58 protein-coding genes and 1 pseudogene are annotated in these 55,506 nt (G+C 57.2%); 23 read left to right on the plus strand and 36 right to left on the minus strand.

The features are described 5' to 3' along the window. Positions 1 to 330 precede the first annotated feature (330 nt). Entirely contained in the window at positions 331 to 2,112 is a 1,782-nt protein-coding gene (locus tag ABR39_RS20705; protein WP_047348499.1) for a sigma-54 interaction domain-containing protein, read from the plus strand. 266 nt (positions 2,113 to 2,378) lie between these two features. Here the strand turns inward: ABR39_RS20705 and ABR39_RS20710 are convergent. Next, positions 2,379 to 3,037, minus strand: a pseudogene (locus ABR39_RS20710) (LysR family transcriptional regulator). Between the two features lie 94 nt (positions 3,038 to 3,131). On the opposite strand from ABR39_RS20710, the gene ABR39_RS20715 reads away from it, so the two are divergent. The 4 genes from ABR39_RS20715 to ABR39_RS20730 all read left to right on the plus strand — a co-directional run bounded on the left by ABR39_RS20715 (position 3,132) and on the right by ABR39_RS20730 (position 5,587). Then, entirely contained in the window at positions 3,132 to 4,094 is a 963-nt protein-coding gene (locus tag ABR39_RS20715; protein WP_047348500.1) for an NAD-dependent epimerase/dehydratase family protein, read from the plus strand. An 80-nt stretch (positions 4,095 to 4,174) separates the two neighbouring features. After that, positions 4,175 to 4,618, plus strand: coding sequence for a PACE efflux transporter (locus tag ABR39_RS20720; protein WP_047348501.1), 444 nt, complete (start codon positions 4,175 to 4,177; stop codon positions 4,616 to 4,618). Between the two features lie 81 nt (positions 4,619 to 4,699). After that, positions 4,700 to 5,128, plus strand: a complete 429-nt coding sequence (locus ABR39_RS20725; RefSeq protein ID WP_047348502.1) for a DUF4354 family protein — start codon at positions 4,700 to 4,702, stop codon at positions 5,126 to 5,128. Positions 5,129 to 5,215: 87 nt separating this feature from the next. Next, the gene (locus ABR39_RS20730; protein ID WP_047348503.1) at positions 5,216 to 5,587 is read left to right on the plus strand and encodes a VOC family protein; all 372 of its coding nucleotides are present in this window, start codon (positions 5,216 to 5,218) and stop codon (positions 5,585 to 5,587) included. 12 nt (positions 5,588 to 5,599) lie between these two features. Here the strand turns inward: ABR39_RS20730 and ABR39_RS20735 are convergent, their stop codons facing one another. Further along, complete coding sequence (locus tag ABR39_RS20735) at positions 5,600 to 6,367, minus strand: DeoR/GlpR family DNA-binding transcription regulator (RefSeq protein WP_047348504.1); 768 nt, start codon at positions 6,365 to 6,367, stop codon at positions 5,600 to 5,602. Between the two features lie 86 nt (positions 6,368 to 6,453). Here ABR39_RS20735 and ABR39_RS20740 point away from each other — a divergent pair, with 86 nt between their 5' ends. Both ABR39_RS20740 and tam read left to right on the plus strand, forming a co-directional pair. Continuing rightward, the gene (locus tag ABR39_RS20740) at positions 6,454 to 7,038 is read left to right on the plus strand and encodes an NUDIX domain-containing protein (RefSeq protein WP_047348505.1); all 585 of its coding nucleotides are present in this window, start codon (positions 6,454 to 6,456) and stop codon (positions 7,036 to 7,038) included. An 83-nt stretch (positions 7,039 to 7,121) separates the two neighbouring features. Further along, positions 7,122 to 7,880, plus strand: coding sequence for a trans-aconitate 2-methyltransferase (tam, locus tag ABR39_RS20745; protein ID WP_047348506.1), 759 nt, complete (start codon positions 7,122 to 7,124; stop codon positions 7,878 to 7,880). A 5-nt stretch (positions 7,881 to 7,885) separates the two neighbouring features. Here the strand turns inward: tam and ABR39_RS20750 are convergent, their stop codons facing one another. The 7 genes from ABR39_RS20750 to ABR39_RS20780 all read right to left on the minus strand — a co-directional run bounded on the left by ABR39_RS20750 (position 7,886) and on the right by ABR39_RS20780 (position 13,892). Beyond that, a complete protein-coding gene (locus ABR39_RS20750) occupies positions 7,886 to 9,076 on the minus strand; it encodes a cytochrome c biogenesis protein/redoxin (RefSeq protein ID WP_047348507.1) in 1,191 nt (396 codons plus the stop codon). A 135-nt stretch (positions 9,077 to 9,211) separates the two neighbouring features. Beyond that, on the minus strand, positions 9,212 to 10,510 hold the full coding sequence (locus ABR39_RS20755; RefSeq protein ID WP_047348508.1) for an ATP-binding protein: 1,299 nt from the start codon (positions 10,508 to 10,510) through the stop codon (positions 9,212 to 9,214). Further along, entirely contained in the window at positions 10,507 to 11,247 is a 741-nt protein-coding gene (locus tag ABR39_RS20760) for a response regulator (RefSeq protein ID WP_047348509.1), read from the minus strand. Before ABR39_RS20760 ends, ABR39_RS20755 begins: the two co-directional genes overlap by 4 nt. A 44-nt stretch (positions 11,248 to 11,291) precedes the next feature. Then, the gene (locus ABR39_RS20765) at positions 11,292 to 12,287 is read right to left on the minus strand and encodes an alpha/beta fold hydrolase (RefSeq protein ID WP_047348510.1); all 996 of its coding nucleotides are present in this window, start codon (positions 12,285 to 12,287) and stop codon (positions 11,292 to 11,294) included. 144 nt (positions 12,288 to 12,431) lie between these two features. Next, the gene (locus ABR39_RS20770) at positions 12,432 to 12,872 is read right to left on the minus strand and encodes a GNAT family N-acetyltransferase (RefSeq protein ID WP_047348511.1); all 441 of its coding nucleotides are present in this window, start codon (positions 12,870 to 12,872) and stop codon (positions 12,432 to 12,434) included. 12 nt (positions 12,873 to 12,884) lie between these two features. After that, the gene (locus ABR39_RS20775) at positions 12,885 to 13,355 is read right to left on the minus strand and encodes a GNAT family N-acetyltransferase (protein WP_047348512.1); all 471 of its coding nucleotides are present in this window, start codon (positions 13,353 to 13,355) and stop codon (positions 12,885 to 12,887) included. A gap of 9 nt (positions 13,356 to 13,364) precedes the next feature. After that, positions 13,365 to 13,892 (minus strand): hypothetical protein, encoded by a 528-nt coding sequence (locus ABR39_RS20780; protein ID WP_047349059.1) that lies wholly within the window; start codon positions 13,890 to 13,892, stop codon positions 13,365 to 13,367. A 134-nt stretch (positions 13,893 to 14,026) separates the two neighbouring features. Here ABR39_RS20780 and ABR39_RS20785 point away from each other — a divergent pair, with 134 nt between their 5' ends. Next, positions 14,027 to 14,575 carry a GNAT family N-acetyltransferase gene (locus ABR39_RS20785; protein ID WP_047348513.1) on the plus strand — a complete coding sequence of 183 codons (549 nt, stop codon included), beginning with the start codon at positions 14,027 to 14,029 and terminating at the stop codon, positions 14,573 to 14,575. Here the strand turns inward: ABR39_RS20785 and ABR39_RS20790 are convergent. The 9 genes from ABR39_RS20790 to sad form a co-directional block, all read right to left on the minus strand. Continuing rightward, entirely contained in the window at positions 14,563 to 15,477 is a 915-nt protein-coding gene (locus ABR39_RS20790; RefSeq protein WP_047348514.1) for a bestrophin family protein, read from the minus strand. The genes ABR39_RS20785 and ABR39_RS20790 overlap by 13 nt on opposite strands. Positions 15,478 to 15,678: 201 nt before the next feature. Further along, positions 15,679 to 17,130, minus strand: a complete 1,452-nt coding sequence (locus tag ABR39_RS20795) for a tagaturonate reductase (RefSeq protein ID WP_047348515.1) — start codon at positions 17,128 to 17,130, stop codon at positions 15,679 to 15,681. A gap of 117 nt (positions 17,131 to 17,247) precedes the next feature. Beyond that, positions 17,248 to 17,775 carry a GNAT family N-acetyltransferase gene (locus tag ABR39_RS20800; RefSeq protein ID WP_047348516.1) on the minus strand — a complete coding sequence of 176 codons (528 nt, stop codon included), beginning with the start codon at positions 17,773 to 17,775 and terminating at the stop codon, positions 17,248 to 17,250. An 81-nt stretch (positions 17,776 to 17,856) separates the two neighbouring features. Further along, positions 17,857 to 18,822 carry a sensor domain-containing diguanylate cyclase gene (locus tag ABR39_RS20805; protein ID WP_047348517.1) on the minus strand — a complete coding sequence of 322 codons (966 nt, stop codon included), beginning with the start codon at positions 18,820 to 18,822 and terminating at the stop codon, positions 17,857 to 17,859. A 99-nt stretch (positions 18,823 to 18,921) separates the two neighbouring features. Then, entirely contained in the window at positions 18,922 to 20,370 is a 1,449-nt protein-coding gene (locus ABR39_RS20810) for a GGDEF domain-containing protein (RefSeq protein ID WP_047348518.1), read from the minus strand. 107 nt (positions 20,371 to 20,477) lie between these two features. Beyond that, on the minus strand, positions 20,478 to 20,840 hold the full coding sequence (locus ABR39_RS20815; RefSeq protein ID WP_047348519.1) for a DUF4186 domain-containing protein: 363 nt from the start codon (positions 20,838 to 20,840) through the stop codon (positions 20,478 to 20,480). Continuing rightward, positions 20,840 to 21,766, minus strand: coding sequence for a glutaminase B (glsB, locus tag ABR39_RS20820; RefSeq protein ID WP_047348520.1), 927 nt, complete (start codon positions 21,764 to 21,766; stop codon positions 20,840 to 20,842). The genes ABR39_RS20815 and glsB overlap by 1 nt, the downstream gene beginning before the upstream one ends. 62 nt (positions 21,767 to 21,828) lie before the next feature. Beyond that, positions 21,829 to 23,418, minus strand: a complete 1,590-nt coding sequence (locus ABR39_RS20825; RefSeq protein WP_047348521.1) for a methyl-accepting chemotaxis protein — start codon at positions 23,416 to 23,418, stop codon at positions 21,829 to 21,831. Positions 23,419 to 23,524: 106 nt separating this feature from the next. Beyond that, a complete protein-coding gene (gene sad / locus ABR39_RS20830) occupies positions 23,525 to 24,913 on the minus strand; it encodes a succinate-semialdehyde dehydrogenase (RefSeq protein ID WP_047348522.1) in 1,389 nt (462 codons plus the stop codon). Between the two features lie 98 nt (positions 24,914 to 25,011). Here sad and ptrR point away from each other — a divergent pair, with 98 nt between their 5' ends. Further along, a complete protein-coding gene (gene ptrR, locus ABR39_RS20835) occupies positions 25,012 to 25,890 on the plus strand; it encodes a putrescine utilization regulator PtrR (RefSeq protein WP_047348523.1) in 879 nt (292 codons plus the stop codon). Here the strand turns inward: ptrR and ABR39_RS20840 are convergent. From ABR39_RS20840 to dtnK, 4 genes are all read right to left on the minus strand, one after another. Next, entirely contained in the window at positions 25,844 to 26,326 is a 483-nt protein-coding gene (locus ABR39_RS20840) for a GNAT family N-acetyltransferase (protein ID WP_047348524.1), read from the minus strand. The genes ptrR and ABR39_RS20840 overlap by 47 nt on opposite strands. A 71-nt stretch (positions 26,327 to 26,397) precedes the next feature. After that, on the minus strand, positions 26,398 to 27,159 hold the full coding sequence (locus ABR39_RS20845; RefSeq protein ID WP_047348525.1) for a DeoR/GlpR family DNA-binding transcription regulator: 762 nt from the start codon (positions 27,157 to 27,159) through the stop codon (positions 26,398 to 26,400). 1 nt (position 27,160) lies between these two features. After that, positions 27,161 to 28,147, minus strand: coding sequence for a D-threonate 4-phosphate dehydrogenase (locus ABR39_RS20850; protein WP_047348526.1), 987 nt, complete (start codon positions 28,145 to 28,147; stop codon positions 27,161 to 27,163). After that, the gene (gene dtnK / locus ABR39_RS20855) at positions 28,140 to 29,357 is read right to left on the minus strand and encodes a D-threonate kinase (RefSeq protein WP_047348527.1); all 1,218 of its coding nucleotides are present in this window, start codon (positions 29,355 to 29,357) and stop codon (positions 28,140 to 28,142) included. Before dtnK ends, ABR39_RS20850 begins: the two co-directional genes overlap by 8 nt. Before the next feature lie 174 nt (positions 29,358 to 29,531). Here dtnK and ABR39_RS20860 point away from each other — a divergent pair, with 174 nt between their 5' ends. From ABR39_RS20860 to ABR39_RS20885, 6 genes are all read left to right on the plus strand, one after another. Continuing rightward, positions 29,532 to 30,674 (plus strand): iron-containing alcohol dehydrogenase, encoded by a 1,143-nt coding sequence (locus tag ABR39_RS20860; protein WP_047348528.1) that lies wholly within the window; start codon positions 29,532 to 29,534, stop codon positions 30,672 to 30,674. A gap of 17 nt (positions 30,675 to 30,691) precedes the next feature. Further along, the gene (locus ABR39_RS20865) at positions 30,692 to 31,576 is read left to right on the plus strand and encodes a dihydrodipicolinate synthase family protein (protein WP_047348529.1); all 885 of its coding nucleotides are present in this window, start codon (positions 30,692 to 30,694) and stop codon (positions 31,574 to 31,576) included. A gap of 76 nt (positions 31,577 to 31,652) precedes the next feature. Beyond that, a complete protein-coding gene (locus tag ABR39_RS20870) occupies positions 31,653 to 33,065 on the plus strand; it encodes a sodium:solute symporter family protein (protein WP_047348530.1) in 1,413 nt (470 codons plus the stop codon). 1 nt (position 33,066) lies between these two features. Further along, positions 33,067 to 34,230 (plus strand): sialidase family protein, encoded by a 1,164-nt coding sequence (locus tag ABR39_RS20875; protein WP_047348531.1) that lies wholly within the window; start codon positions 33,067 to 33,069, stop codon positions 34,228 to 34,230. Beyond that, entirely contained in the window at positions 34,227 to 34,697 is a 471-nt protein-coding gene (locus ABR39_RS20880) for a YhcH/YjgK/YiaL family protein (RefSeq protein ID WP_047348532.1), read from the plus strand. Before ABR39_RS20875 ends, ABR39_RS20880 begins: the two co-directional genes overlap by 4 nt. Before the next feature lies 1 nt (position 34,698). Further along, positions 34,699 to 35,376: an SDR family NAD(P)-dependent oxidoreductase gene (locus ABR39_RS20885; protein ID WP_047348533.1), complete on the plus strand. Its 678-nt coding sequence runs from the start codon at positions 34,699 to 34,701 to the stop codon at positions 35,374 to 35,376. Here the strand turns inward: ABR39_RS20885 and ABR39_RS20890 are convergent. Continuing rightward, positions 35,373 to 36,164: a PhzF family phenazine biosynthesis protein gene (locus ABR39_RS20890; protein ID WP_047348534.1), complete on the minus strand. Its 792-nt coding sequence runs from the start codon at positions 36,162 to 36,164 to the stop codon at positions 35,373 to 35,375. The two genes, ABR39_RS20885 and ABR39_RS20890, sit on opposite strands and share 4 nt — an antisense overlap. Before the next feature lie 27 nt (positions 36,165 to 36,191). Then, positions 36,192 to 36,980 (minus strand): PhzF family phenazine biosynthesis protein, encoded by a 789-nt coding sequence (locus ABR39_RS20895; protein WP_047348535.1) that lies wholly within the window; start codon positions 36,978 to 36,980, stop codon positions 36,192 to 36,194. A 177-nt stretch (positions 36,981 to 37,157) separates the two neighbouring features. Between ABR39_RS20895 and ABR39_RS20900 the strand changes: the two genes are divergently transcribed. Continuing rightward, complete coding sequence (locus ABR39_RS20900) at positions 37,158 to 38,354, plus strand: sugar transporter (RefSeq protein ID WP_047348536.1); 1,197 nt, start codon at positions 37,158 to 37,160, stop codon at positions 38,352 to 38,354. 95 nt (positions 38,355 to 38,449) lie between these two features. On the opposite strand, the gene ABR39_RS20905 is transcribed toward ABR39_RS20900, so the two are convergent. Continuing rightward, positions 38,450 to 39,115 (minus strand): MarC family NAAT transporter, encoded by a 666-nt coding sequence (locus ABR39_RS20905; protein WP_047348537.1) that lies wholly within the window; start codon positions 39,113 to 39,115, stop codon positions 38,450 to 38,452. A 255-nt stretch (positions 39,116 to 39,370) separates the two neighbouring features. Between ABR39_RS20905 and marR the strand changes: the two genes are divergently transcribed. The 3 genes from marR to marB are packed head-to-tail and all read left to right on the plus strand — an operon-like array spanning position 39,371 to position 40,458. Next, on the plus strand, positions 39,371 to 39,805 hold the full coding sequence (gene marR / locus ABR39_RS20910; protein ID WP_008502236.1) for a multiple antibiotic resistance transcriptional regulator MarR: 435 nt from the start codon (positions 39,371 to 39,373) through the stop codon (positions 39,803 to 39,805). A gap of 20 nt (positions 39,806 to 39,825) precedes the next feature. Next, on the plus strand, positions 39,826 to 40,206 hold the full coding sequence (gene marA, locus ABR39_RS20915) for an MDR efflux pump AcrAB transcriptional activator MarA (protein ID WP_008502237.1): 381 nt from the start codon (positions 39,826 to 39,828) through the stop codon (positions 40,204 to 40,206). A gap of 33 nt (positions 40,207 to 40,239) precedes the next feature. Continuing rightward, the gene (marB, locus tag ABR39_RS20920) at positions 40,240 to 40,458 is read left to right on the plus strand and encodes a multiple antibiotic resistance protein MarB (protein WP_047348538.1); all 219 of its coding nucleotides are present in this window, start codon (positions 40,240 to 40,242) and stop codon (positions 40,456 to 40,458) included. Between the two features lie 32 nt (positions 40,459 to 40,490). Here marB and eamA read toward each other — a convergent pair whose 3' ends face one another. After that, positions 40,491 to 41,393: an O-acetylserine/cysteine exporter gene (eamA, locus tag ABR39_RS20925; RefSeq protein WP_047348539.1), complete on the minus strand. Its 903-nt coding sequence runs from the start codon at positions 41,391 to 41,393 to the stop codon at positions 40,491 to 40,493. A gap of 194 nt (positions 41,394 to 41,587) precedes the next feature. Between eamA and ydeE the strand changes: the two genes are divergently transcribed. Then, positions 41,588 to 42,781: an efflux MFS transporter YdeE gene (ydeE, locus tag ABR39_RS20930; protein WP_047348540.1), complete on the plus strand. Its 1,194-nt coding sequence runs from the start codon at positions 41,588 to 41,590 to the stop codon at positions 42,779 to 42,781. A gap of 49 nt (positions 42,782 to 42,830) precedes the next feature. Here ydeE and zinT read toward each other — a convergent pair whose 3' ends face one another. The 8 genes from zinT to ABR39_RS20970 all read right to left on the minus strand — a co-directional run bounded on the left by zinT (position 42,831) and on the right by ABR39_RS20970 (position 50,848). Then, entirely contained in the window at positions 42,831 to 43,472 is a 642-nt protein-coding gene (gene zinT, locus ABR39_RS20935; RefSeq protein WP_047348541.1) for a metal-binding protein ZinT, read from the minus strand. A gap of 52 nt (positions 43,473 to 43,524) precedes the next feature. Then, positions 43,525 to 44,223, minus strand: a complete 699-nt coding sequence (gene urtE, locus ABR39_RS20940) for an urea ABC transporter ATP-binding subunit UrtE (protein ID WP_047348542.1) — start codon at positions 44,221 to 44,223, stop codon at positions 43,525 to 43,527. Between the two features lie 9 nt (positions 44,224 to 44,232). Further along, positions 44,233 to 45,030, minus strand: a complete 798-nt coding sequence (urtD, locus tag ABR39_RS20945) for an urea ABC transporter ATP-binding protein UrtD (protein ID WP_047348543.1) — start codon at positions 45,028 to 45,030, stop codon at positions 44,233 to 44,235. Next, complete coding sequence (gene urtC / locus ABR39_RS20950; protein WP_047348544.1) at positions 45,030 to 46,103, minus strand: urea ABC transporter permease subunit UrtC; 1,074 nt, start codon at positions 46,101 to 46,103, stop codon at positions 45,030 to 45,032. Before urtC ends, urtD begins: the two co-directional genes overlap by 1 nt. Next, positions 46,103 to 47,677 (minus strand): urea ABC transporter permease subunit UrtB, encoded by a 1,575-nt coding sequence (gene urtB / locus ABR39_RS20955; RefSeq protein ID WP_047348545.1) that lies wholly within the window; start codon positions 47,675 to 47,677, stop codon positions 46,103 to 46,105. The genes urtC and urtB overlap by 1 nt, the downstream gene beginning before the upstream one ends. Before the next feature lie 23 nt (positions 47,678 to 47,700). Next, positions 47,701 to 48,972: an urea ABC transporter substrate-binding protein gene (urtA, locus tag ABR39_RS20960; protein ID WP_047348546.1), complete on the minus strand. Its 1,272-nt coding sequence runs from the start codon at positions 48,970 to 48,972 to the stop codon at positions 47,701 to 47,703. Positions 48,973 to 49,174: 202 nt separating this feature from the next. Further along, the gene (locus ABR39_RS20965; protein ID WP_047348547.1) at positions 49,175 to 50,278 is read right to left on the minus strand and encodes a cobalamin-independent methionine synthase II family protein; all 1,104 of its coding nucleotides are present in this window, start codon (positions 50,276 to 50,278) and stop codon (positions 49,175 to 49,177) included. A gap of 156 nt (positions 50,279 to 50,434) precedes the next feature. Next, positions 50,435 to 50,848, minus strand: a complete 414-nt coding sequence (locus tag ABR39_RS20970; protein ID WP_047348548.1) for a rhodanese-like domain-containing protein — start codon at positions 50,846 to 50,848, stop codon at positions 50,435 to 50,437. 73 nt (positions 50,849 to 50,921) lie between these two features. Here ABR39_RS20970 and ftrA point away from each other — a divergent pair, with 73 nt between their 5' ends. Next, on the plus strand, positions 50,922 to 51,929 hold the full coding sequence (gene ftrA / locus ABR39_RS20975) for a transcriptional regulator FtrA (RefSeq protein ID WP_047348549.1): 1,008 nt from the start codon (positions 50,922 to 50,924) through the stop codon (positions 51,927 to 51,929). Between the two features lie 52 nt (positions 51,930 to 51,981). After that, complete coding sequence (locus ABR39_RS20980; RefSeq protein WP_047348550.1) at positions 51,982 to 52,518, plus strand: dihydrofolate reductase family protein; 537 nt, start codon at positions 51,982 to 51,984, stop codon at positions 52,516 to 52,518. Between the two features lie 167 nt (positions 52,519 to 52,685). Here the strand turns inward: ABR39_RS20980 and ABR39_RS20985 are convergent, their stop codons facing one another. Further along, complete coding sequence (locus ABR39_RS20985; RefSeq protein WP_047348551.1) at positions 52,686 to 53,048, minus strand: hypothetical protein; 363 nt, start codon at positions 53,046 to 53,048, stop codon at positions 52,686 to 52,688. Between the two features lie 241 nt (positions 53,049 to 53,289). Here ABR39_RS20985 and ABR39_RS20990 point away from each other — a divergent pair, with 241 nt between their 5' ends. Next, positions 53,290 to 53,520 (plus strand): DUF2554 family protein, encoded by a 231-nt coding sequence (locus ABR39_RS20990; RefSeq protein ID WP_047348552.1) that lies wholly within the window; start codon positions 53,290 to 53,292, stop codon positions 53,518 to 53,520. Here ABR39_RS20990 and ABR39_RS20995 read toward each other — a convergent pair whose 3' ends face one another. Then, complete coding sequence (locus ABR39_RS20995) at positions 53,521 to 55,485, minus strand: peptidase U32 family protein (protein WP_047348553.1); 1,965 nt, start codon at positions 55,483 to 55,485, stop codon at positions 53,521 to 53,523. Positions 55,486 to 55,506 lie beyond the last annotated feature (21 nt).

Here is a 55,506-nt window from a genome sequence, read left to right on the forward strand (position 1 = left end):
AAACAGTGGAATTATGAGAGGGCTGTCACGAAAAAGTAGCCGCTGTGGCGATGGATAATAAAAATGACGGCGAGCAGTTTTGTTATATGCTTATTTGTACAGGCTGTGTTTTCGCGAAATAAAAGACTTTCGCGAGAGAAGTGCGCCAAATTGATAAAATCATCATCAGAATTATCACATTGATATGAAAATGTGATACCGCCTCCATATTTGACGCAAGAATTGAAAAAGAGAAGGCACCTGCATCAATTATTGCTAAGGGCTGCGGTAGTATCATTACAGAGAAATAAACGTTGTCGTTCACCCAGTTAGCTTTCAGTGAGTGATATTATGATACCTTGCAGTTCGTCATCTATTTTGATGCAGATTCAGCCGACCATTCAACGTTTTGCCCGCATGCTCTCCAGCGTACTCCAGCTTGAAGTTGAGATTGTCGATAATACCCTGTGCCGCGTGGCCGGTACGGGCAGCTACGGCAAATTCCTTGGCCGCAAATTAAATACAGACTCGCGACTTCTTCGTTACATTATTGAAACAAAAAAAGAGAAGGTGGTGACCCATTCGCGTTTCGATCCCTTATGCAAAGGTTGTGAGAGTAAAGAAACCTGCAAAGAAAAGGCCTTCCTGGGTACACCGGTGATTTATCAGGAGCAGTGCGTTGGCGTTATTAGTCTGATTGCCCTGACGCGTGAGCAGCAGGAAAGAATCAATGATAACATCACCGAGTTTTCCGATTATGTTCGTCACGTCTCTTCCATATTTGTCTCCCGTTTACTTGAGGATCAGAGCGGCGGCGACAATATCCAGAAAATGTTTTTAACGATGTTTGACAATATGGACCAGGGTGTACTGGTTGTAAGTCAGGAGCAGAAAGTCAAATTTGTTAATCAGGCAGCGTTAAAAATCCTTGGTGTTAGCCAGGGGAATATGGTGGGTAAAGAGATTCACTTTCGGCCACTGACGTTCGCGCAAAACTTTATTCGCGGTCACGTTCAGCACGTGATTTCTATTGATGATAAGAAAGAGCTGATTATCGGCCAGCTACATGCCATTCAGGACCAGTGGCTGTTTCTGATGGCGTTTCATCAATCACACTCTTCGGCAGAGATTACCGCGCCGCAGGAAGGGCCGCAGATTGAACAGATGGTCGGCGAGTGTCGCCCAATGCGGCAGCTGAAAAAGCTGATTACCCGCGTGGCACCCAGCCCGTCGAGCGTGATGATTGCCGGGGAAAGCGGAACCGGTAAAGAGGTGGTTGCGCGTGCGGTGCACAAGCTGAGCGATCGCAAAGATAAGCCATTTATCGCCATCAACTGTGCCGCCATTCCCGAACAGCTGCTGGAAAGCGAGCTGTTTGGTTATGTGAAAGGGGCCTTCACCGGCGCGTCAGCCAACGGTAAAACGGGGCTGATTCAGGCCGCTAACCATGGGACGCTGTTTCTCGATGAAATTGGCGATATGCCGCTCACTCTGCAAGCCAAGCTGCTGCGGGCCATTGAATCGCGCGAGATCCAGCCGGTCGGGGCTAGCCATCCGGTACCGGTGGATATTCGAATTATTTCCGCCACCAATCAAAACCTCGATCGGTTTATCGCCGACGGTAAGTTTCGTGAGGATCTCTACTATCGGCTTAACGTCATTCCGTTACGCCTGCCGCCGCTGCGTGAACGCCAGGATGATATTGAACTGCTGATTCACTATTTCCTGCATCTGCATACCCGTCGGCTGGAACTGGTGTACCCGGGCGTAGCGCCGGAGGTGATTACGCTGCTGAAAAGCTACCGCTGGCCGGGTAACATTCGTGAGTTGAGCAACCTGATGGAGTATCTGGTCAACGTGGTCCCATCCGGCGAAGTGATCGATCTCTCGCTGCTGCCGCCAAACCTGGTGAGCAGCGGTAAATCCGGCGAACGCGAAGGGGCTTCTGGGACAACGGAAGGCAGAGCCGCAAAAGAGGAGGAGGGCGTAACCGGGCTTGAAGAGATGGAACGGCAGATGATACGCGATGCCCTAAGCCGTTATAGCAACAAGAAACAGGCGGCAGACGAATTGGGTATCGGGATTGCCACGCTGTATCGCAAGATCAAAAAATATGATCTGACCGTTGTCTAGGCTCTGGTCCTGGGCTAATGGCCTGTGAAAGGATCGCTTTGCCATAACAGAGGAGGAAAGACCCAACAGATTATACGAGGCTTATCACCTCAAATATCCAATTTAACATAATATACATTATGCGCACTAACGTTTGAGTACGCTTATTGTAGCTTATCTGGCTCACCATCCCATGGTTTCAATTCAGGACCTGCATACATCTACTAAATGCATATCGACTTTGTCATTGCCCCCTGGCATGACATTGAAATGACCTCCCGAACGAATCACCGCAGCACCCTGTTGATATAACCCTGTAAATCCTCAGCAAGAAAATCAAATACCGTTTTACAGGCCTGGCTATGGCGTAAGTCCTCATGCATCACCAGCCAGACGTCGAGATGAAATGCAAAGAACCCAGGCATTATCCTCTGCAACGGCACTGGAAAATCGGCCAGTTGTACCTGACACATCCCGATACCGGCTCCTGCACGTATGAGGTTTAATTGGGCAACATCACTGTCAGTTCGCACGGTAAACCGATCGCGGTTAAGCTGCGGGAATTGTTTAAGCGACTGTAAAATAAAGGGAGTCACAGTATCGAAACCCACAAGCGTATGGGTAAATAGCTCATCAATACTTTCCGGTGCACCCCGTCGTAACAGATAAGCCGGCGCGGCATGCAGGCCAATTTCAATCTTCCCCATCCGACGCGCAATCAGTTGATCCTGCACCGGCGTGGTCATGCGGACGGCAATATCCGCTTCCCGGTTCAGTAAATCCTGAACGCGAATAGAACAAGACCAAGGGCTGATTCCAGTGCCGCAATGTGGCGCCCGGCGGTTGGCTGAGTGATGGCAAGCACGCGTGCGGCCCCTGACAAGGACCCTTCTTTCATCACGGCCAGGAAGGTGCGATACCATTCCCACGGGATATTTAGCTTCATACAAAAATGCATACCTGTTGGCTTATATTATGCAATTACATTTAGCCCGCGCGCTCATTAAGATGTCAAGCAGATATCCAACAAGGGTCTGACGATGAAAAACACAAATAAGGTACTCATACTGGGTGCAACGGGCGGGATCGGCGGCAAAATTGCCCGTAAATTGATCCGTGACGAATGGGATGTTCGCGCATTGCGCCGCAGCGTTCCGCAAAACGACGAGCACAATAAACGTATTACATGGTTAAGCGGTGATGCGCAGAATGCCGAACAGGTTGAGGCTGCGGCGTTAGAATGCAGCGTGATTGTCCATGCCGTTAACCCGCCGGGCTATCGGAACTGGGAACATCTGGTCTTGCCCATGCTGCATAACACCATCAGCGCAGCGGAGCGAAACGGTGCTTTAATTGTGCTGCCGGGCACGATTTATAACTACGGCCCGGATGCGTTTCCCCTCTTACGTGAAGATTCTCTTCAGAATCCTGTTACCCGAAAAGGAGCTATACGGGTGCAAATGGAGCAGGCACTCGAAGCCTATGCACAGCGTGGCGGCAAAGTGCTAATTTTACGGGCGGGTGACTTTTTTGGTCCCCGCGCTGGCAACAACTGGTTTTCACAGGGATTAGTCAAACCAGGCCATCCACCGCGGGTCGTTAAAAACCCCGGGAAAACCGGCGCAGGCCATCAGTGGGCATACCTGCCGGATGTTGCCGAAACGCTCGCAGCACTGCTGGCGCGTCGGGATGAGCTCGAACCGTTTGCCAGTTTCCACATGCGTGGGCACTGGGATCCTGACGGGACAGCGATGACCGCAGCCATAAAGCACGTCGCGGAGCGTGCCGGTATTAAGGCGAAGGTGAAATCGTTTCCCTGGTGGCTTGTCTCTGCGATGAGCCCCTTCAACACCACTCTGCGTGAAATGCGGGAGATGCGCTTTCTTTGGGAGCGGTCAATCGAGATGGACAATGCAAAACTGATGGCCTTTTTAGGCCATGAACCGCATACCCCTCTTACCGAGGCCGTGCATGCCACATTAGCTGGTCTGGGCTGTATTTAACATAATCCTAACCTGCACGTTTACAAAGGGTTGAAAGATGTCTGATATACTTCAGCTTTTGAAAAAGCAGCCCGAAGCAAATGGAAATTGAATTAAATAAAAGTATTAAAGAGAGAATCTTCCATGCTGTCATTTTTGAAGTGATAGCGAACGTTATCATCGCGCTGTCGCTTGCCTGGCTGATGAACGTGTCGATACTCCAGTCAGGCTCGCTGTCCGTGATATCTGCCCTCACCGCGACGGCCTGGAATTTTGTGTTTAATAAACTCTTTGACTCGCTGCAGAAAAAACACCGCTTTCAGCGAACCTTCCTCATTCGTGCAATCCATGCGGTTGGTTTTGAAGCGGGACTGATCGTCACCTTAATCCCTGTCGCGATGGTTATGCTGAATTTAACAATGACCGAGGCATTTTTTGTTGAGATTGGTCTGGTGCTGTTTTTCCTGCCATACACGCTGCTGTTTAACTGGCTTTACGACTACCTGCGCTGGACATTTGTTGGACGGAAACGGTCAGCCATGTAGCGGTTGTGCGTTATAACGCGCGGGTGCATAAATCAATTCTGTTTATAGTGGATCAGTGTAAAAAATGAAGAGGAAGATAAAATGCGTAATCTCCTGACTAAAGGCATTTGCCTTGCGTTAGCGTTGTCCGCAGCCGGGGCGGCTCAGGCCGTTGAGAAAGAGAGCCATGGCGACAAGTTTACCGGGATCACTATTTTCGCTCAAAAAGAGTCTCAGGGAAGCCAATGGAACAGTGTAACGGGCGAAGCGAAATACATGGTCAGCTATAAGGTGACGCTGGATAACGCGTCGGGTAAAAGTATTGAGCCGGGCAAAGATAATAAAATATGTTTTTTCCTGTTTGATAAAACCGGAAAGACATTTATGAGCACCGGCATTCAACTGGAAATGTTGAAAAAATACGAACCTCGGGACAACAGAACGGGCGTCGTTTATTTTGCCAGTTCAAACCCTGACGTTTTAAATATGCCATTTGTCCGTTTCGGCATGGGAAAAGACTGCATAAATTGATGTCTGTCACACTGACACGTTCCCTGGCATGTTCGATCCCCCTCTCCTTCTATACTTTTTATTTCTCACTTTTATAAGGAAGGAACAATGTTCGATCATGTGAAATTCGGCGTCAGTGATTATGAAAAAAGTAAAACCTTTTTCCTCCAGGCACTTCGGCCGCTTGGCGTGGAACTCATCGACGAAGGCACGCCAGACTACGGTGTTGAAATGAGTTCAGGCGACGTTTCGCTTTGCCTTTTCCAGACCAATGAAAAGCCGGCGCCTCTGCATCTGGCGTTTGTGGCCAACACGCGCCAGCAGGTCGATGCGTTTTACCATGCCGCCCTGCGCGCCGGCGGACACGATAACGGCGCGCCGGGGTTGCGGCCATACGGTGAAAATTACTATGCCGCTTTTGTCATCTCGCCTGATGGTCATAACATCGAGGCGGTGTGCCATGCGCCGGAGTGCCCGTAGCTCAACGCGTCTTTAATCACTATCTGAGGTCAACAGGACGGATACCCCTCTTTCCGATACCGCACGGATCCAGTCCTTATCGGTATTATCTTCAACCACGATAGTGTTCACCGAAGACACATCGCCAATCACGAACGATGACGCGGTGTTTATCTTTTCCGGAGACGCCAGGACAACCGTCTCGGCGGCTCTGCCGGAAAATGCACGTTTGATGCTTGCCTCTTCAAAATCACCGGTGGTCAGCCCTGCCTCAGGATGGATCCCGGTCACGCCCATAAAGAACAGGTCCGCATGAATATTTTCGATGCCTTCAATAGCCGCTGCGCCGACTGCGACAATCGAGTGTTTATACAAACGACCGCCGATCAGTATCACCTCGATGGAAGGATGATCGACAAGCCCCAGGGCAATACTCGGGCTGTGCGTAACCACCGTGATACGCAGGTCAGCGGGTAAAAACGTAATCAGCTCCGAGGTCGTCGTGCCTCCGTCGACAATCACCACCTGGCCTGATGAGATCAGCTGCGCGCCTTTGCGGGCGACCCTTTTTTTTGCATCCATCTTCACCGATTGACGCTCGGCGAACGGCGCAATAGCAGAAGATGACGGCAGCGCGCCACCGTGAACGCGCTGCAAACGCCCTTCTGCCGCCAGTTCGCGTAAATCACGCCGGATAGTATCTTCTGAGACGTCGAAAAGAATGCTGAGCGCTTTAGACTGGACCTGGCCTTCGGCTTCAAGCTTTTCGAGGATCAATTGTTTTCGCTGACTGGTGAGCATCCTGAATTCCCGATGTTGCATGTTTTATCTTGAAACTGCACGATAATGCTGTTTATGATGATTACTCTACGTAAGGAGGAACAAACGTGCAATCAAAACGTGCAGATGTGCGCATCATTGACGGTGAAACGCTGTCAGATAACTGGTACGTCCTGAAAAAATACACCTTCGACCTGCAGCGACGCGATGGCGAATGGCAGCGTCAGCATCGGGAAGTCTACGATCGTGGGAACGGCGCGACGATTCTGCTCTACAACCGTGATAAAAAAACGGTGATCCTGACCCGCCAGTTCCGTTTCCCCGTCTTTATCAACGGCCATGAGGACGATTTGATCGAAGCCGCTGCGGGGCTGCTGGACAATATGGATCCCGAAAGCCGCATAAAAGCAGAAGCGGAAGAAGAGACCGGGTTTCACGTTTCACGCGTTCAGAAAATCTTTGAGGCCTACATGAGCCCGGGCTCCGTCACGGAAAAACTCTACTTTTATCTTGCCGAGTACCAGCCGAAAGACAGAACCGGCGCAGGCGGTGGGATCAAGGCAGAGGGAGAAGATATCGACGTGCTGGAAATGACGCTTGAAGAGGCATTACGCGGCATTGAAACTGGCAAGATTGTCGACGGGAAGACCATCATGCTGCTTTATCATGTTGCGCTGAAAGGTATTCTCTAGACTGCCGTTCTCCGGACACCTGCCGCCGTGCAGGTGTTTGCCTGTGCTATTCTTGCAGAAGCCTGCAAAACGGAGAACCGAAGATGGCCGACTGGAACCCCTCTCTTTACCTGCAGTACGGCGCAGAAAGAACGCGACCTGCCGCTGAACTCCTCGCCAGGATCCCGCTGGATGAAGTCACCACCGTCGCTGATTTAGGCTGCGGGCCAGGAAACAGCACGGCGCTGTTGAGGCATCGCTGGCCGTCGGCACACATCACCGGGGTGGATAACTCCCCCGCAATGCTTGAGGAAGCACGCGCTGCGCTACTTGACTGCCACTTTGTTGAGGCCGATATCCGCCAGTACAAGCCCGGCCAGCCGCTGAGCCTGATTTATGCCAACGCCTCGCTGCAGTGGGTCCCTGACCATTACGAGCTTCTGCCTCACCTTGTCTCTCTGCTCAAGCTCAACGGCGTGCTGGCGATCCAGATGCCAGACAACTGGCTTGAACCCACTCACGTGGCGATGCGTGAAGTGGCGCTGGAGCAGGACTACCCTGACCGCGGCCGCGAACCTCTCCCGGGCGTGCATGCCTATTACGATATTTTGTCGGAGGCGGGCTGTGACGTGGATCTCTGGCGGACAACCTATTTCCATAAAATGAGCTCTCACCAGGCGATTATTGACTGGGTAAGCGCCACCGGTTTGCGCCCGTGGCTCCAGGAACTGAATGAGAGCGAGCAGAAACGGTTTCTGAAACGCTACCATGAACTGCTGGAAGAGCAGTACCCGCTCCAGGAAAACGGGCAGATACTGCTGGCTTTTCCGCGGCTGTTTATCGTGGCGCAACGTCAGCCCTGACCCGGCTATGAGCGGGCTTCTTTGAGCAGCTGCTGAATAACCTTCTCCTGCTGCTCATAATCTCCTTCGCCAAAGGCGGTGTAGCGCAGCTGCCCTTTGGCATCAAAATAGTAATGCGCTGGCCAGTACTGGTTGCCGAAAGCATTCCAGATTTGATAGTTGTTATCCGTCACAACCCGATACGGCAACTGCCATTTGGTGACCGCATTTTTTACCGACGAAAGCGGTTTTTCCCAGGGATATTCCGGAGTGTGGACCCCAATCACCACCAGACCCTGCGGCTGATACTTTGTGGCCCAGTCCCGCACGTGGGGAAGCGTATGCTGGCAGTTAATACAATCCCACGTCCAGAAATCGATCAGCACAACCTTGCCGCGCAACGATTCAGACGTGACAGGGTCACCGTTTATCCACCCTGTTCCACCGCTGAGCGAAGGCAGCTGGCTGCTGGGTTCGGTCATCACTACCGGCTGGAGCTTCACCGGCGCGGCTGCGGGTTTCGCCAGATTCAAGAGCGCGGTCTCCAGACGGTCCGCGACGCCGTTTGCCCCTTTCAGCAGCGAGGTCATCCCCGTCGCGTTTAAGACGACCGCCGCTAACATTGCTACTCCTGCCCCCTGACGAAGTTTCGCCATCAGCGCAGACCTGGCTCTTAACGGCGCCATCAGCGTGCGGCCGCCGACAGCGAGCAGGCCCAGCATCAGCGCACATCCGCTGCCATAGGCGGCAAGCAGTGCGCCAGTGGCGATGGCCGAATGGCCTGCAATATTAATACTGAAAATAGCGCCCAGAATGGGCCCCGCGCAGGGAGACCAGAGCAGCCCGACCGCAAGCCCGGCCAGAAAAGCCGATGCCGTGCCGCGCGTTTGCCCGCTTCGGGCGTTAAGGACATTCCCGGCGCTGACCGCAGGGCCCGCCATGCGCTGGGCGAAGGACGGGAAAATTAAGGCCAGCGCGGCGGCGGCCAGGATCAAAAGCGCGACCCAGCGCCCGACTATGGTTGCCTCCGTTATCCACTCGCTGGCGACGGTGACGACCATCGCGACCAGAGTGAACATCACGATCATCCCCACGAGCAGTGCCAGAATATGTCGACGCTGCCCCTGAAAACCGGCGAACAGCAGTGGAATAACCGGGAGCGTGCATGGGCTGAGCAGGCTTATCATCCCGCCCAGAAAAGCGATTACCAGAAACATAGTGACCTCACAAAACAAGTCCTGCGACGCTGCAGTGAGGCTATTTCATCGTGCTGATGTGTTCAGGATGTGTGTAAAAGCGCGGTTTTTGTCTGGCTCTGTATCACCCCGGCCGGGAGATACAAAGCCGTACAATTAATGGCGCGGAAGCGTAATGGCGACCTGCAGCCCGCCCCCGGCGCGGTTCGCCAGGTTCAGCTTTCCGTCAAGCTGAGCGGTGAGCTGCGCGGCAATCGCCAGGCCGAGCCCGGTCCCGCCGGTATCGCGGTTGCGCGATGTTTCAACCCGATAAAACGGCTGTAATACCGCCTCTAGTTCGGCCTCGGGGATCCCCGGCCCGTCGTCCGCAATGTGGATAACCACCTCGCTGTCAGACGAATCATCAATGGCTATTACGGCGCGTTCGCCGAATTTGAGGGCGTTATCCAGCAGGTTGGTCATTACCCGGCGAAGCGCCTGCGGACGCGTGACGATCGGCAGGCGGGCATTACCTGCATGAAACTGCACGTTTTTACCGATGTCCTGATAATCGCAGGCGATGCTGTTGATCCAGGCGTTCAGCTCCAGCTTCAGCGAGGTCTCTTCCAGTGATTCTGATGACCGGGCATACGCAATCCCCTCCCGCACCAGACGCGTCATGGTGTCAAGGTCGTTCAGGAGCTTGTCGCGAAGTTCAGGTTCCCCGGCCATTTCGACGCGCAGCTTCATGCGGGTAATCGGAGTCTGGAGATCGTGCGATATGGACGCCAGGATCTGCGCCCGTTCCCGGAGGTAAGACTGAATGCGCGCCTGCATCGCATTGAAGGCGTGCGCTGCCCGCTGCACCTCAAGCGGCCCTTTCTCCGTCATTGGCGTGCTGGCCGCGGGATCCAGTGAATCCACCGCGCGGGTAAACTGTGAAAAAGGCCGCACCACCTGCCGCACGGCGAACCAGGAACAGGCCGCCAGGAGCAACAGCTGCAGGATGAGCACAACCGGAAGCCAGCTGGCGACGGGCGGCATGCGCGGGATCAGATCAATGGTCAGCGGCGCGCCATCGCTGAGCATCAGATGAGCCTGAATATGCGAAATGGCACCGGGAACCGCGGTAAAGCTGAGCGGGTACTGTGCCGCGAGCGTCGCTTTCAGGGTGCGGATGGCATCCTGCGAACGCTTATCCGTCGGCGCGGGTCCGGGCTCACCGTTGCCCAGGATATAGCGGTAGTTACCTCGTTCAAGACGCGGAAGCCACGCGGCGCGTTCGCTGGCCGGTAGCCGGTTTAAAATGGCGACGCTGGTTGCGACATCGTTTTCCAGATTACCGAGCATCACCGTGCGGGCACTGTGCATTCGCTCAACCATGACCAGCGTCAGGCTCAGGGCGTTAGCCAGCAGAAGACCCGGCAGCACGACCATCAGCAAACGGGCTAGCAGCGAGCGTGGCCAGAGGGTCATTCGTTAACCTCTTTGATAATGACCGGCATCGTGAAGACGTAGCCTTCGCTGCGGACGGTTTTGATATAGGCCGGCGTGCGGGCATCTTCATTCAGGCGCTGGCGAACCCTGCTTACCAGCAGGTCGATTGAGCGTTCAAACAGCTCGGCGTCGCGACCCTGCGTCAGGTTGAGCAGCTGGTCACGGGTCAGCACGCGCTGAGGATGGTCAAGGAAAACGCGCAGCAGGCGATACTCCGCCCCGCTGAGCGCCACAATCACCCCTTCCGGATCGATTAAGTGCCGGGCGACGGTATCGAGCTGCCATTCACCGAACATCACCAGCCGCCCTGCCTCCGTCACCTGTAAATTGGGCGGCATCGTGCGAAAACGCCGTAAAATGGCCTTGATGCGCGCCAGGAGTTCGCGGGCGACGAAAGGCTTCACCACGTAGTCATCCGCGCCCATCTCCAGGCCGAGGATCCTGTCCGTCTCCTCGCTGCGCGCCGTGAGCATCAGGACAGGCAGATCTTTATGTTTGCCGCTGCGCAGCTGTCGGCATAGCGTGAGACCGTCATCGCCGGGCATCATCACGTCCAGCACCACCAGGTCGATATGCTGTTTATCCAGCACGACGCGCATCTCCTTGCCGTTGGCCGCGCCCGTGGCGCGATAGCCAGACTTAACGAGATAGTCGACAATCAGTTCACGAATATCCCTGTCGTCATCGACGACAAGGATGTGGTCAATATGCTCCACCGAAATCTCCAGACCGAAGGGTAACGTACTGAAAATAGCACATTTCAGAGTGTATCAGCGTCGACAACGGCCTTGACGAAATCCTGCGGATCTTCCTGAGGCGGGTTGTGCCCCACGGTTGCCCCGAAGGTCCGGTGCTCATATTTACCGGTAAATTTAGCCGCATAGGCCTGCGGTGCCGGGTGCGGCGCGCCGTTGTTTCCGCCTTCGATGGTGATGGTCGGGACGGTAATGTTCGGCAAGGCGGCCAGTTTTTGCTCGTAGCCGTCATATTTTCGCTCCCCTTTTTCCAGCCCTAAGCGCCAGCGGTAGTTGCTGAGCGTTACCGCGACGTGATCCGGGTTATCGAGCGATTTGGCGCTGGCGTTAAAGACAGCATCGCTAAATTTCCAGTCAGGCGATGCCTGCGACCAGATCAGGCGCGCGAAGTCATGCGTGTTTTTGGCATAGCCCTCTGCGCCGCGCGCGGTGGCGAAATAGAACTGATACCACCACTGCTGCTCTGCTTTTGGCGGCAGCGGCTGTTTACCAATCTGCTGGCTGCTGATGAGATAGCCGCTCACCGAGACCAGTGATTTCACGCGCTCTGGCCACAATGCCGCAACGATATCCGCCGTACGGGCACCCCAGTCATAACCCGCGAACACCGCCTGCTTGATATTCAGGGCATCCATCAAATTCACAATGTCTTTCGCCATGGCCGAAGGCTGGCCGTTGCGCGGCGTTTTTGCTGACAGGAAGCGCGTGGTGCCGTAGCCGCGCAGCGAAGGCACAATGACCCGGTAGCCTTTTGCCGCCAGCGCGGGTGCGACCTCGGCGTAGCTGTGAATATCGTAGGGCCAGCCGTGTAGTAAAATGACCGGTTGGCCATCTTTGGGGCCGATGTCGACATAGCCGATACTCAGATCGCCAGCGTTAATCTGCTGTGGACGATCAAAGGCGGCCGCGACGTTTGTGTCGGTGGCTTCGGCCTGGCAGGACATCACGGTGGCAAGAGAAACGGTCATTGCAATGGCTGAGTAAGCAAGTTTGCTGAACATGTTGATATCTCCGGTTGAGTACAATTTACGGGGATATAACAACACTTCAATGTATAGCGGATATGTGCGAAAGCGGGTTTATTGCAAGCCTGTGTATGTATCAGCGCCGCGGATACAGTCTGATACAAACACCGGCGTTTTAGCTTAAAGAGAGAGGCGGTAGCGGACGTAGTCGTCAGCCTCGCCGTATTTGTCATACAGTTTACGCGCCGGGTTGTTCTCCCGGGTGACCCAATACAGTTTTGCCCACCCTTCGCGCTTGCCTTCCGTTATCAGGGCATCAATGAGTGCCTTCCCGGCTCCCGCGGCGCGTTCGGTGGCATCAACGAACAGATCTTCCAGGTAGCAAACGGGGGCCGTTGACCAGGTGCCTTCGTGGAGAATGCACATCGCGAAGCCGATGACCTTTTCGTCTTTCTCTACCACGCGGCAGAACATCGGGGAATGCGCGGAGAGCGCCCTTTCCCATGTCGATGCGGTAACCGATTCATCGAGAAAGCAGTCATAAAAATGGGTATAGCCGTCCCACAGCGGTCGCCAGTGGGAGTAATCGTCTGCGCGTAAAGGTCTTACCGTGACAGCCATGCGTTCCTCACATTACATATTGATCGCCATTTCAAAACAGCGTAAATCAGCGCCCGCCATCCGCGAGTGATGATATTTTTCGCTCAGCGTAGCAAACCCCAGCTTCTGGTAAAACGACCGGGCATTAGGCGTTGCATCGAGCGTCAGGCGGGTTATCCCCCGGCTGCGGGCCTCCTGTTTGAGCGCCTCGATAATCCGGGTCGCCATGCCTTTACCGGATGCCGCAGGCAAGGTGAATATCGCCTCCAGGCAGTGGGTATCCAGATCCAGATAGCCGGTTGCCGCAATCTCGCCCTTTTCATCTTCCACCACGTAAAATGGGTATTCAATGACCATTTGCCGGTAGCGTTCGGGCATCAGATCGGGCGTCCAGCGCGCAATGACGTCCGCGTCGTAACTGGTTTTGCAGCCGTGACGGATCGCCTGATTGCGAATATTCCAGAGTATTTCGGCTTCCTGCGGCTTCGCTTTACGTAACGTCATATCACCTCTTTAACGGCTATTTAACCGGATTTCACGTGCCAGTCTGGCAAGACGCTGAGTGCGACAATAGAGGGTAAACAGCACAAAGCCGCTGCTGTTCATCACCCCCCGACAAAGTAACAGCGCGAAGCATGCAATGACCAGTGGCCAAAGGCTTCCGCCATGAGAAAACAGGAGATGCAGCGCCTGAACGAGGGTCATGACCAGCAGAATGATGAACAATGCCATAAACCCCAACAATCCCGACGTCTTCCCTCGGGCCAGAAGCACGCTGATAACAATGAGCGCGCCTGTCATTAATAATGATGGTACGAAAAAGCTCAGCGCATGGTGTAAAGGTGACAGCCCCCGCAACGCGCTGAGAAAAGGCAGCAGATTTAACGCAAACGCCACTAAAAACAGAGGTAACAGCGCCGCTACCGGGTAAGGATTTTGACGCGGAAGCTCGCTGAGGGGACGAGAAAAATATTGTTCCTCTTTGCCATGCTGAAGGAGATCCTGAAAAACCCGTCCGATTAAAAGAGCCAAAAAACTCATCATTTTTTCGCCATCAAAAAGAGGTTGCCCATTTTTGGTAGGGAATAAACCCAGCGCGCCTCAACTGAATGTGATAGAGATGAAAATACCAGAACGCAAACAAAATCATAACGCTTAAATATGGAGATCCGCGGATGACGATACCTACCCTCACGACAGAACGCTTGCTGCTAAAACCGCTGGTTGCCGAAGATGCCGCCCAGATACAAAAGCTCTATCCGCGCTGGGAGATCGTCCGCTATATGGTCTCTTCCGTGCCCTGGCCCTACCCGGATAACGGCGCGGAAAACTATGTTAACAACGTGGCGCTGCCGGATATGGCAAAAGGGATTGCGTGGTTCTGGAGCATCCGCCGTCGCGAGGTGCCGGCCGCGCTGATGGGCATTATCTGTCTGTACGATGTGGAAGATAACAACCGCGGGTTTTGGCTGGCGCCGGAGTTTCAGGGACAGGGATATATGCGCGAGGCCAGCATTGCCGCAACGGATTACTGGTTTAATTCGCTGAACAAACCCGTACTGCGCGCGCCGAAGGCCGCCGCTAACAGCCGCTCCCGCCGTATTTCAGACAGTAGCGGTATGCGGCTTATCAGAACAGAACAGAAAGCGTACGTCAGCGGCATGCTCGATTCCGAGCTGTGGGAGATCACCCGCGATGAATGGAACGCCCGTCAGGTTAGCTGATAGCGCTTATCCGGCATCAGCCTTTCCGGAATGTTCTCTTCATCGTTCATCTGCAGCAGATCGCGTTCCATCATGTTGCAGATGGCGTCCAGCGGCAGGTCGTTATTTTCGGTGCCAAACGGATCTTCCAGCTCTTCCGCCAGGGTGTCCAGCGAGATAAAGGTGTAAGAGATTAGGGCCGAGACAAAGGGCGTCATGTAGTGCAGGTCCACAACCAGCGCGAACGGCAGCATGATGCAGAACAGATACACCGTGCGGTGCAAAATCAGCGTGTAGGCGAACGGCACCGGCGTTGTTGCAATACGCTCGCAGCCGGAAAGGACGATGGACATGTCGTTCAGACGGTTATTCAGGCTGTGGAACAGAATGTCTGAGAGTTGCCCGTTACGCCGCCGCACGGCCAGCCACTCCCCCATGATCAGCAAAATACGGTTCGCCGGTGAGTTGGCGTCCATGACTTTACGTAAATCATCCGCAGCAAGATAGCGAGAGAGTTGCTCAGCGTTCAGTTCCCGGCGCAGGGTCATGCGCAGGCAGTTGGCGAAAGCAATCTGCAGACGGACAAACTCGCCCAGGTGCTTATCGTCGGGCAAGGTGTTTTTTACCTCGCGAAACAGCGAGCGTGCCGCTATCATCAACTGCCCCCAAAGCTGCCGGGCTTCAACGTAGCGGGAATAACAGGCGTTGTTCCTGAAACCCAGAAAGATAGCGATCGCCACGCCGAGAATGCTAAACGGCGCCACGGTAAATTTGATGCCCAGTGAGGTATACCACGGCAGCATCAGGATAACGGCAATAGAAAGCAGGAAGTTGAGCAGCAATCGGGTATAGATCTTGGGAAGTACCGAACCGTGCCAGACGAAAATCAGTTGTAGCCAGTGCTGTTTAGGACGAACAATCATAGTGAGATTCAGGAAAGAAAAGAGCGCGGCTATTAAACGTGATCCCCCTCACAGTTGCAAGCATGTTAACAGAACATTGCATTTTCTCTCCTGATTAGCGAAAACCGCACGGTGCTGAAGCTGTTTTTTAAAAACAGTGCAAATAGTATGTTGTAACTAAATAATATCGTATTTAAACCCGGCCGAAGCCGGGTGAATTCATTAGCAAAGCGGTTTAACCGCGGCGCGCATGCCCTTCAGCAGAATGGCATCCAGGTCCAGCGTGACCTGGTCGACAAGACCACTCACCTGCGTCAGATCCTGTTCCCAGTGCTCGCTCACGCTCAGCACCGAGTGTACCAGCTCGCGGGTGCTCAACTGGCGATCCCGATGCTGCGCCCAAAGCTGCTGATAACGTTCCAGCCAGGACGCATCGTCCTGCACCGGATAGCTCTCCCCGTTACGCTCCGCGCGATAAAACGCGATCAGCGCCGCTAAGGCAAACGTCAGGCGCGCAGGTAATTGCCCCGTCGCCTTCTGCCCTGCCAGCAGCTGCGGCAGGATGCGGGTGCGGTATTTGGTCATGCCGTTGAGCGCGATGGACAGCAGCTGGTGTCTGATGTAGGGGTTACGGAAACGTCCTGTTACCGCGCTTGCGAAAGATTCCAGCTCGTCACGCGGGAGATCGAGCACCGGGATAATTTCCTGATAAATCGCTTTCTCGACGAACGCGCACACCTCTGCATCGTTCATCGCCTCGCCTACCGTGTCCAGCCCCGCCTGGAAGGCGACCGGCACCAGCGCGGTGTGTGCCCCGTTCAGGATGGCGACCTTGCGCTCTTTGTAGGGCTTGATGTCATCGACAATCAGCACGTTCAGCGGGTGCTTATCCAGACGAAGCTCGCGCGCAAGGGATGCCGGGCCCTGAATCACAAACAGATAGAAATGTTCGGCCGTATCAAGGAACCCATCGTGATAACCGAGCTCCGCTTCCAGCGCGGCCACTTCATCGCGCGGGTAGCCCGTCACGATGCGGTCAACCAGCGTCGAGCAGAAGCTGTTGGCGTCGTTTAGCCAGCGGGTAAAGGCGGCAGGCAGCGCCCACTCCTGCGCATAGCGCAAGACGAGTTCGCGCAACGCATCGCCGTTGTAATCAATCAGTTCACACGGAATGATGATCCAGCCTTTGTCCGCCGCACCGTTGAAGTGGCTAAAGCGCTCAAACAGCAGCCGCGTCAGCTTCGCCGGATAGCTCACCGCAGGGGCATCGTCGAATTTGTCACCCGCGTGGTAGCTGATGCCGGCTTCGGTGGTGTTCGAGAAAACAAACCGCATATCCGGATTGTGAGCCAGCTTCAGAAACGCGTCATAGTCGTCGTAGACGCTGATTTCACGGTTAACGGAGCGGATAAGTCGGGCGTCGCTCACCGCCTCGCCCTGCTCATTCAGGCCACGAATAATCGTAGTGTACAACCCATCCTGCGTGCTTAGCGACGGCGGGAAGTCGCTCTTAATCGGGCGAACGATGACCACGCCGGCGTTAAGGTCGGTATGTTCGTTCAGCAGGTCGATTTGCCAGTCGATGAAGGCGCGCAGGAAATTGCCTTCACCAAACTGAATGATGCGTTCCGGATAGTGCGCACCGGGAAAATCACGACGGTTGAGAGTGTCCACGTTGGGTTCCTTTTATAATTAGTCATACAGCCTGATAAGATTGGTACGATAACTTATCAAAACTTAACGACCAGAAACCCTGTTTTGATCAATCCGCGGTGCGGTTGTGCAAAATAATTATAAGAACTTATAGAACACGGACGTGGCCGTCATGGCTCCGTCCGGCATCAGCGCATAGCGCGGGATCTCACCGACCTTTTGCCAGCCGGCTCGCTGGTAGAAGGTTTCGGCCCCGCTGCCGGTGGAGGTATCAAGCACCAGAACGGAGATGTTCCGGGCCCTGGCCTCAACTTCAAGCGCTTCCATGAGCGCCATCGCGGCCCCTTTCCGGCGCGCTTTCTCATGAACCAGCAGCTTCGCCACGTCCGCGCGGTGCGGCTGGTTTTCCGGCTGGTCAACGATCAGCTGCACCGTGCCAATAACGCCGTCCTGCGGGTCGACGCAGGCCAGCACCAGACGCTCGTTGCGTCCTGCGCTGTCTGCCATACCGCGCCAGAAAGAGCGGGCCTTATCGAGGTTAAAGGGAAGCATAAAACTGACGGATGCCCCGCCGTTTACGCAGTTTTCGAGGATCCCGGCCAGCGCATCAAGATGGGTAAGAATCTCTTCCCGGGTGAGGGTTTTGATTTGCAGTGAGGTATTCATTGTTGTTCCTTACGTTGAATACCCCACTTTGCATTTAACATCTTTTTAACGCAAACGGATCGGACATAGGCTTTTGTTATGTCAACGAGGCCGCTGGCGCTGCTGCTTCATGGCATACATTTTTTCATCGGCGTCCTTCAGCCACTGCTGGAGGTCATTGCCGTTATGATCGAATTCGCTCAGCCCCCACGAGAACAGCAGCGACCAGGGGTGAAGCTTCCGGGCGTTGTAGTTTTCCACCTGCTCGGCAAGATACTGCATCGCAATCCAGGCGCCCTGCTCGTCGGTATCCGCGAACAGCACGGCGAACTCATCCCCGCCGAAGCGCACCAGTAGATCCGCCTCGCGGAAGGAGGCGCGCATCAGCTGCGCCATGGCCTTCAGCGCCTTATCCCCCTCTTCGTGCCCGTAGCGATCGTTAATTTCCTTAAAGCGATCCAAATCCAGCCAGCCGAGCGTCAGCGGCTCAGCCCGGCGTCGGGCAACGGAAAGCGTGAATCTCACGAGCTGATTGAAGCCCCGACGGTTGAATAACCCGGTTAACTCATCGGTGGTCGCCGCGCTGATTGCGGCAAATTCATCTTCGGCCAACGCGCCAAGGTCTCCCAGCACGGCGAGATCGGCCGCGGAAAACTCCCGGGGTGCGTAATCAATCAGACACAGCGAGCCCACGCTTGCGCCATCGCGCAAGCGCAGCGGGAAGCCCGCGTAGAAACGCACGCGAGGTTCACCGGCCACCAGCGGATTATCCGCAAAACGATCGTCCTGCAGCATATCCCCCACCACCAGCGGTGCTTCGGCAAGGATCGTATGGCCGCAAAACGAGATGTTACGCGGGACGCTGTCGGGCGCCTGGCCGTCGGCAGACTTCACGATTAGCGAATGCTCATCAATGAGGTTGACCATCGCCAGGGGCACCTGGAAGAAGCGTTTCGCCAGGCGCGTGAGCCGGTCAAACGCCGGGGAACTGTCGATCTCAAGCAGGCCCGATTCGCGCAGTGAATTCAGTCGGTCCTTTTCATTTTCAGGGGTTGCAGGTGCTTTCATAATGTCTCCTGACGTAAAGCTTTACTAAAAGCGTAGCTTAAACAGAGACATTGTCAGTGTGTTAAGCCGCTTACTATTCACGTCAATGCCTTATGACGATTAACGCAGCTCTGTTTCGCTCCCGGCGGGCGCAGCAACATGCTCGTGCGCTACCCGGGCGCTGGTGCGGTTTCGACCCGCTTTTTTTGAACGATAGAGATGATCGTCCGCTTCGGCCATCAACGCGTTGAAGACCTCGGTCAACTGCCATGACTCAGACTTTCCGCTCCCGAGGCCAATACTCACCGTCAGATGGAGCGTTTGCTGACGCCATGTAAAAGGATGATTGGCAACGGTGGTTCTGATACGTTCTGCCAGCGCGTAACCGCTTTGCGCATCGCCAGAGTTGACCACCACCGCGAACTCTTCTCCGCCCATGCGCGCGACCATTCCGTCTTCGCCGACCACCTGCTGAACCTGGCGGGCAAACGACGCCAGCACGCGATCCCCACACTCGTGGCCGTAGTTATCATTAATGCTTTTGAAATAATCGATATCCAGCAGCATGACGGTCAGAAAACGCGAATGGCGGTGCGACTCTTCATGCTTTAGCGCCTCATAAAGCCCGGAGCGCGAATAGACGTGCGTTAAGAAGTCATAATCCGCCCGCAGCGAAACCTGGCGGATCAGGGAATTAATCGCTGCCATGCTCACGGACACCATCACCGGGCAGATCGCCATCGTGGCAATACCCAGCCGGGCTGAGAACATCATGGGAGTCGTAAACGGCGTCGCCACGGCAATATTGATTACCGAGTTGGCGACCAGAATGATTTCAGCGGCACCCGTGATAAACGTCAGCAGGCAGGTCGCAGGCAGCGAGTAGCGAACCGCACACCAGATAAGCGCAGGCAGCGGAAAGACGAGACTCCCCGCCCCGCCAATCACCACCGACGCGGCCACCGAGACGAGCAGCGCGATAACCGGTAACAGCTGCTCCATGCGTAGCCTAAATTCACGCACGGGCATGCCGATGGTAAGCATACACGGCACCACCAGCACGCCGGTTGAGAACTGCTCGCTAAACCAGTCGGCAAACAGCGGCCAGAAGGTATGGCTGTCGATCCCGACCGACCCTACCGCGCCGAGCAGCGCGCAAAGCAGCGCCGCTATCAGGCAGTAGTTAAACAGGCGTAACGCGTTAAGCGGATCGGGGGTTTTCTTCATCAGCCGCCTGTCGCGCTGAACCAGCACGGCGACCACGACGATAAAGATCATGTTAGACAGGTTAATCACCACCGAGGCCATACCCCAGTTGGTCGTTACCGCGTCGTACAGCAGCATCGCGACATAGCACACCGCATAGTAATGCAGGCGATTCAGGTAAACATAGCGGGCGAAGATCCCTGCCATCACGCCATTCAGCGGCCAGAACAGCGACAAGGCCTCAACCAGCCGGAGTTCCGCGCCCACAAAATAGAATAAGGTGGTGAGAATAAAGATCGTCGTTGCATTACGCAGCGGCGCGTCCGGTTGAAAGAACCTGAAGGCAGTGAGAGCAGAACGCATTAAATATCATTCCATATGATAGCTTATGGCAATTATTGCGGTCGTCAGCGTTGTCGGGACTAACTTAGGATGCATCTATAACACAATTACAACAGGAGCATAACTCGTCAAATTTGGGTGTTCATCTGTAACACCAGCCAATGGTGGATCACGCCGACGATGTAATGCTGCTGCTGCGCCGTGAGTGCAACCCCAGCCGGAATGCTGTGCCACTTAGCCAGGCAGCCCCGACAGCAGGTGGCCGTGGCGTGCTGGGCGATAAACACCGGATGACCGCGCATGGGGGTCTGCTTACCGTCGTTCGCGGGGTGTGCGGGTGCAAGGCGCTTTTCGACAAAATCAGCGGCATGCTGGTCAATGGTTTCGGGGCCTTTGTCCCAGCAGTACTGTCGTTCCTTCTCGCCTAAGCGAAAGCGCGAACGAAAGGTCGATCGCGCCAGGCGGGAAAAGAGAGGATCCAAATCGGACATCAGTATACGGACCGCCCCAGACGCTGGGTCAGTTTCTCCAGAACCGCCACCCCAGCGAGTGAATTTCCCGTTTCATCCAGCTCCGGGCTCCAGACCGCAATCGCCATTTCATGTGGCACAATCGCCACAACCCCGCCGCCGACGCCCGATTTCGCCGGTAAGCCGACGCGCCAGGCAAACTCCCCGGCGTTTTGATACATCCCGCTGGTTGCCATCAGCGCGTTAACCTGGCGGGCCTGTAGCGGTGATACCACTTCCTGATCGAGATGCGGCGCGTGCCCCTGGTGCGCCAGGAACAGGAACGTTTGAGCCAGCTCAATACAGCTCATTTTCAGGGCGCAGTAATGGAAGTAGTTTTGCAGCACCGTCGCCACATCGTTATGGAAGTTGCCGAAGGATTTCATCAGCCACGCGATGGCCGCGTTACGGGCGGAGTGTTCAAACTCGGAACGTGCCACCAGCGGGTCGTAGGCAATATCGTCAACGCCCGAAAGCTGGCGAACAATTTCAAGCATGCGCTGGCGCGGCGCGCTGAGGCGGCTTTGCAGCATATCGCAGACCACCAGCGCCCCGGCGTTGATAAAGGGGTTTCGCGGTTTGCCCTGTTCGATTTCGAGCTGGAGCAGTGAGTTAAAAGGCTGGCCGGAAGGATCTTTGCCCACGCGCTGCCAGATCTCGTCTTCTTCATACTGGCGCATCGCCGCAACCAGACTCAGCACTTTAGAAATGGACTGAATGGAAAAACGTTCTGCCGCATCGCCGGCCTGGAACCGCTGTCCGTCGATGGTACAGATAGCAATCCCCAGCTTATTCCCGCTGACCGAGGCAAGGGCCGGAATATAGTCGGCAACCTTCCCCTTTCCCAATAACGGACGAACCTGCGCCAGAATCTCGTCCAGCATCTCATTATGGATGACCGCAGCCACACTTTGCTCCTTGCCCTCAGGCTAAAACGGGCTGCGAGTATAACAGAGGCTTATGTATTGCGTCAGGCGCTAAGACGAAAACGCGAAACGGCCTGCAATAAAAGATTGGATTGCTTTTGCAGACGTTCCGAGGCCTCCGAGGCGTCAGAGACCAGCCTGTCCGTCTGGCGCGAGACCTGATTCAGCGCCTGAAGCTGACGCGTCATCTGATGAATACTCTCCCCCTGGCTGAGCGTGGCGGTGGAGATCTCATTCAGCAAACTGCTTAAATTGCCCACCAGACCGGTGACCTGCTGCAAATTCTCCTCCATCAGGTTAACGGCGCGGGAGCCGTCCTCAATGCCCTGCAGGGAGCGGTTGATCAGCGCCTGAATGGTCTGCGTCGAGTGGCTGCTCTTTCTCGCCAACAGCCCGACCTCCCGGGCGACGACGGCAAAGCCGCGCCCCTGGTTTCCGGCATGGGCTGCCTCAATGGCGGCGTTCAGCGCCAGGATGTTCGTCTGAAACGCGACGCTGTCGATCATCGCCACGATCCCGCGCATCTCTGAGGATCGGTCGACAATCGCCTGCATCGACGCATTCACGGTAGACATCATCTGGTCGCCGCCCGCGGCAGCCTGACGCGCTTCATCCGCCCGCGAGCTGGCGAGCCGGGCATAGCCGGTATTCCCTTCCACATGGGTTTCCAGCGCCGCGATATGCGCCGTTACGTCCTCAAGCTCTTTCGCCTGGCGCGCCGACTGCTGGTACAGCTTCTGGTTACCCTGCGCGAGGGAGCCAATGTTCTCCACCATGGTGGCCGTAGCGTGGCTAACCTGCGTCACCAGCTGCTGCAGGCCGTGCTGCATGGTGGCAATACTGTCGCTAAGCTGCCCGACTTCCCGGTTAAAGCGCCTGACGTCCGGCGGCGTGGCGGAGAGATCCCCCGCCGCCAGCTGGTTAATATGCGCAATGAGCCGGCGCAGCGGCGTAATCACCCACCGGGACATGCCAAACCAGACGGCAACGGCGATGGCCAGCAGCAGCACCGGCGCAAACAGAAATAGCGTTTGCAGCCCGGAGAGCTGTGCCATCAGGCTTTGACGCCCCTGCATGGCCTGCTTCTCGCTTGCCTGCTGATAGCGCGCATAGTTGTCGTTAAAATCAGTCTGAAAAGCCTGAGACGGTACGGCAAAAAAAGCGTCGATGGTGTTGGTTTTCATCAGCCCTTGCGCCTGCTCCTCGATCGCGCCGTAGAAAAGCTGATAGCTGTTCACCAGGGCATCGTCTTTCGGCGGGTTCAGCGCCAGCCAGGCCTTCCACGCCTGCTGAGAAACCGCCAGCGCCTTTTGCGCGTCATCCATCAGGCTGTGCCAGCTTCCGTCGGAGCCGGTCTCTTTATCCTGCATAAACCAGACGCCGGAGCGGTTAAGCAGATCGCTTGCGGCCAGCAGGGAGACGCGGGCCAGATCCAGCCTGCTCTGCTGCTGCCAGGCCAGCAGATTGCGCTGCTCGTTGCGCTGGGCTTCGTTCAGGGAGGCGTTGAGCAGGAATGACGAGGAGAGTTGCAGCGCAGAGAAAAGGCCAATAATACAAAAAATACCCGTCAGCAGGCCAAAACGACGAGGTGTGAGACGCTGCGCAATACGGCGAAAAATTTGCGTTAGGTTCATGATTTTCTTCATTAACAATGCGTTAGACGCGTGGGAGTCTACGAAATGAAAATGACAGAACCATTGCAGAGAAATGACAACGGCCCTCGCGATGAGGGCCGAAAAATTATACGCGATCCTTCCACACCGTCTGCACGTTGCAGAACTCGTGCAGGCCAAAGTGGGAAAGCTCGCGGCCAAAGCCGCTTTTCTTGACGCCACCGAAGGCCACGCGTGCATCGCTGGCGCTATAGCCGTTGATAAACACGCCGCCGCACTCCAGCTCGCGAGAGAATTTATCCGCAAGCGCTGCGTCAGCGGTAAAGACGGTGCCAGACAGGCCAAAGTCGCTGTCGTTGGCAAGCGTCAGGGCGTGCTCCGCGTCTTTCGCAACCGTAATGGCCGCGACCGGACCAAACAGCTCCTGGCGGAAGGCGGTCATCTCAGGCGTCACGTTGCCGAGCACGGTCGGGGCGTAATAATTGCCCTCACCGCTGATTTTCTCCCCGCCAAGCAGCAGCGTTGCCCCTTCTGCCAGCGTGGCCTGCACCTGCTGATGCAGTTCATCCCGCAGGTCGTAACGCGCCATCGGGCCAATAAAGTGCTCTTCCCGATCCGGTGCGCCCAGCTTCAGCGCAGAAACAGCCTCGACAAAACGTTGGGTAAAGATGTCGGCGTTACCCTCCTCGACGATAAAACGCTTCGCCGCGGCGCACACCTGCCCGGTATTCTGGTAGCGCCCCGCCACCGCCGCCTTCACGGCAAGATCGAGGTCGGCATCGTTAAGAACGATAAACGGATCGGAACCCCCCAGCTCAAGCACGCATTTTTTCAGCGCAGCCCCGGCCTGGGCGCCAATCGCCGCGCCGGCACGCACGCTGCCGGTGACGGTCACCGCCGCAATACGCCGATCGTTAATCGCCTGGCTTACGCCGTCATTGGTGGCATTCACCCAGCCGAAAACGCCCGCAGGAATACCGGCGTCAGCCGCTATCTGCGCAATCAGTTCGGCCGAGCCGAGCACGTTTGGCGCGTGCTTGAGCAGATAGCTGTTTCCCGCCAGCAGGATTGGCACCGCGCCGCGCAGCACCTGCCAGAGCGGGAAGTTCCACGGCATCACCGCGAGAATCGGCCCCAGGGGACGGTATTCAATCACCGCGTTATGGTTTTCCACCAGCGTGGGTTCCGCGCGCAGCATCGCCGGGCCGTGCTCGGCATACCAGTCGCACAGCGCGGCGGATTTTGCCACTTCCGCCCGCGCCTGCAGGATCGGTTTTCCCATTTCACGTGAGATCGTCTGCGCCATCTCTTCAGCGCGATTTCGCAGCGCGGCGCCGAGATCGCGAAGCTTCTGCGCCCGGTGGGAAATGCTTTCGCGACGCCACTGGCGATACCCCGCGTCGGCCTGAGAAATGGCGTGTTCAACCTCTTCCGGCGTCGCCCACGGATACGCGGCGAGGGTTTCACCCGTTGCCGGGTTAACAGAGAGGGCATGTGTAGCAGATGAATAAGTCATATTGTTCTCCACGTATTTCGGTTGATTGATTGTGGTCCACTCTGCTATTTCTTAAAAATGAATAATATTAACCACCTTGTTCACGAAACGAGAATGCTATGGACTTAACCCAGCTTGAAATGTTTAACGCCGTCGCGCAGACGGGCAGCATCACTCAGGCGGCGCAGAAGGTGCATCGCGTGCCGTCCAACCTGACGACCCGCATCCGCCAGCTGGAAGCTGACCTGGGCGTTGAGCTGTTTATTCGTGAGAATCAGCGTTTGCGTTTATCCCCCGCCGGGCATAACTTCCTGCGCTACAGCAGGCAGATCCTCGCCCTGGTGGATGAGGCGCGCATGGTTGTGGCGGGCGATGAGCCGCAGGGGTTATTTGCCCTCGGCGCGCTGGAGAGTACCGCCGCGGTGCGCATCCCTGAAACGCTGGCGCTGTTTAACCAGCGCTACCCGCGCATTCAGTTTGCCCTTTCTACCGGGCCATCCGGGACGATGATTGACGGCGTGCTGGAGGGAACCTTAAGCGCCGCCTTTGTTGACGGGCCTCTGTCGCACCCGGAGCTGGAGGGGATGCCGGTCTACCGGGAAGAGATGATGCTGGTCACGCCTGCCGGGCAGGCGGAAGTCTCACGCGCAGCAGAGGTCAGCGGCAGCGACGTTTACGCCTTTCGCGCAAACTGCTCGTACCGTCGACACCTGGAAAGCTGGTTTCATGCGGACAGAGCCGCGCCCGGCCGCATTCATGAGATGGAGTCCTATCACGGCATGCTCGCCTGCGTTATTGCGGGTGCGGGCATCGCGCTGATGCCGCGCTCAATGCTGGAAAGTATGCCGGGACACCATCAGGTTGAGGCCTGGCCGCTGGCGGAAAACTGGCGCTGGCTCACCACCTGGCTGGTGTGGCGGCGCGGGGCGATGACCCGCCAGCTGGAAGCCTTTATAGCGCTGCTAAACGAACGTCTACAACCAGCGCCTTCTCCATAAACAGGCTGAGCGGATCGTCAACGTACGGGGCAAACGCCGGGCGCATTTCGTATCCGCACTGTTCGTAAAGCCGAACCGCGGCGTGCTGTTTGATGCCCGTCTCCAGCCGTACCGTATGGCAATGACGGCTCAGGGCCTCATCTTCCAGGGCGGCCAGCAGCGTCTCGCCGAGGTGCTGCCCACGATGAGCCGGGTCGATGTAGACCCGCTTCATCTCCCCCGTTCCGTCGCCGTTGAGCACGATGGCCCCGCAGCCGACCGCCTGAAGCTGCTGGTCGCGAATGACCATCAGGATAAGCGAGGCTTCCGGCAGCGCAGCCAGGTCGAGCAGATGATTGCTTTCGGCGGGATAGAGTTCGCTCTGGTAGCGGTCAAGCGCTGCGATCAGGGTGAGAATGTCCGGATGACGTGCAGATGCAGAGGAAATGGAATACATGGCAGGCTCCTTGCTAGTTTATTTTTAACATAGCGCAGGCCTGCCGGGGTGCTTCATAGTATTAACTTATGTCATGACGCCAGCGTGAGCGGGATATCCAGCGCCCGAAGCTGCGCCTGCGTCGTTTCATCCAGCCTGCCGTCGGTGACGATATCCGTGAGGGTATTAAGATGCGCCACGTTAAACAGCGACCAGGCTCCGTACTTGGAGCTGTCCGCCAGCAGCACGCGACGTTTTGCATTGGCAAGTAAATCACGCTTCAGCGCGGCCTTCTCTTCCGTTGGCGAGGTTATGCCGCGGGTGATATCCCAGCCGTTACAGCTGACAAAAGCCACGTCCGGCCAGACGTTTTGCAGCAGGCGACGCCCGTGTTCACCGATGCAGGACTGGCTTGAATCATCAATGCGCCCGCCGATGATCGTCACTTCAATCTGGCGGAACTCCGAGAGAAACAGCGCGATGTGCAGGTCGCTGGTGATCACGCGAAGCGGCAGATGCGTCAGCTGGCGCGCGAGTTCAATCATCGTGGTACCGGCATCAAGCACAATGGCGTCCCCCGCTTTAACAAAGCTCGCCGCCGCGCTGGCGATGGCGTGCTTTTCCGCCAGGCTGCGCTGCATTTTTTCATGCGTCGTAGGCTGGGAAGGAATATACCGGTTGAGGGTAACCCCGCCATGGGTACGGCTGATCACCCCTTCCTGATCGAGCTTGATCAAATCCCGGCGAATCGTCGCCGGCGAGGCATCGGTAATCGCCACCAGCTGATCCACCGTCACCAGATTGTGCCCTTTCAGGTAATCCATTATCTGCTCTAACCGGTTATATCCCTTCATATCATTCCCGTGTGATTTGCATAGCCAACTGAATAGACACCGTCATGCTCTCAGACTTGGCTTTACCGGTCCATGCAATATCGAACGCGGTTCCGTGGTCTGCAGAGGTACGGATAAACGGCAAGCCGGCGGTGATATTCACCCCGTCGTAAAAGCCGAGCAATTTTAGCGGAATATGCCCCTGATCGTGATACATCGCAACGACCATGTCATACATTCCTTCGTAGCATTGCATAAATACCGTATCCGGCGGACACGGTCCGGTGACGTTTAACCCCTGCGCTTTCATCGCCGCAACGGCCGGGCCGACAATTTTGATCTCTTCATCACCAAACAGACCGTTCTCCCCCGCATGTGGGTTAACGCCGGCAACCGCGATGCGAGGATGCTCGAACCCGACGCGCTTCAGGAAGCTATCCGCAATGCCAATCACGGTTTTTACCCGATCCTGATTGAGCGTATCAAGGAATTTGCGCAGCGCAATGTGGGTGGTGATGTGAATCACCTTCAGCTTATCGGTATACAGCACCATGGCGTAATCTTTGCTGTTGGTCAGGTGCGCCAGCAGTTCGGTATGCCCCGGATAAAGGTGACCGGCCAGGTGTAGTGCCTCTTTGTTCAGGGGCGCCGTTGCAATCGCTTTCACCTCGCCCGCCATCGCCAGCTCGGTGGCGCGCTTCACGCAGCGATAGGCCAGATCCCCTGCCGCAGCCTGCACGACGCCCGGCTGTAGCGCATCGGGATCCGCAAGCGGTTCGTCAAGCACGTTGATTACGCCGGGGGCAAAACGCGCGTCGCTCACCGCGTCGATAATCCGCATATCCGCCTGCCCGGCGATCCCTTTCTCCAGCACCCGCTGCAGCGTTCTGGCACAGCCGACCACCACCACGGGCGCCCCTGACAGCTCGCCCCCGGTGAGGGATTTGATAATGATTTCCGGGCCAATGCCGGCCGGGTCACCCATGGTTACAGCGATGATTTTAGTCACTCAGTCTCTCCTCGATAAAATGCAAAACCTCAAGCAGCGTCTCTTCCTTTCCGAAGCCCCCTGCTTTGGTCATTACCGGCCGCTGCCAGCTACAGCCCAGAAATTGTCCAACCGGTACGCACCGTGCGATGCACCCGGTTATTTCAAACCCGCGGGCATCCAGTGCCCTGGCGACGGCCATCGCCACATCGCCACCGGAGACGTACAGCGCGTCCGGCTCGTGCGCCGCAAGCACCCGTCGGGTCAGCTCGCCTAAAAACGTACAGATCTTTTCGCCCAGGCCCGCGCGGGTGACGTGATGCTGCTGGCAGAGCTGCTCCACCTGATGGCGGGCCTCGTGGCCCGCGCAGGTATGCACGATGCAGTGATGCCCAGCCTGGAGCACCTGCGCAATTTCTTCGATATAACTAACCGCGTCGCCGCGCAAAGCGTCATTCACATCGATAAATACCGACGAGACGCCCCTCTTGCCTTTAGCCCGCGTAATCTGCCGTTGAGCGATTTCACTCATCGAGCCCACCACGGCCAGCAGCTGTTTGTGTCGGGCCGGGGCCAGATGCCGGGCCAGCGCATCGCACAGCCCGGCCGAGCCCACCAGCAGCGGGGTCTGCGCGCATCCCAGCGCGGCGGCGATAATGGCGTCCAGCTCCTCGTCGGTCTGCGCATCAACGATGAGCCACTCCGTTCCCTGCGCCAGTTCGGCTGTCAGCGTCTCCACGGTCACGTTTTTAGCGCTCACGTCGGTAAACATGTCAGCAATAGCGGCAGACGGAACGGGCGTTTTGGGATCGCTGGCAAATTCGGTTTCATTCACCGGAATGCCGTTTACCAGACACCTGCCGTGCCGCGTGATGCGCCCTGCCTCGGGGTATGCCGGGGCCACGATCGCCTGACGCTTGCCGCTTAACGCCTTCAGGGCCTGTGCTTCCGCCCCCGCGTTGCCGCGCAGCGTGGAATCCATCTTCTTGATGAGCCAGCGGGCATCTGCGATATCCGCCCCGAGCGCGGCCACCTTTTCCGCCGCCTGCGATGCCCGCAGCGCCCGGGAATCGGTGTTGACGATCAGCGCATCGGCCGCCTGGGTAAAGGGCGTATGAAACGCCACGCTGACTTTTTTGCCGCACAGCGCCAGGCTGACGCCGGCGTCGTTAGCGCCGGTAAAGTCATCCGCGACGACCACGACCTCTCTGTACAGATTGTTCACTTTCATCCCCCACTCCGGGTTCGCCTTTCCTGTTAATGATTATATTCAATCATGATTGATTATATGTGAGCAAGATCAAGTTAATCAGTTTGCGAATAAATTATAAATTTAGCCACACGATGACCATGAAGCGTCTTATTTGAGCGAAATCAATCATGGGCACAGAGACAGGAGAAAAGCGTGGTAACTATCAACAGCACCATTATTAGCGGCGCAAATGCTATCGCCGCCATCAGGCCGTTACTGACTGATAAAACGCAGCTTTTGCTGGTGACGGACGGCAATATTGCGCGTCTGGAGGCGGCAAAGCAGATCCGCGCGATCCTCGAAGAGGACAACCGTCGCGTCACGATTATCGACACGGTGCCGCCTGAACCCTCCCACCACGACGTGAGCCAGCTGCTCGGCGGGTTAACGGGTACGTTTGGGCTGGTCGTCGGGCTCGGCGGCGGTAGCGTACTGGATGTGGCCAAGCTGCTTTCCGTGCTCTGCCACCCGCAGTCACCGGGGCTGGACAGCCTGCTGGCGGGCACAAAACCCGTGGCGCGCATCCCCTCGCTGCTGATCCCGGCCACGGCCGGGACCGGATCGGAAGCGACGCCGAACGCCATTCTGGCCATCCCGGAGCAAAACACAAAGGTGGGCATTATCTCCCCCGTCCTGCTGCCCGACTACGTCGCTCTGCTGCCGGAGCTGACGACCAGCATGCCAGCGCACATTGCCTCATCCACCGGGATTGATGCTCTGTGCCATTTGATTGAGTGTTTCACCTCAACGGTCGCCAACCCGGTCAGCGATAACGCCGCGCTGATGGGCCTGTCAAAGCTGCTCAACAACATTGAAACGGCCTGCGCAGAGCCGGGCAATCTGCTGGCGAAGCTGGAGATGCTGTGGGCGTCTTACTACGGCGGAGTCGCCATTGCGCACGCCGGCACGCATCTGGTTCACGCCCTTTCCTATCCTCTCGGCGGCAAATATCACCTGCCGCACGGCGTCGCCAACGCCATTCTGCTGGCGCCCTGCATGCGAGCGGTTCGTCCCCACTGCGTGACGAAATTTGCGCAGGTCTGGGATTTGGTGCCCGGCGCGGAGACGACGCTGTCAGACGAGGAGAAATCCCACGCGCTGGTGGATTACTTTGGTGCGCTGGTGCGCAGGCTCAACCTGCCGGACAACCTGGAGACGCTGGGTGTCCCGCGCGAGGACATCGCCGCACTGAGCGATGCGGCCCTTAACGTTAAGCGGCTAATGAACAACGCCCCTTGCCAGGTCAACCATGACGAAGTGCAGGCAATTTACCGGACGCTGTTTCCCCAACATTAATATCGAAGGAGTGAGAAATGCGTAACACAATCAGGGGCGTGCTGACGGCCATCGTGACCCCCTTTGACGCGGAAGGCGCGCTGAATCTGCCGGGCCTTAAACGACAGATCGACCGTCAGCTCAGCGCGGGCAACGGCATCTTCTGCGGCGGCACCAACGGCGAGTTCTTCGTGCTGAACGAAGAGGAAAAAATCGCCGTCACCCGTACCTGTGTCGAAACGGTGGCCGGGCGCGCCCCGGTCGTGGCGCACATTGGGGAGATCTCAACCCGCGACACCATCCGTCTGGGGAAACAGATCGCCGCCCTGGGCGTCGATGCCGTATCCGTCATTACCCCTTACTTCGTGCCGCTGAAGCAGGCTGAACTCGTCGCGCACTACACCGCAATCGCCGACGCGCTGGCCGTACCGGTATTTCTGTACAACATACCGGCGCGGACCGGCAACACCATAGAGCCCGCCACCGCACGCGCGCTGGCCGAACATCCCAACATCATCGGCATCAAGGACAGTGCCGGAAGCTACGAGAGCCTGCGCGGATTCCTCAATGCGGCAAGCGACATTGACGGGTTCGACGTGCTCAACGGTCCGGACTCGCTGATCCACCAGGGCTTTGTCGACGGCTGTTCAGCCTGCATTTCCGGGCTGGCGAACGTGGCGCCGGCGGCCATCAACGCCATCTGGTCACGCTTTAACGCGGGCGATATTGAAGGCTCCCGCCTGGCGCAGGAGAACGTCACGCAGCTGCGTACCGATCTGTACAGCGTGGCGTTTTCGCCTGCCGCCGTCAAAAAAGCGCTGCAGCTCATGGGAGAAGAGGTCGGCGAGAGCCGCTATGCCGTGGCGTTTAACGATATGCAGCTTGCAGAGATACGCCGAATAGTGACAACGTCACGCATTTAACCGGCGTTGGTTTCGTCCATAAGAATACCGGGTGCCTGAGGTGCCCAGGATTCACTCGCCCTGAAGAGAGGCAAAGATGAATAATTTTACCGCTGAAGATACCCTGATCATCGTGGGCATAGTCATTGCCTACATCCTGTTCACCACCTGGCTGACCTTCCGGATCCGCAGTAAAAACTCCGGGGACTTTATGGAAGGCTCCCGCGCGATGCCGGCGTTTATCGTCGGGATCCTGCTGATGTCCGAGTATATCGGCGCTAAATCCACCATCGGCACCGCGCAGGCGGCGTTTGAAGACGGGTTTGCCGCGTCGTGGTCCGTAATCGGGGCCGCGATTGGCTTCCCGCTCTTTGGGCTGTTGCTGGTAAAGCGCATCTACAACACCGGGAAAATCACCATCTCGGGTGCGATTGCTGAAAAATACGGTAACAGCACCAAAAACATTATCTCCATCATCATGATCTACGCCCTGCTGCTGGTTAACGTAGGGAACTACGTTAGCGGCGCGGCGGCCATTTCCACGGTATTGAAAGTCAACCTCCCGGTAGCCGCCTTTATTACGGCCATTGTCAGTACCTTCTATTTCGCCTTTGGCGGCATGAAGGGCGTGGCCTGGGTTACGGTGCTGCACAGCGCGCTGAAATACTTCGGCATCCTCGCGATCATGGGCTTTGCGCTGTCGAAAACCGGCGGTTTTACGCCGATGATTGAAAACATGCCGGACTTCTACTGGACCTGGGATGGCAACATCGGCGCGACGACCATTTTCGCGTGGCTTATTGGCACCATCGGCTCCATCTTCTGTACCCAGTTTGTCATTCAGGCGATTTCCTCCACCAAAGACGTGAAATCCGCTAAACGCTCTACCTGGGTCGCCTTCTTCTTCTGCCTGCCGATTGCGCTGGCCATCGCGGTGATTGGCGTGGCGGCAAAATACCTGCACCCGGAAATCGACAGCCTCTATGCGATGCCGATTTTCCTGCAGGATATGAACCCGTGGCTGGCCGGGCTGGTGACCACCTCTCTGGTGGCGTCCATCTTCGTCAGCGTCAGTACCGTTGCGCTGGCCATCGCCTCCCTGGTGGTCAAAGACTTTTACGTGCCGATGCGCAATCCGACGCCCGAGCAGGAGTTTAAGGCCACCCGCTGGATCTCCCTGCTGATTGGATTCCTGCCGCTGATTTTAGTGCTGCTGGTGCCTGAAGTGCTGAAGCTCTCGTTCTTTACCCGCGCCATTCGCCTGTCGATTTCCGTGGTGGCCGTCATCGCGTTTTACGCCCCGTTCTTCCGCAGCACCCGCGGTGCCAATGCGGGTCTGATTGGCGCCTGCGTTGTGACCTCGGTCTGGTATCTGCTGGGCGATCCTTTCGGCATCAACAATATGTATATCGCCCTGATAACCCCAGCCGTCATCATGGCCATCGACCGCCTCATTCCGGGAAAAGCGCAGGGTAAAGCGCCAACCCCCGCTCAAAATAATGGAGTCTGATATGTCTGTAACCGTAACCCGCGACGGGATTCTTCGCCCGCAACAGGATGCTCACGTGAAGGCCGCCATGCTGCCTTCCTCTTGCCCACAAAACCACGCGGCGAACCTGCTGCCGCTGCCGGACGGCTCGCTGATGTGCGTCTGGTTTGGCGGTACTCAGGAAGGCATTGCGGATATCTCCGTATGGGGTTCACGCCTGGCGCCGGGCAGCCAGCAGTGGAGCGAAGCGGTAAAACTGTCGGACGATGCCACGCGTTCCGAACAAAACCCGGTTCTGTTCCTGGCCCCGGACAACGTGCTGTGGCTGCTGTGGACCGCGCAGGTTTCCGGGAATCAGGATACGGCCATCGTGCGCTATCGCCAGTCCAGCGATCTGGGTAAAACCTGGGGAGATATCGCGACCCTGCTCGATAAGCCGGGCACGTTTATCCGCCAGCCGATTGTCGTGCTGGACAACGGCAGCTGGCTGCTGCCGGTGTTTTACTGCCGCACCCGGCCGGGTGAGAAATGGGTCGGCAATGATGACATCAGCGCGGTAAAAATCTCCAGAGACGGTGGCAAAACGTGGCGCGACGTCGAGGTGCCGGACAGCCTGGGCTGCGTGCATATGAACATCACCCCGCTTCGCAACGGCACCCTGGTGGCGCTGTTCCGCAGCCGCTGGGCGGACAATATTTATTACAGCCAGTCAACGGATAACGGTGAAAGCTGGTCCGTACCGGAGCCCACGGAGCTACCCAATAACAATTCGTCTATCCAGGTGACCACGCTTGCGAGCGGTGAGCTGGCGCTGGTCTTTAACGCCATGAGCGCCGCCGGCGCGCGGGAACGTCGCGCCTCGCTATATGATGAAATAGACGATGGCGACGGGCGCAAGGAGCCGGTTGTCACCCACGGTCGTGCTGCCTTCTGGGGCGCACCGCGCGCGCCGATGACGGTCGCCATTTCGCCGGACGGCGGGAAAAGCTGGCCGTGGCAACGTCATCTGGACGAGGGGGATGGCTACTGCATGACCAACAACTCGCTGGAAAAGCTCAACCGCGAGTTCTCCTATCCCAGCATCAAGCAGGGTCCTGAAGGGGATCTGCATATCGCGTACACGTACTTCCGCCAGGCCATCAAATACGTGCGGGTGACGCCAGAATGGGTCAAGGAGACAGTATGATTATCGGACATCTCAACGCCCTGCCGCTGGCAGGGCTCCCGCCGGCGCTGTACGCCCTGCTTTCGCGCCCGGACTGCACGCTTAAGGCGCTCAGCGAACGCGATGACGGGCGCTGGCAGCCAGACGATGCGCCATGGTTTTGCCACATCGGCCCGGCGCAAACCCAGCCGCGCGCCGCGCGGCACACGGAGTATCATCATCAGTGGGCGGATATCCAAATCGTGTTAGCCGGTGAAGAATACATTTACGCTGGCGCGCTTCCCGCAGGCAGGCCGGGTGACGAAGAGCGTAAGCCGGATCTCTTTATTGCTTCATCCGCCGAACACAACGTCAGGATACGCCTGGCCGCGGGCGACTTTGCGGTGTTTTGTCCCGGTGAACCTCACCAGGCGCTGTGCGCCGCAGAGGCACCGATGACCGTGCGCAAAGCGGTGTTTAAAATTCCGCGCGCGATGCTGGAGGTCTGACATGCGCCACGCCGTCGTTACCGGAGCCAGCTCCGGAATTGGGGAGGCCATCGTTAAGCGTTTGCTGGCGGAGGGCTGGCAGGTCACCGGGCTCAGCCGACGGGCCGTGATGCCGGATACCCCCGGCTTCACCTGCCTTCGCGTTGATATCACCGACCCGGACGCGCTGAGAAGCGCCCTGCACACCATCGCTACGCCCAGGGCGGTGATCCATGCCGCCGGGATGATGGCCGCCGCGCCGCTGGGCCAGCTGGAAAGCCGCGTTAGCGCGTCACTGTGGCAGCTCCACGTTCTGGCCTGTGAGGCGTTGTTTAACCATTTTGCTCCCGCAATGGCTCCGGGTGGACGGCTGGTGGCGATAGGCAGCAGAACCTCCCGCGGGGCAGCAGGACGATCGCAGTATGTTGCCACCAAAGCGGCGATGGTGGGGATGGTCAGAAGCTGGGCGGCGGAACTGGCTCCTCGCGGGATCACCGCTAACGTGGTCGCGCCGGGCGCCACCCAAACGCCGATGCTCAGCGCGCCCGGACGGGAAACTTCGCCCCCCAAATGTCCGCCAATCGGGCGTCTCATCGCGCCAGAAGAGGTGGCGGGACTGGTGAGTTTCTTGCTTAGCGACGACGCCGCCGCCATCACCGGCCAGGAGATGGTTATATGCGGCGGCGCCTCACTCGGCTAGCGCAGATAGATGCGCCCTTTCAGATACAGCGTCGCCTGGCCGCCAATCAGCACGCGGTCGCCCTTCAGCTCGCAGCGCAGGTCCCCGCCACGGTACGACACCTGGCGGGCGTTCAGTGACGTTTTACCCAGCTTTTCGCTCCAGTACGGGATCAGCATGCTGTGGGCAGACCCGGTGACCGGATCTTCCGGCACCCCTTCCCCCGGGCAGAAGAAGCGGCTGACGAAGTCATACTGCTCTCCCGGTGCCGTCACGCAGACCATTTTATCCAGCGGAAGCATCGCCCCAATATCCGGCGTTAACGCTTCCACCTGCTGCTGGCTCTCCAGCACGACCATGTAATCGCGTCCGACGCGCACCTCTTTCGCCTCTGAGGTGCCCAGCGCGCTAAGCAGCAGCTCGGGTGGGTTTTCGACGATTTCCGTCGTCCATGCGGGGAAGTTCAGCGTCAGCCAGTCGCCGCTGCGTTTGACGGTCAGCTCGCCGACAAAGCGCGTGGTGAAGGTGATTTCGGTATGCGGATAATCAAGGTATTCGAAAATGACGTGTGATGCGGCAAGCGTGGCATGGCCGCAGAGGTTAATTTCATCCAGCGTGGTGAACCAGCGCAGCTCAAACCCGCCGTCGGTGCGCACGAAAAACGCGGTTTCAGACTGGTTATGCTGCTGCGCCATTTTGAGCAGCGTCTCGTCGGGCAGCCACTCTTCGAGAGGACATACCGCTGCGGCGTTGCCGCCAAAGGTTTTGTCGCTGAAGGCATCCACCAGATAAAAATCAATTTCCTGCATTGTCTCTTCCTCTCTTGTTATGGCTCTTTAGCGCAGAAAAACTGTGCCTTTCAGATAAAGTGTGGCCTGCCCGCCCATCAGCACGCGCGAGCCTTTCAGCTCACAGCGTACATCACCGCCTCGCGCTGAAACCTGGCGGGCAAACAGAGTCGTTTTACCCAGCTTCTCGCTCCAGTAGGGGATTAGCATCGTATGCGCGGAGCCGGTAACCGGGTCTTCCGGCACGGAGACGCCCGGGGAGAAAAAGCGGCTGACAAAATCATATTCCCCCTCACCGCGCGCCGTAACGCTCACCTTATGCTCGCCTGGCGTCATCGCTGAAAAGCGCGGTGCGAGGGCTTCAACCTGCTGGCGGTTGTCCAGCACGATCAGCCAGGCGCGCCCTTTACGGGCCTCAACGTAGCGGCTGATGCCCAGCGCCGAGAGCATCTCCGGCGGGGGCATCTCTTCCTGGGTTGGGCATGCCGGGAAGTCCAGCGTCATCCACTCCCCCTCCCGGCTGACCGTCAGGCGGCCAGACGCGGTATCGAAGTGGATCCGCGAATCAGGGTAGTCCAGCTCGGTAAACAGGACGTGCGCCGCCGCGAGCGTAGCGTGGCCGCAGAGATTGACTTCGGTAAGCGTGGTAAACCAGCGTAGCTCAATGCCGCCTTTACTGCAGACAAAAAAGGCCGTCTCTGACTGATTATGCTGCTGCGCCATTTTCAGCAAGGTCTCGTCGGGTAACCATTCCTTGAGCGGGCAAACGGCCGCCGGGTTGCCGCCAAACGAGGTCTCGCTGAACGCATCGACCAGATAAAAATCAATCTCCTGCATTGTCTTACCGCCTGTTTTTATTGTGTTGTTCTTTTATATTCAATGAAAACAGCGTCCCCGGCTACCGCTTTCATAAGGTAAATATTGAGATCTGCATCACATAATGGTTGAGTTTTCGCCGTTCAACGTTTTAAGATCGTCCCCTCTTCTTTTCAGCAACGAATCTCCGACATCCCTATGACAACGAACACAGTTTCCCGCAGGGTTGCGTGGCTACGCGTGGTCACGCTGGCCATTGCCGCGTTTATCTTTAACACCACAGAATTTGTTCCGGTTGGGCTGTTGTCTGACATCGCTGAAAGTTTCCAGATGGAAACGGCTCAGGTGGGCATTATGTTGACCATCTACGCCTGGGTGGTGGCGCTGATGTCTTTGCCGTTTATGCTGCTGACCAGCCAGATAGAGCGGCGCAGGCTGCTGATCGGTCTGTTCGTGCTGTTCATCGCCAGTCATGTTCTGTCGTTTATGGCGTGGAATTTTACGGTGCTGGTCATTAGCCGAATTGGCATTGCCTTTGCCCATGCGGTGTTCTGGTCGATCACCGCGTCGCTGGCTATTCGCCTGGCGCCGGCGGGTAAACGCGCTCAGGCGCTGAGCCTGCTGGCCACCGGTACCGCGCTGGCGATGGTGCTGGGTCTGCCGATTGGCCGCATCGTGGGGCAATACTTCGGCTGGCGTACCACCTTCTTCGCCATCGGCATGGGCGCGCTGATTACGCTGGTGTGCCTGATAAAACTGCTGCCCGCGCTGCCCAGCGAGCATTCCGGCTCGCTGAAAAGCCTGCCGCTGCTGATGCGCCGCCCCGCGCTGCTGAGCATCTACCTGCTGACCGCCATCGTGGTGACGGCCCATTACACGGCGTATAGCTACATTGAACCGTTTGTGCAGGTTGTGGCGGGCTTTAGCGCCAGCTTTGCCACCGTCTTACTGTTGATCCTCGGCGGTGCGGGCATTATTGGCAGCGTGCTGTTCGGTAAGCTCGGCAACCGCCATGCTTCCACGCTTGTGAGCAGCGCCATTGGCCTGCTGCTGGCCTGCCTGCTGCTGCTGATGCCCGCCGCGGGCAGCGAGAGCCATCTGGCGATCCTCAGCCTGTTCTGGGGCGTGGCGATCATGGTGATTGGCCTGGGCATGCAGGTGAAAGTGCTGGCTCTGGCGCCGGATGCAACGGACGTGGCGATGTCGCTCTTTTCCGGTATTTTCAATCTGGGCATTGGCGCGGGGGCGCTGGTGGGAAATCAGGTCAGCCTGCACGTGTCGATGTCGGCGATTGGCTATCTGGGCGCCATTCCGGCGCTGGTGGCGCTTGTCTGGTCAGTGCTCATCTTCCGTAAATGGCCGGTGGCGCTGGAGGAACAGGGGCAGCATGGGTGAGGGTTGTTGGTGCCGGGTGGCGGCTTCGCCTTACCCGGCCTACGAAATCCGTCTTTTTGTAGGTCGGGTAAGCGCAGCGCCACCCGGCAATCACATCAATGATAGGTCTTAATAATTTCCAGCACGCCGTTAATAATAAACTGCACGCCCATACACACCAGCAAGAAGCCCATCAGACGGGAAATCGCCTCGATACCGCCCTTGCCTACCCAGCGCATAATGGCGCCGGAGCTGCGCAGCGACGCCCACACGATAACCCCGATGATTGCAAAAATCAGCGGCGGCGCAACCGTCAGCACCCAGTCCGGGAAGGTTGCGCTGTCGCGCACCGTCGACGCGGAGCTGATGATCATCGCGATGGTACCCGGCCCCGCCGTGCTTGGCATGGCAATCGGCACAAAGGCGATATTCGCACTCGGTTCGGTTTCCAGCTCTTCGGATTTGCTGGCCGCTTCCGGCGACTCATGGGCCTTTTGTGCCGGGAACAGCATGCGGAAACCGATAAAGGCCACGATCAGCCCCCCGGCGATGCGCAGGCCAGGGATGGAGATCCCGAAGGTGTTCATCACCACCTGTCCCGCGTAGTAGGCCACCATCATGATGGCAAACACGTACACCGAGGCCATCAGCGACTGATGGTTGCGCTCGGCGCTGTTCATATTCCCTGCCAGCCCGAGGAAAAGCGCCACCGTCGTTAACGGGTTAGCCAACGGCAGCAAGACCACCAGCCCAAGGCTGATTGCTTTAATTAAATCCAACATAGTGCGTTGTTGTCCTTATCCATAGTTAACTCAGCAATTATAGGGTGAAAATGTGACATTCAGCTATGGGCGCAGCGTAACGATTCTTCTCCTTCTGAAATCATAACTCACAGTTATCTATCTGATTTGAAAGCCCTCAAAAAAAGTTCATGAAACGTTTTAGCAATTCGTGGCATCGGCTTACTCATTCAGTTGACTTATACTTGCCTGAGCAATAATATCTGCCGTGACTAACTACTTGCCAGGGCAACCATTGTGAAAAGCACCAGTGATATCTTTAACGACGTTGTTCCGCTGGGTCGTCTTATTCATATGGTAAATCAGAAAAAAGACCGCCTGCTCAACGACTATCTGTCACCGCTGGATATCACCGCAACACAGTTCAAAGTGCTGTGTTCCATTCGCTGCGAAGTGTGTATCACACCGGTTGAGCTGAAAAAGGTGCTCTCTGTCGATCTGGGTGCGTTGACCCGCATGCTCGATCGTCTCGTCTGCAAAGGATGGATAGAACGTAGCCCTAACCCCAATGACAAACGCGGCGTACTGGTAAAGCTGACCAGCGATGGCGCGGCCATGTGCGAGCAATGTCATCAATTAGTAGGACAAACACTGCATCAGGAACTAACAAAAAACTTAACGGCAGATGAAGTGGCAACCCTTGAGCTCTTGCTGAAGAAAATACTGCCGTAAACAGAAAAAGAGGTATGACGATGTCCAGACGCAATACTGACGCTATCACCATTCATAGCATTTTGGACTGGATCGAAGATAACCTGGAATCGCCGCTCTCCCTTGAAAAAGTGTCAGAGCGTTCAGGTTACTCCAAATGGCACCTGCAACGGATGTTCAAAAAAGAGACCGGCCATTCATTAGGACAATACATTCGCAGCCGCAAGCTGACGGAAATTGCCCAGAAACTGAAAGAAAGCAATGAGCCGATCCTTTACCTGGCGGAGCGTTACGGATTTGAATCGCAGCAAACCCTGACGCGCACGTTCAAGAACTATTTTGACGTGCCGCCTCATAAGTACCGAATCACCAGCGTGCCGGGCGAATCCCGATACCTGTATCCGTTAAAACACTGTAGTTAATCATCGCCTGTAACAGACGTAACCGAGGAAATCATGAAAGTTACCGCCTCCGCCGCCCTCGCCTTGCTGGTGTTGTTCTCCAGCCAGACCTTCGCGGAGCAAACCCCTCGTGCAACGCAGCAAAATAATCCTGATACGATGATTTTGCCGTCAGCACATGACCAGACGCCTTATGATTTCAACCATATGGGTGCTGGTAGCGACAAATCCGACGAATTAGGCGTGCCTTATTATAATCAGCACGGCCTCTGATTCGTTTTTGCCCCGCAGACGCGGGGCTTTTTTTATGCCTTTCTTACCCGCGTCGCCCGACGCACGCGCAGGCCAAAGACATTAATGTACAGCCCGGCCATGATCAGCACGGCGCCCAGCAGCTGCAGCGCGCTCAGCGTTTCATCCAGTAACAGTGCCGCACTGGCAAGCCCCACCACCGGAACCAGCAGGGATAACGGCGCGACGCGCCAGGTTTCATAGCGGCCCAGCAGCGTTCCCCAGATCCCGTAGCCCACAATGGTAGCGACAAAGGCCAGATAAACCAGCGAAAGAATGGTGGTCAGGTCGATCTCGACCAGGCTGTTGAGCATGACCTGCGGGCCATCCAGAATCCACGCCGCGACCATAAACGGTAAGACGGGGATCAGCGCGCTCCACACCACCAGGGACATCACCTGCGGGCGCGCCTCGTGCTGCATAATCAACTTGTTGAAGATATTCCCGCAGGCCCAGCTCAGCGCTGCCGCCAGCGTCAGCATAAAGCCCAGCAGCGCCACGTGCTGACCATTCAGGCTGGCCTCTATCAGCACCAGCACGCCAAACACCGCAAGCGTAATTCCCGCCAGCTGTTTACCCTGCAGGCGCTCGCCAAACACAAACGCGCCGAGAATAATGGTAAAGAACGCCTGTGCCTGTAAGACCAGCGAGGCGAGACCGGCCGGCATACCGAACTTGATGGCGCAGAAGAGAAATGCGAACTGGCCAAAGCTGATGGTCAAACCGTAGCCCAGCAGCAGTTTTAAGGGAATTTTGGGACGGGCAACGAAGAAGATGGCCGGGAACGCAACCAGCATAAAACGCAAACCGGCCAGCATGAGCGGAGGCATGTTGTGCAGCCCCAGCTTGATGACCACAAAATTGAGTCCCCATACTACGACCACCAGCAACGCCAGCAGCCCATCTTTACGCGTCATACCCTGCCCCTGAATTATTAATAATTTGTTAACACTTCAAGGTAACAGAAAAAAGTACGCCACGAGAAGATCATTAATTCTGGCAGTCAGGCGAAGCACTTACGGATAAATTGGGCGCTATACAAGCCCCTTATGTCGTGATACTCCTTTTAGAACACAACATAAAAAAGCATAAGCATTTGTCGGGCAGGAATATGAAACCATCTCTCAGGCGCTCAACCGCGGCGCTGCTGGCATCGTCATTGTTATTAACCATTGGTCGGGGGGCAACGCTGCCGTTTATGACCATTTATCTCACGCGCGTCTACAGCATGAGCGTCGAGAATATCGGTTATGCCCTGACGATTGCGTTGACCATTGGCGTGGTATTCAGCCTGGGGTTTGGCATTCTGGCCGACAAATTCGATAAAAAACGCTACATGCTGATCGCCATCGTGGCCTTTATCGCCGGATTTGTGGCGATCCCGCTGGTGGGTAACGTCACGCTGGTGGTGCTGTTCTTTGCGCTGATCAACTGCGCCTATTCCGTCTTTTCGACGGTGCTGAAAGCCTGGTTCTCCGACGTGCTGACCTCCAGTGAAAAAGCCCGCGTTTTTTCGCTGAACTACAGCTTCCTGAATATCGGCTGGACGATCGGGCCGCCGATTGGCACCCTGCTGGTGATGTACAGCCTGCAGCTCCCGTTCTGGCTGGCGGCCTTCTGCGCCGCGCTGCCGCTGGGGTTTATCCATTTCTTTGTGCAAAAGAGCGTGGCGTTAGATACCGCCGAGGAGAAGATGCCCTGGCAGCCGTCGGTATTGCTGAAGGACCGCGCGCTGTTCTGGTACACGCTCTCTGGCCTGCTCGCGTCATACGTCGGCGGCTCGTTCGCCACCTGCATTTCGCAGTATGTCCTGGCCGCGCATGCGGACAGTAATTTCGCCGAAAAGGTGGTCGCCGTGGTGCTGCCCGTTAACGCCGCCGTGGTGGTGACGCTGCAGTATGCGCTGGGCCGCAAGATCTCTGCCCGCAATATTCGCCCGCTGATGACCGCAGCCACCCTGTTTTTCATCGCGGGGCTGGCCGGCTTTATGCTCTCCGGTGAAAACCTGGTCTACTGGGGCATCGCTGCCGCCATCTTTACGCTGGGTGAGATTATCTATGCGCCGGGTGAATACATGCTGATCGATAACATCGCCCCGCCGGGGATGAAAGCCAGCTACTTCTCCGCCCAGGCGCTGGGCTGGCTCGGCGCGGCGGCAAACCCGATGATCACCGGTATTATCCTGACCAACCTGCCGCACTGGTCGCTGTTCGTGATTATGATGGCCGCCATTGTGGTCGCATGGCTGATGATTTTGCGCGGGATGAGCGTGAAGGCGTGGTGCGAAACGCCCAACGTGGCGTAGCGCCTGTAGGCCGGGTAAGGCGTAGCCGCCCCCCGGCAACAGCAACAGTCTAGTGGTGCAGCATCTCCTCCACCACCTGCTGTTTATACATCTCGTTCGGATAATAGGTCGGCCAGTTATCCATCTCCTTCAGCAGCGCCTCGTGTGAGGTGTTGCCCATGAAGATGTGGAAATGCGAAGAGGCCTTTGGCGCGATGGTGTGGTCGCTGAACTGCACAAACTTCGGTGCCTTGCTGCCGGCATCCTTACACTCAAACAGATAGCGAACGCCCTTTTTCCCCGATGCGTAGGTCAAAATTTTGTAGCCGCTGTAATCATAGCGACAGCTGCTGACCGCATTGCCTTTATGGAATTCCATCACGTTATTTTCGATGCCGATGGCATCCACGTCCGTCGCGTAACCCGTGCGGTAATAGGCTTTAACCTGGTCGAAGGATTTGCTTTTATCCTTCCGGGCCTTCTGTTTAAAGACCGGATCCAGCGAGCCGTCAAGCAGGAAGGGATAGACGGACTGCCAGGTGCCGTCCCAGTCCGACAGAGGTCTGTCCTTAACGTCTTTGTCCTCAAAGACGCCATTCGCCGCCTTTTGTTCCGCTTCGCTCATCGCGTGTCCGTGTGAATGGGCAAACAGCTGGCCGCTGACCAGCATCGCCCCCAGAGTCATGGCAAATTTCCCAATATGTGCAGCCAAAATAACACCCTCGTTCCGTTTTATAAGAATTCGAATGTTATATTATAACATTTCAAATCGCAACCAGCCCGCGAACGCCCTCCTGCTCCATGTTTTCTCCCCGCCCGCGCTGAATAATGGTGCCGCGCGACATCAGCAGGTAGCTGTCGGCCAGCTCGGCGGCAAAGTCGTAAAACTGCTCGACCAGCAGGATCGCCATATCCCCCCGGTTCGCCAGGGTGCGGATCACCAGGCCTATCTCCTTAATCACCGAAGGTTGTATGCCTTCCGTGGGCTCATCGAGGATCAGCAGCTGCGGGCGGCTCGCCAGCGCGCGACCAATCGCCAGCTGCTGCTGCTGCCCGCCGGAGAGATCGCCGCCGCGACGGTGCTTCATCTCTTTGAGCACCGGGAACAGCTGCCAGATTTCGTCCGGCACCTGCTTAGCCTCGCGGGCTGAGAAGCGCGACAGCCCCAGCAGAAGGTTCTCCTCCACGGTCAGGCGCGGGAAAATCTCCCGTCCCTGCGGGACGTACGCGACGCCAGAGTGCACCCGCTGGTGCGGCTTGCTGTGGGTGATCTTTTTCCCCTGCCAGATCACCTCCCCGGTTTTCGCCGGGATCAGCCCCATCAGACACTTCAGCAGCGTGGTTTTCCCTACGCCGTTGCGTCCCAGCAGACAGGTGACTTCGCCGGTGACGGCCTCAAAGCTCACGCCGCGCAGGATATGGCTTCCGCCGTAATACTGATTCAGTTCGTTGACCTGTAGCATCACCTCTCCTTAACGTCCCAGATAGACCTCAATCACCTGCTCGTTGGCCTGCACCTCGCGAAGCGACCCCTCCGCCAGCACGCGCCCCTGATGCAGCACCGTCACGCGATCGGCGATGGTTTCCACAAAACCCATGTCGTGCTCCACCACCATCAGGGAATGTTTCCCCGCCAGCGTTTTGAACAGCTCTGCGGTATATTCCGTTTCCGCGTCGGTCATCCCGGCGGCGGGTTCATCCAGCAGCAGCAGGTGCGGATCCTGCACCAGCAGCATACCAATCTCCAGGAACTGCTTTTGCCCGTGCGATAGCAGCCCGGCGCGGCGATCCCGCTCGCTGCTAAGGCGAAGCAAAACCAGCATCTCATCGATACGGTCGCGCTGATCACCGCTGAGCGTTGCCCGCAGGCTCGCCCAGACGGATTTATCGGTTTTCATCGCGATTTCGAGGTTTTCCCACACCGTCAGCGCTTCAAAGACCGTGGGTTTCTGGAACTTACGCCCGATGCCCTGGCGGGCGATGGCCGCAGGCTCCAGCCCGGTCAGATCGACGGACTGATCGTAAATGGCCCGCCCGCTTTTTGGCCGCGTCTTGCCGGTGATCACGTCCATCAGCGTGGTTTTACCTGCCCCGTTGGGACCAATCACGCAGCGCAGCTCGCCCACGCCGATATTCAGCGTGAGATCGGTCAGGGCCTGAAAGCCATCAAAATTCACGTTAATGGATTCAAGCTGAAGCACCGGGTCGGTCTGCTCGCGGTAGCGGTCACCGGGCAGCTGGCGGGTGAATAACCCTTCGGCTGGCTGCATTATTTCTCTCCCTTACGAAACAGGCCGTAAACGCCGCGCGGTAAAAACAGCGTGACGGCGATGAAAATCAGTCCCAGAAACAGCTGCCAGTACTCCGGCATCGCGACGGTGAAGAAGCTCTTCGCCCCGTTGACCAGCGCCGCGCCAATGACCGGCCCCACCAGCGTGCCGCGCCCGCCCAGCGCTACCCAGATGGCGGCTTCTATCGAGTTCGTCGGCGACATTTCGCCGGGGTTGATAATGCCCACCTGAGGGACATACAGCGCCCCGGCCAGGCCGCACAGCACCGCAGACAGCGTCCACACCAGCAGCTTGAACCCGCGCGGATCGTACCCGCAAAAGGTCAGGCGGTTTTCGGCGTCGCGAACGGCGGTCAGGATGCGGCCAAACTTGCTCTTTGCCAGCGCAAACCCGGTGCCGAGCGCCAGGAGCAGCAACAGCACGGTCGCCAGAAACAGCGCGACGCGCGTGGTAGTTTCCGTCACCGAAAACCCGAGCAGCGTGGTGAAGCCGGTAAAGCCGTTATTGCCGCCAAAGCCGGTTTCGTTGCGAAAGAACAGCAGCATCCCGGCATAGGTCAGCGCCTGGGTCATAATCGAGAAATAGACCCCTTTGATCTTCGAGCGGAAGGCAAACCAGCCAAACACCAGCGCCAGCAGCCCGGGGACCAGCACAATCAGCATCAGCGCCCAGGCAAAATGCTGAGTGCCCCACCAGAACCACGGCAGTTCGCTCCAGGAGAGAAACGACATAAACGCAGGCAGACCGTCGCCGGACGCCTGGCGCATCAGGTACATACCCATCGCGTAGCCGCCCAGGGCAAAGAAAATGCCATGCCCCAGGGACAGCATGCCGGCATAGCCCCACACCAGATCCAGCGCCACCGCCACGATGGCGTAGCAGAGGATCTTACCGAGAAGGGTCAGCATCCAGGTCGATAGCGCCAGCGGATGCGTCGCGGGCAGTAAGGCGAAAAACGGCAGTATCAGCAGGCACACGACCAGCAGGCTGCCGGCAATCTGCGTTGTGCGCGGCGCTTTACGCACCAGCGTTAAGGTCAGCGGCTGGCTCATCAGTCAATTACCCTCCCTTTCAGCGCAAACAGTCCCTGAGGGCGTTTCTGAATAAACAGCACGATCGCCACCAGAATCAAGATCTTACCCAGCACGGCCCCCATCTGCGGTTCAAGAATTTTGTTAAAGATCCCCAGGCCAAACGCCGCGGCGACGCTGCCTGCCAGCTGGCCAACCCCGCCAAGAACGACTACAAGGAACGAGTCGATAATGTAACCCTGGCCCAGCTCCGGCCCGACGTTACCGAGCTGGGAAAGCGCCACGCCGCCCAGGCCCGCAATACCGGAGCCAAGCCCGAAGGCCAGCATATCGACCCGGCCCGTCGGTACCCCACAGCAGGCGGCCATGCTGCGGTTTTGCGTTACCGCGCGCACGTTCAGGCCGAGACGGGTTTTGTTCAGAATGAGCCAGGTGAAGAACAGCACCAGCAGCACGAAGCCCAGCACCACGATGCGGTTCCACGGCAGGGTCAGGTTGGCAAAAACCTGCACCCCGCCGGAAAGCCAGGCCGGGTTCGCCACCTCCAGGTTCTGGGCGCCAAACGTCATGCGCACCAGCTGGATAAGCATCAGGCTGATCCCCCACGTTGCCAGCAGCGTTTCCAGCGGACGGCCATACAAATGGCGAATCACGGTGCGCTCCAGCACCATCCCGATGCCTGCCGTCAGGCAGAATGCGACCGGCAGCGCGATAACGGGATAGAGCCACAGCCACTGGGGAGCAAGCCCGGCCATCGCCTGCTGCACCATCCACGTGGCATACGCGCCCAGCATCAGCATCTCGCCGTGCGCCATGTTAATTACGCCCAGCAGGCCGTAGGTGATGGCGAGCCCCAGCGCCGCCAGCAGCAGCACCGACCCCAGCGACAGCCCCATAAACGCCTGGCCCAGCAGGTCGCCCCACATCAGCCGATGCTGGATCTGGCTAAGGCTCTCCTGCGCGGCTGCGCGAACCCCGGCGTCAGGCTCGGTTTGTGCCTGAGTAAACGGGGTGAGTCTGGACTCCACGTCCGGATCGTCGGACTGCCCGAGCCGTTCGACCGCCCTGCGGCGCACCTCTGCCTGCGGGCTGGCCAGCTGAAGATTCGCCACCGCCAGCAGCAGCGCCTGACGCGCCACCGCGTCCGATTCATCCTTTAGCCGCGTTTCCAGGAAAGCCTGCATACCGGGCTGGGCGTCCCGCTGAAGCTGGCGCGCCGCCGCGCGCCTTTCGGTGACACTGTCACTGACGAGCTGATGGGTTGCAATGGCCGTTGCGGCAAGCACCCGCAGCCGGTTAGTCAGGCGAACGGCCCTGGTTGGCCCCGCAGCCGCCTGGCTTTCGCCGAGCGGGATGACGTCGCCATTACGCTGTGCAAAGGCGTGCTTCTGCGCGTCGACGTAGAGGTTTTCCTTTTGCAGCGCCTGGAGCAGCGGCAACCTTGCCGCATCCGGCGATGCGGCCCACTGCGCCAGCAGTTCCGCCTGCTGGCTGCGACTGGCGGCAACAAAACGATCGGCGTCCGATGCCTGCGCCATCCCTGGCAGCAGTCCGGTAAGCCATACAAGCGCGACAAGCGTGCGTATGAGGTTCATGGCTTTCTCCCTGCGGTGATGGCTTAGTTGCTGGCGGTTTTCATCGGCTGGTCGGGCTTTTTATCATTCCCGGCAATGAACGGGCTCCACGGCTGGGCGCGTACCGGCTGTTCCGTCTGCCACACCACGTTAAACTGGCCGTTGCCTTCGATTTCGCCGATCATGACCGGCTTGTGCAGGTGGTGGTTGGTGGCATCCATGGTGAGCGTAAAGCCAGACGGTGCCTTAAAGGACTGCCCGGCCATCGCCGCACGCACTTTATCCACGTCGGTGCTGCCCGCTTTTTCCACCGCCTGCGCCCACATATGGATACCCACGTAGGTGGCCTCCATCGGATCGTTGGTCACCACGGTATCGGCGTTCGGCAGCTTATGCGCTTTGGCATAGGCTTTATAGTCCGCCACGAAGGCCTGGTTGGTCGGGTTATCGACGGACTCAAAGTAGTTCCACGCGGCCAGGTTGCCTACCAGCGGTTTGGTGTCGATCCCGCGCAGCTCTTCTTCACCCACGGAGAACGCAACGACCGGCACGTCCGTCGCCTTCAGCCCCTGGTTAGCCAGCTCTTTGTAGAACGGAACGTTGGAATCGCCGTTGATGGTCGAAACCACGGCGGTTTTACCACCGGCGGAGAATTTCTTGATGTTGGCGACGATGGTCTGGTAGTCGCTATGGCCAAACGGGGTATAAACCTCTTCGATGTCCTTATCCTCAACGCCTTTCGAGTGCAGGAAGGCGCGCAGGATCTTGTTGGTGGTGCGCGGGTAGACGTAGTCCGTGCCCAGCAGGAAGAAACGCTTCGCCGCGCCGCCGTCTTCGCTCATCAGGTATTCCACCGCCGGGATGGCCTGCTGGTTCGGCGCCGCGCCGGTATAGAAGACGTTCGGCGACATCTCCTCGCCTTCATATTGCACCGGGTAGAACAGCAGGCCGTTCAGCTCTTCGAACACAGGCAGGACGGATTTTCGTGATACCGACGTCCAGCAGCCGAACACCACTGCCACTTTGTCCTGACTTAACAGCTGGCGTGCTTTCTCGGCAAACAGCGGCCAGTTTGAGGCCGGATCAACCACCACCGGCTCCAGCTTCTTGCCCAGCACGCCACCTTTCGCGTTGATCTCGTCAATCGTCATCAGGGCAACGTCTTTCAGCGGAGTTTCGGAGATCGCCATGGTGCCGGAAAGAGAGTGCATGATCCCCACTTTGATGGTGTCGGCCGCCTGCACGCCGAAACTCATTCCCATAGCAACGACAGAGGCAGACAACGCGAAGGCTTTTAATAAAGTACGACGATGCATATTTTCACTCCTGAAAAAGAACGCTGTGCGAAGACGTCCGTTACGGCGTGGACGCGGAAAAAAATGTCTCAGCGAAGCAGGAGCAAAAAGGATGCCAGAATGGAGAAAGCGCTATTTCAGGACCTGGAAAGCGGGATGTAAAGAGAACGACTCAGAATGGCACAGCGCTGCACTTTTATAATGCAGCGCCGGGAAAGCGTGATTACCAGACTTCGCTGGCGATCTGCGTCACCAGACGGACTTTGTCCCACTGCTGGGTTTCGCTCAGGCTGTTGCCCTCTTCGGTAGAGGCAAAGCCGCACTGCGGGCTAAGGCAAATTTGCTCTATCGCCACGTATTTTGCCGCCTCTTCCAGACGCGCCTTCACGCCCTCAGGATTTTCCAGCTCGCCGTTTTTAGTGGTGATAAGACCCAGCACCACCTGCTGCTTGCCCGGGCGGACAAAGCGTAGCGGCGCGAAATCCCCGCTGCGGTCGTTATCATATTCCAGGAAGAACGCGTCAACGTTGACCGTGCCAAACAGCACTTCCGCCACCGGCTCATAGCCGCCCTCGGAGATCCAGGTTGAGCGGAAGTTACCGCGGCAGACGTGCAGGCCGATAGTCAGATCGTCCGGCTTGCCCTCCAGGGCCTTGTTCAGCACGCGGGCATAGATGCGCGCCAGCTCGTCGGCATCATCCCCGCGCTCGCGGATCTGGCGGCGCTGATCGTCCGAACAGAGGTAGGCCCAGACGGTGTCATCCAGTTGCAGGTAGCGGCAGCCCGCGTCGTAGAAGGCCCGGATGGCGTCGCGCCAGGTGGTCGCCAGATCGTCGAAATAGACGTCCAGGTCCGGATACACGGTCGCATCGATGTCTTTGCGACCGCCGCGGAAATGCAGCACGCTCGGGCTTGGGATGGTCATTTTCGGCAGGGCTTCACCGCTGATGCTTTTCAGATAGCGAAAGTCTTCCAGCATCGGATGCTCGCCAAAGCCCAGCTTGCCGGTCACGCGTACGCCGTGGGCTTTGGTTTGCACCCCGTTAAACTGAATGCCCTGCTGTGAATCGTAACGCTCAACGCCCTGCAGACCGTCGAAGAAGTCGAAGTGCCACCAGGCGCGGCGGAACTCGCCGTCGGTGACCACGTTCAGCCCGCACGCGCACTGTTGCTCAACGACGTGGCGGATAGCGTCATCCTCAACCGCACGAAGCTGTCCGGCGTCAATTTCGCCGCTGGCGAACTTCTGGCGAGCCTGTTTGATCGCATCCGGGCGTAAAAAGCTGCCGACTACATCGGCGCGGAACGGGGCGTGGTGTCGTTGCATGGAAATCTCCTCAGCCTGCCGGCGATAATTGCCGGCAGTGATAATTCATCATTTGAAGTTTTAGACTTCTGGATGTCTAAATGTCCAAAAAAGATGTCATACCTGTCCTGTTCCGGCAAACGAGAAAATTTCACGGGTGTTGAAAAAAATTCATGTTCACAGGACAGCGGCGGTTTCGCTGCTGGCAAAGGCGAACTTTTCATCTTCCCAGCCGGTGATGCCCCCGAGCATGATTTTGACCGGCAGCCCAAGACGCGCCAGCTTCAGCGCGGCCCTGTCCGCGCCGTTACAGTGCGGTCCCGCGCAGTAAACGACGAACAGCGTGCCCTCGGGCCATTGGGCCATGCGCTCCGCGGTAATCTGGCTCCGCGGCATATGCAGTGCGCCAGGCACGTGACGGCGGGCAAACTGCTCCGGGCTCCCCACCACGTGCAGCAGCACGAAATCCTGCTCCTGGTTGGCGATAGCGTGATGCACGTCAGCACAGTCGGTTTCCACACTCAGGCGACGCAGAAAATGGGTGACGGCCTCCTGCGGCTCGGCAGCCGGAAATTCAGTAACATAGCTCATGATTCTTCCTCATCTTTGGCGTTTGTGATAACACTACTCTATCCACAAATTCAGCTCGTGAATGCGCTCGTGTATGCCAGAAAACAGCAAAAAGATGACAAACTTAAGACAAACTCCCCGCCCGAAGGTGGTCGTGCTGGCGTATGACGGCCTGTGTACCTTTGAGTTTGGCGTGGCGGTGGAGATCTTCGGCCTGCCGCGTCCCGAGCTAGGAGACGAGTGGTATCGTTTTGCGGTGGCAGGCGTAGATAGCGGTGAACTTCGGGCGACGGGCGGGATCCGCATCATTACCGACGGCGATATTTCCCTGCTTGAGTCTGCCGACCTGATCGTCGTGCCGGGCTGGCGGGGTCTGGATGCACCGGTTCCGGACGCGCTCTGCAGCGCCTTACGTCAGGCCAGCGCGCGGGGCTGTCAGCTGCTGTCCATCTGTTCGGGCGTGTTTGTTCTGGCCGCCTCGGGGCTGCTGAACGGGCGCAAAGCCACGACGCACTGGCGCTACCTTGACGCGCTTAAGGCCCGCTACCCGGACATCGACGTGGTCGAGGATGTGCTCTACCAGGACGAAGGGAATATACTGACCTCCGCAGGCAGCGCGGCGGGGATCGATCTCTGTCTGCACGTCGTGCGCCGGGACTATGGAATGGAAACCGCCAACAGCGTCGCGCGTCGGCTGGTCATTCCCCCGCACAGGGACGGCTCGCAGCCGCAGCAGCTGAGCCGCCCGGTCGCGCAGCTACGGGAAAGCCAGCGTCTGGGTCAGCTGTTTGATTTTTTGCATACGCATCTCGTTGAGCCGCACAGCGTCGACTCGCTGGCGCGTCGGGTTGGCATGAGCCAGCGCACCTTTCTTCGTCGCTTCGAGGCAGCAACGGGAACAACGCCCGCGCGCTGGTTACTCAATGAACGCCTGCTGCGGGCCAAAGATTATCTGGAAAGCAGCCGTTTAAGCATCGACAGCATCGCAGAACAGACCGGGTTTGGGCAGGCATCGACGCTGCGCCATCATTTTCGCCAGCAGTTCGCGCTTTCCCCGGCCCAGTATCGCAAACAATTTTCACGTCCCGACGCTGCCCGCTGAGGGGGCGGTCTGGATATCGCCATGTTGATTACGCAGGAATACGGAGCACCTGATGGTTACCACACACGTTTTTATCGCGGTCAGCCTTGATGGCTACATCGCCCGGGAGAATGACGACATCGACTGGCTGCTGCAGCGCGATGACCCGACAGAAGATCATGGCTATGCGGCGTTCATCGCCGACAAAGAGTGGATTGTGATGGGCCGGGGGAGCTACGAGAAGGTGTTGACCTTTGACGCATGGCCTTATGACCGCCCCGTGCTGGTACTCTCCCGACAGTTGGCCAATACTCCCGTGCCGGAGACGCTGAAGGGCAAAGTGCAGTTTTCAGGACGCACGCCAAAGGAGGCTCTCGACGATCTCGCCGCGCAAAACGTCCATCGCGTCTATCTCGATGGCGGCCGGGTGATACAGTCGTTCCTGCGCGAAGGGCTGGTCGCCGATATGGTTATCACGACCGTTCCGGTTCTGCTCGGGTCGGGAAAACCGCTGTTCGGCACCCTTCCACGGGATATAGATTTGACACTGGTATCAAGCCGCAGCTTCCCTTCGGGCCTGGTGCAGTCGCACTATCGTGTAACGCCATAAAGCCACGCCTGCGCCGCTGCGGGCAAAAAAAAACCGCCATTAACTGGCGGTAAATGCTTGCATGGATAGATTTGTATTTTGGTCTCTACGTCCCGACACTCCATGGCCGGGCAGCGGATCCCTTACAACCTACCACTATTCATCTTAACGAACCCTAAACAGCGCTATTAACCTGCCTGGGTATTGATTTGCAAATAACGCATCAGGCCCTGCTCCGCACTCTCTCTGGCGTCATCATTGATGGCCTCAAGATAAAACGAGCGCGAAACGCCATACGGTGCTTTTTCAGACGGATATACGGCAAACTGGAATGTTTTTCCGCGCGCTTTGTGGGTACAGCCTAATTCCCAGCGATCGTCATTAATTTTGGTGCTATTACAGTCGACGTGACCGTAATCGCTGGTTAAATAAGACCCTACGCGAGCTTCTGCAGAGTGAATATATTCCGGTTCATCATCGTTGATATAGCGAAACCCTGCGGTTGCCCCAACGGCGACCACGAGAAGCGCAAGCATCATTATTTTTTTCATTTAACAGACCCATTCCTTAGCCAGAGGATTCCTATTATATAGGATTATTCTCTAAATCTAATGTCCAATTTTGTACCAGAAATGGCGGTTAATCATCAGTAAATTAATTTTAAGAAAAATCTCACTCCGGCGTAAATTCGACAAAACCTGACAATCACTTTGCGTTAATTTGAATTACCGAATAATAACACGATGGAATTATTGGCATGATAGCTCCGCGTTCTCATTCTGCGGTGAAACCATGATTAAAAAAGGGTTATCTTTCGTCATGCTTATCTGCGCGCTGTTCTCAGGCCAGATTATGGCTGGACACAAAGGGCATGAATATATATGGGTAAAGAATGTGGAGCATCAGCTTCGTCATGAAGCCGACAGCGATGAGCTGCGAAGCGAGGCGGAAGAGTCGGCAGAGGGTTTGCGCGACCACCACCTGTGGCAGAAATCGCGCAAACCGGACACGCACGTTCGGTAATTAGCTGCCCTTGCGCTTTGGCAGGGTTTTCATCAGATCGTCAGGGCTAACGGAGGCCACAATGCTGCCGGGCTGCGGCATTTTGAAGATGTGGTTTTTCATCTTGCCAATGACGTGCATTTCGCAAGGACGGCAGTCAAATTTAAGGGTCAGAACTTCGTCCCCATTCACCAGCTGCATCGGGGTGGCCTTCCAGCTTTTGATATTCCCTTTCGCCTGCTTCGGACACAGGTTAAACGCAAAGCGGAGGCAGTGCTTGGTGATCATCACCGGCACGTCGCCCTTCTCTTCGTGCGCTTCATAGGCCGCGTCGATCAGCTGCACGCCGTGGCGGTGGTAGAACGCACGGGCCTTATGGTTGTAGACGTTGGCGAGGAAGGACAAATGCGTATCCGGGTAAACGGGCGCCGGAACGGCTTCGGCTTTACGGCTGCCGCGCGGATACTGCGCCAGGCGTGCGGCATCGAGCATCTCTGCCGTTTCGCGACGGAACTGGTTAAGCAGGCTGTTCGGCACGAACAGCGCGTCCGGCAGATTCACGTCGATAGCGCGCGCATAGTAAATCGTCTGACCCAGCTTCGCCACGCCGTCCTTCAGGCTGTTAAGCGCTTTTTCCGCGTTGTTTGCCACCTCGAACAGGCCGTCAAGCGTATGCGTCACGCTAATCCCGTCTTCACAGGTCATGGTCAGAATAAGCTGCTCTTCCCAGCCACCCAGCTCAATGTCTACCGCGATGCGGCGTTCGCTGGAGGTTTTCAGCAGCGCCTGCTGCCAGTTATGGTCGAGGTTACGGTTAAGCGCCGCGTTCGGCCGCGCTTTGTAGAGATCGGCCGGCATTTCGTTCGGCCACACGCGGTAGCGATTCTCACCGGTTTTTTCCACCGTATTGGCGCGGAAGCCCACCACTTCACGCTTGATCATCACGTTAAGGCCGTCGCCGTTAGCCAGCGGCTCCGTCACTTCAACGTCAAGATGATCTTTCGCCACCTTCAGCACTTCGCCGACCGGTAAACCGATAAACTTCGGTGAGTCAAACGCGCCGATATCCCCTTTACGGGCATTCACGAAATAGTCCGTACTGCCGCGGTGGAACGTTTTGTCCGTTGACGGAACAAAGAAATGCTCGGTACGACCGGCCGACGCGCGTGCCAGGTCGCCGCGATCTTCAATAATGGCGTCCAGCATCTGGCGATAGTGCGCGGTGATGTTCTTCACGTAGCTCATGTCTTTGTAACGCCCTTCAATCTTGAAGGAACGCACGCCTGCATCGATCAGCGCGCCCAGGTTAGCGGTCTGATCGTTATCCTTCATGGAGAGCAGATGTTTTTCGAACGCCACGACGCGGCCCTGATCGTCTTTCAGGGTATACGGCAGGCGGCAGGCCTGAGAACAGTCGCCGCGGTTGGCGCTGCGGCCCGTTTGCGCGTGGGAAATGTTGCACTGTCCAGAATAGGCGACGCACAGCGCGCCGTGGATGAAGAACTCAATCGTCGCGTCGGTCGCCTGATGAATATCGCGGATCTGATTCAGGTTAAGCTCGCGCGCCAGAACGATCTGCGAAAAGCCAACGTCGGAGAGAAACTTCGCCTTCTCTACCGTGCGGATATCGCACTGGGTGCTGGCGTGCAGTTCAATGGGGGGAATATCCAGCTCGAGCACGCCCATATCCTGAACAATCAGGGCATCGACGCCGGTCTGGTAGAGATCGGTAATCAGACGTTGCGCAGGCTCCAGCTCATCATCATGAAGAATGGTGTTCAGGGTCACGAACACTTTCGCCCCGAAACGGTGGGCGAACGGCACCAGTTCAGCAATATCGCTCAGGCTGTTGCTGGCGTTATGGCGGGCACCGAAGCCAGGGCCGCCAATGTAGACGGCGTCTGCCCCATGAAGGATCGCTTCACGGGCAATGGCGGCGTCGCGGGCCGGGCTTAATAGTTCAAGATGATGGGATTGCAGGCGCATACTTCGTCGTTATCCGTTATG

The sequence above is a fragment of the Enterobacter genomosp. O genome (assembly GCF_001022965.1).
GTDB lineage: Bacteria > Pseudomonadota > Gammaproteobacteria > Enterobacterales > Enterobacteriaceae > Enterobacter > Enterobacter cloacae_L.

Bases quoted from the DNA above. Each gene is read 5' to 3' on its own strand.
- urtE (WP_047348542.1), bottom strand. From the start codon at position 44,223: ATGCTACAGGTCAACGAACTGAATCAGTATTACGGCGGAAGCCATATC.
- dtnK (WP_047348527.1), bottom strand. From the start codon at position 29,357: ATGAAAGTGAACAATCTGTACAGAGAGGTCGTGGTCGTCGCGGATGAC.
- ABR39_RS20805 (WP_047348517.1), bottom strand. From the start codon at position 18,822: ATGAAAGCACCTGCAACCCCTGAAAATGAAAAGGACCGACTGAATTCA.
- ABR39_RS20870 (WP_047348530.1), top strand. From the start codon at position 31,653: ATGAATAATTTTACCGCTGAAGATACCCTGATCATCGTGGGCATAGTC.
- marB (WP_047348538.1), top strand. From the start codon at position 40,240: ATGAAAGTTACCGCCTCCGCCGCCCTCGCCTTGCTGGTGTTGTTCTCC.
- ABR39_RS20825 (WP_047348521.1), bottom strand. From the start codon at position 23,418: ATGAACCTAACGCAAATTTTTCGCCGTATTGCGCAGCGTCTCACACCT.
- ABR39_RS20875 (WP_047348531.1), top strand. From the start codon at position 33,067: ATGTCTGTAACCGTAACCCGCGACGGGATTCTTCGCCCGCAACAGGAT.
- ABR39_RS20865 (WP_047348529.1), top strand. From the start codon at position 30,692: ATGCGTAACACAATCAGGGGCGTGCTGACGGCCATCGTGACCCCCTTT.
- ABR39_RS20755 (WP_047348508.1), bottom strand. From the start codon at position 10,510: ATGACCCTCTGGCCACGCTCGCTGCTAGCCCGTTTGCTGATGGTCGTG.
- ABR39_RS20790 (WP_047348514.1), bottom strand. From the start codon at position 15,477: ATGATTGTTCGTCCTAAACAGCACTGGCTACAACTGATTTTCGTCTGG.
- ABR39_RS20895 (WP_047348535.1), bottom strand. From the start codon at position 36,980: ATGCAGGAGATTGATTTTTATCTGGTCGATGCGTTCAGCGAGACCTCG.
- ABR39_RS20970 (WP_047348548.1), bottom strand. From the start codon at position 50,848: ATGAGCTATGTTACTGAATTTCCGGCTGCCGAGCCGCAGGAGGCCGTC.
- ABR39_RS20750 (WP_047348507.1), bottom strand. From the start codon at position 9,076: ATGTTTCTGGTAATCGCTTTTCTGGGCGGGATGATAAGCCTGCTCAGC.
- ABR39_RS20900 (WP_047348536.1), top strand. From the start codon at position 37,158: ATGACAACGAACACAGTTTCCCGCAGGGTTGCGTGGCTACGCGTGGTC.
- ABR39_RS20720 (WP_047348501.1), top strand. From the start codon at position 4,175: ATGGAAATTGAATTAAATAAAAGTATTAAAGAGAGAATCTTCCATGCT.
- ABR39_RS20800 (WP_047348516.1), bottom strand. From the start codon at position 17,775: ATGAATACCTCACTGCAAATCAAAACCCTCACCCGGGAAGAGATTCTT.
- ABR39_RS20990 (WP_047348552.1), top strand. From the start codon at position 53,290: ATGATTAAAAAAGGGTTATCTTTCGTCATGCTTATCTGCGCGCTGTTC.
- ABR39_RS20815 (WP_047348519.1), bottom strand. From the start codon at position 20,840: ATGTCCGATTTGGATCCTCTCTTTTCCCGCCTGGCGCGATCGACCTTT.
- ABR39_RS20840 (WP_047348524.1), bottom strand. From the start codon at position 26,326: ATGTATTCCATTTCCTCTGCATCTGCACGTCATCCGGACATTCTCACC.
- ABR39_RS20890 (WP_047348534.1), bottom strand. From the start codon at position 36,164: ATGCAGGAAATTGATTTTTATCTGGTGGATGCCTTCAGCGACAAAACC.
- ABR39_RS20985 (WP_047348551.1), bottom strand. From the start codon at position 53,048: ATGAAAAAAATAATGATGCTTGCGCTTCTCGTGGTCGCCGTTGGGGCA.
- ABR39_RS20785 (WP_047348513.1), top strand. From the start codon at position 14,027: ATGACGATACCTACCCTCACGACAGAACGCTTGCTGCTAAAACCGCTG.
- ABR39_RS20965 (WP_047348547.1), bottom strand. From the start codon at position 50,278: ATGCAACGACACCACGCCCCGTTCCGCGCCGATGTAGTCGGCAGCTTT.
- ydeE (WP_047348540.1), top strand. From the start codon at position 41,588: ATGAAACCATCTCTCAGGCGCTCAACCGCGGCGCTGCTGGCATCGTCA.
- ABR39_RS20845 (WP_047348525.1), bottom strand. From the start codon at position 27,159: ATGAAGGGATATAACCGGTTAGAGCAGATAATGGATTACCTGAAAGGG.
- ABR39_RS20730 (WP_047348503.1), top strand. From the start codon at position 5,216: ATGTTCGATCATGTGAAATTCGGCGTCAGTGATTATGAAAAAAGTAAA.
- ABR39_RS20705 (WP_047348499.1), top strand. From the start codon at position 331: ATGATACCTTGCAGTTCGTCATCTATTTTGATGCAGATTCAGCCGACC.
- ABR39_RS20995 (WP_047348553.1), bottom strand. From the start codon at position 55,485: ATGCGCCTGCAATCCCATCATCTTGAACTATTAAGCCCGGCCCGCGAC.
- ftrA (WP_047348549.1), top strand. From the start codon at position 50,922: ATGCCAGAAAACAGCAAAAAGATGACAAACTTAAGACAAACTCCCCGC.
- ABR39_RS20905 (WP_047348537.1), bottom strand. From the start codon at position 39,115: ATGTTGGATTTAATTAAAGCAATCAGCCTTGGGCTGGTGGTCTTGCTG.
- ABR39_RS20810 (WP_047348518.1), bottom strand. From the start codon at position 20,370: ATGCGTTCTGCTCTCACTGCCTTCAGGTTCTTTCAACCGGACGCGCCG.
- ABR39_RS20715 (WP_047348500.1), top strand. From the start codon at position 3,132: ATGAAAAACACAAATAAGGTACTCATACTGGGTGCAACGGGCGGGATC.
- urtB (WP_047348545.1), bottom strand. From the start codon at position 47,677: ATGAACCTCATACGCACGCTTGTCGCGCTTGTATGGCTTACCGGACTG.
- urtA (WP_047348546.1), bottom strand. From the start codon at position 48,972: ATGCATCGTCGTACTTTATTAAAAGCCTTCGCGTTGTCTGCCTCTGTC.
- urtC (WP_047348544.1), bottom strand. From the start codon at position 46,103: ATGAGCCAGCCGCTGACCTTAACGCTGGTGCGTAAAGCGCCGCGCACA.
- ABR39_RS20980 (WP_047348550.1), top strand. From the start codon at position 51,982: ATGGTTACCACACACGTTTTTATCGCGGTCAGCCTTGATGGCTACATC.
- sad (WP_047348522.1), bottom strand. From the start codon at position 24,913: ATGACTTATTCATCTGCTACACATGCCCTCTCTGTTAACCCGGCAACG.
- urtD (WP_047348543.1), bottom strand. From the start codon at position 45,030: ATGCAGCCAGCCGAAGGGTTATTCACCCGCCAGCTGCCCGGTGACCGC.
- ABR39_RS20735 (WP_047348504.1), bottom strand. From the start codon at position 6,367: ATGCTCACCAGTCAGCGAAAACAATTGATCCTCGAAAAGCTTGAAGCC.
- ABR39_RS20725 (WP_047348502.1), top strand. From the start codon at position 4,700: ATGCGTAATCTCCTGACTAAAGGCATTTGCCTTGCGTTAGCGTTGTCC.
- ABR39_RS20780 (WP_047349059.1), bottom strand. From the start codon at position 13,892: ATGAGTTTTTTGGCTCTTTTAATCGGACGGGTTTTTCAGGATCTCCTT.
- ABR39_RS20770 (WP_047348511.1), bottom strand. From the start codon at position 12,872: ATGGCTGTCACGGTAAGACCTTTACGCGCAGACGATTACTCCCACTGG.
- ptrR (WP_047348523.1), top strand. From the start codon at position 25,012: ATGGACTTAACCCAGCTTGAAATGTTTAACGCCGTCGCGCAGACGGGC.
- ABR39_RS20885 (WP_047348533.1), top strand. From the start codon at position 34,699: ATGCGCCACGCCGTCGTTACCGGAGCCAGCTCCGGAATTGGGGAGGCC.
- marA (WP_008502237.1), top strand. From the start codon at position 39,826: ATGTCCAGACGCAATACTGACGCTATCACCATTCATAGCATTTTGGAC.
- ABR39_RS20765 (WP_047348510.1), bottom strand. From the start codon at position 12,287: ATGTTCAGCAAACTTGCTTACTCAGCCATTGCAATGACCGTTTCTCTT.
- eamA (WP_047348539.1), bottom strand. From the start codon at position 41,393: ATGACGCGTAAAGATGGGCTGCTGGCGTTGCTGGTGGTCGTAGTATGG.
- ABR39_RS20880 (WP_047348532.1), top strand. From the start codon at position 34,227: ATGATTATCGGACATCTCAACGCCCTGCCGCTGGCAGGGCTCCCGCCG.
- tam (WP_047348506.1), top strand. From the start codon at position 7,122: ATGGCCGACTGGAACCCCTCTCTTTACCTGCAGTACGGCGCAGAAAGA.
- ABR39_RS20775 (WP_047348512.1), bottom strand. From the start codon at position 13,355: ATGACGTTACGTAAAGCGAAGCCGCAGGAAGCCGAAATACTCTGGAAT.